Raw genomic sequence first — 53905 nt, forward strand, 5'->3', positions numbered from 1 at the left:
ATCGCTCAGAATGATCGGCAACAGGCCATTCTTGAAGCTGTTGTTGAAGAAGATATCGGCATAACTCGGCGCGATGACGCTGCAAAAGCCATATTCTTCCAGCGCCCACGGCGCGTGCTCACGGCTGGAGCCGCAACCGAAGTTCTCACGGGCGAGCAATACGCTCGCCCCTTGATAACGTTCGTGGTTGAGCACGAAATCCTTATTCAACGGACGCTTGGAGTTGTCTTGATACGGTTGCCCGATGTCCAGATAACGCCACTCATCAAACAGGTTGGGGCCAAAACCGGTGCGCCGGATCGACTTCAGAAACTGCTTGGGAATGATCTGATCGGTGTCAACGTTGGCACGATCCAAAGGAGCGACAAGGCCGGTGTGCTGAGTAAATGCTTTCATGCTGGGCTCCTCAGTGTTGGATCAAGTTGCGAACGTCGACGAATCGACCGTTAATCGCCGCCGCTGCGGCCATGGCCGGGCTGACCAGGTGCGTACGACCACCCGCGCCTTGACGGCCTTCGAAGTTGCGGTTGGAGGTAGACGCGCAATGCTCGCCGGATTCCAAACGGTCCGGGTTCATCGCCAGGCACATGGAACAGCCCGGTTCACGCCACTCGAAACCGGCTTCGATGAAGATCTTGTCCAGCCCTTCTTTCTCAGCCTGCGCTTTAACCAGACCTGAACCTGGCACCACGATCGCTTGCTTGATGGTCGAGGCGACTTTGTTGCCTTTGGCAATGTCGGCCGCAGCGCGCAAGTCTTCGATTCGCGAGTTGGTGCAAGAACCGATGAACACCCGATCCAACTGGATATCGGTGATCGCCTGATTGGCTTTCAAACCCATGTATTTCAGAGCACGTTCAATGGAGCCGCGTTTGACCAAATCAGCTTCTTGAGCCGGGTCAGGCACGTTTTGATCCACCGCCAAGACCATTTCCGGGGATGTGCCCCAGCTGACTTGTGGCTTGATCTGGGTAGCGTCGAGTTTAACCACGGTGTCGAACGTCGCATCCGTGTCGGACACCAAGTCTTTCCAGGCTTCAACCGCCAAGTCCCACTCTGCGCCTTTCGGGGCAAATGGACGACCTTTCACGTACGCAACGGTCTTTTCATCGGCGGCGACCAGACCCACACGGGCGCCGGCTTCGATGGACATGTTGCAGATGGTCATGCGGCCTTCAACCGACAAGTCGCGGATGGCGCTACCGGCGAACTCAATGGCGTGGCCATTGCCGCCGGCGGTGCCGATTTTGCCGATGATCGCCAGCACGACGTCTTTAGCGGTCACGCCAAACGGCAATGTGCCTTCGACCGAGACCAGCATATTTTTCATTTTCTTGGCCACCAGGCACTGAGTGGCGAGCACGTGCTCGACCTCCGAGGTACCGATACCGTGGGCCAAGGCACCGAACGCGCCGTGGGTGGAGGTGTGCGAATCGCCGCAGACCACGGTCATGCCTGGCAAGGTCGCGCCCTGCTCGGGACCGATCACATGAACGATACCCTGACGTGGGTCATTCATCTTGAATTCAGTAATGCCATATTCGTCGCAGTTGTCATCCAAGGTCTGGACCTGCAGGCGCGACACTTGGTCAACGATGGCTTCGATCCCGCCCAGGCGGTCCGGAGTAGTCGGCACGTTGTGGTCTACGGTGGCGATGTTGGCGTCGATCCGCCAAGGTGCGCGCTTGGCCAACCGAAGCCCTTCAAAGGCTTGCGGCGAGGTCACTTCATGAATGATGTGACGGTCGATATAAATCAGCGCCGAACCATCATCGCGCTGTTTAACCACGTGCGATTCCCAAAGCTTGTCGTAGAGCGTTTTGCCGGCCATCAGACGTTTCCTCATCAGCGGTCTATCTATGCCAATCACCCGCGCCCCGATTTTTTAACCGGTTAACACAATGACCTCGTGGCTTGTGAGGTGAATCCTATGGGGTATGATTAAATAACTCAAATTCATATTTTTTATGCTTTGGATAACTTACTGGAATACGACGATGGACTTGGCCAACCTCAATGCTTTTATCGCGATTGCCGAGACCGGTGGTTTCTCCACGGCAGGCGAGCGCTTGCACCTCACCCAGCCCGCCATCAGTAAGCGTATTGCCGGTCTGGAACAGCAACTTAACGTCAGGCTGTTCGACCGCTTGGGCCGGGAGGTCAGCTTGACCGAAGCCGGTCGGGCGCTGCTGCCAAGGGCCTATCAAATTCTCAGCGTGCTTGACGACACCCGTCGTGCGCTGACTAACCTGACCGGCGAAGTCAGCGGGCGCCTCACATTGGCCACCAGCCACCACATCGGCCTGCACCGTCTGCCGCCACTATTGCGCGAGTTCACCCGACGCTATCCCGAGGTGGCGCTGGACATCCAGTTTCTCGACTCGGAAGTGGCCTACGACGAAATCCTCCATGGTCGCGCAGAGCTGGCGGTGATTACCTTGGCACCGCAACCCCATGCGCTGATGAAAGCCGTGCTGGTCTGGGATGACCCGCTGGATTTTGTTGCTGCCCCGGAGCACCCGCTGGTCAACAATGGCCCTGTCGGTCTGACCGACGTCGCGCGTTATCCGGCAGTGTTTCCCGGCGAAAATACCTTTACTCACCACATCGTCAGCCGCTTGTGCGAAGCTCAAGGATTGAAACCGAATATTGCCATGAGCACCAACTATATGGAGACCATCAAGATGATGGTTTCCATCGGTTTGGCGTGGAGTGTGCTGCCACGCACCATGCTCGACAATCAGGTGGCGCGCATTCCGTTACCGGGTATACAACTGACGCGCCAGTTAGGCTATATCGTCCACACCGAGCGTACGTTGTCCAACGCTGCCAGGGCATTCATGGCGTTGTTGGACGCACAAATCATTGCCCCTGACGCCAGCATTCTTCGGGCTGAAGGGGACCACTTGTTCGCCGCGCCTCAAGGTTTGTTGAACGATGCCCAAGACAGCTGACAGCTTGCCCTTCCTTGCACTCAGTCGGTCCACTGAACTCAGCGGACCAGAACGACGCTTTGCGACTCTGTATAACCTCAGTCCCAACGTCGTACTCCTGACACGTCTGGACGATGGGTTGATTTGCGAGGCCAATCGCTATTTCGAAAGTTTGCTGGGCTGGCAGATTAAAGCGGTTCTGGGCCGCACGACCGTTGACATCGGCTTGTGGACCGAGCCAGCTCAGCGCTTGCAAATATTGCGGCTGATCGAAGGCGAACCCAAACCTGTCAGCCTTGAAGTTCAGTTCAACGCCAGCAATGGTCGCACCCACGACGGCACGCTCTGCGTACAGAAAATCGAGCTGGACGGCTGCGCTTATATTCTCAGTACCTTTCTCGACACCACCGAGCACAAGCGTGCCGAACAGGCGCTCAAGGACAGTCAGGAGCGCCTGGACCTGGCGCTGGATTCTGCACAACTGGGCACCTGGGACTGGCACATCCCCTCAGGCATGCTCTATGGATCGGCACGCTCAGCGGCGTTACACGGCATGCCGGCCGAACCCTTTCATGAATCATTTGATGCATTTTTTGACGGCGTTTCCGGCGAGGACCGTGACAACATGCGCCAAGCGTATCGCAGCTTGCGCGAAGGTCCTGCGGGCAACTACCAAGTCACCTACCGCATCCAACTGGCGGACGGTACCTCCCGTTTTCTCGAAAGCCGCGCCCGCCTGCACCGCGACGCCAAAGGTGAGCCCTTGCGCATGGCGGGCACCTTGCTGGACATCACCGAGCAGGTTGAGCGCGAACAGCGCCTGATCAGCTCCGAAGAAAAGTTTGCCAGCCTGTTTCAAGCCAGCCCCGACCCGGTCTGCGTCACCCAATTCGATACCGGTGAGTTCATCGAGATCAATCCCAGCTTCTCCCACACGTTTGGCTGGAAAGCGGATGAAGTCATCGGCCTGAACGTCAAGGACATCGAGTTTTGGGCCGACCCGCTAAAACGTGTGAAGCGCAACCAGCAAATTGTCCGTGACAAAGGCCTGGATAATTTCGAAGTGCTGTTGCGGCACAAGGACGGCGAACAGCTGACTTGTGTCATTTCCAGTCGCTTGATCGTGGTGGACGAACAGCAGTGCATTGTCACTAGCCTGCGTGATGTCACCCAGCAACGACGGGATGAAGCCGCGCTCAAGGCCAGTGAAGAGAAATTCGCCAAAGCATTTCACTTAAGCCCCGACGCGATCACCATCACCGAGCGTGATTCGGGTCGCTACCTTGAGGTTAATGATGGTTTCTACCGACTCACCGGTTACGACAGCGACTATGTAGTGGGCCGCACCGCGTTCGAAATTGGCATCTGGGCTGACCAGTTGCAGCGCAACCTGATCATCAATGATTTGCAGGAACACGGTCGGGTGCATCACCGGGAAATGCTCGCGCGCAATAAAAAAGGCGAGGTGTTGACGGTTGAAGTGTCAGTGGAACCGATCACGTTGAACGATACCGCGTGCCTGCTGATGACCACCCGCGACGTCAGCCAGTTGAAGAACGCCCAAGCGCAGATTCAGCATCTGGCCTACCACGACCCCCTCACCGACCTGCCCAACCGTGCGTTCTTGATGGAACGTCTAAGTGAACAAATCGAGGTACTCAAACGCCAAAACCTGCGTGGTGCTTTGCTGTTTCTTGACCTTGATCACTTCAAGCACATCAACGACTCCCTCGGTCATCCGGTGGGCGACAGCGTATTGAAGATTGTCACCGCACGGCTGGAGGCCAGTGTGCGCATGGAAGACACCGTTGCGCGCCTGGGCGGTGATGAGTTTGTAGTGCTACTCGGCGGCCTGAAAGGTTCCCGGGCCGAGGTTACTTATCAGGTACGCAAGCTTGCCGACACCTTGCGCGAGTTGCTCGCCCAACCGATGTTTCTCGACGGCCAGCGTCTGCAGGTGACGCCGAGCATCGGCGTGGCACTGATCCCGGACCACGGCGAAACCCCGGCTGACTTGCTCAAACGTGCGGACATTGCGCTGTATCGGGCCAAGGATTCGGGCCGCAACACGACGCAACTGTTCCACAGCACTATGCAAAAAGCCGCCAGCGACCGTCTACGCCTGGAAAACGATCTGCGCCTGGCCTTGGCGCGCGGCGAATTCAGCTTGCATTACCAGCCGCAGGTAGATGCCAGGGACGACCGTATCGTCGGTGCCGAAGCATTACTGCGCTGGCATCATCCGCAAATGGGCGCCATGTCTCCGACGCAATTCATCCGAGTGCTGGAAGACAGCGGGATGATCCTGGAAGTCGGCAGTTGGATTCTCGACGAAGCCTGCAAAGTGGGCGGCGAGTTGTTGCACAAAGCGCTGATCGATTCGAATTTCAGCATGTGCGTCAACATCAGCCCCCGACAGTTTCGCCAGAGTGATTTCGTCGAACGCGTTGAGCGTAGCCTTCGAATCCACCACTTCCCTGCCCGCCTGCTGAAGCTGGAAATCACCGAAGGCATCGTGATCCAGAATGTGGAAGACACTATCGCCAAGATGCGCCGCCTGAAAAAAATGGGCGTCACCTTTGCCATGGACGACTTCGGGACCGGGTATTCGTCCTTGACGTACCTCAAGCGGCTGCCGGTGGATGCGCTGAAGATCGATCAATCCTTCGTCCGCGACGCCACGACCGACCCCAATGACGCCGAAATCATCCGCGCCATCGTCGCCATGGCGCAAAGTTTGAATTTGGTGGTGATTGCCGAAGGCGTGGAAAAACCCGAGCAGTTGCGGTTTCTGGAACAACTGGGCTGTCACTTGTATCAGGGGTATCTATTTAGTGAGCCGCTGCCCCTGGAGGGTTTTGTAGGGTTATTGAGCGTGGATCAAGGGTTGTGAACCGCCAACCTGTGGGAGCAGGCTTGCCTGCGAAGAGGCCGGTAATCGCGATACTGATGTCGACCTGAAACCTGGGTCGCTTGCAATGACGCTTTCGTTGGCAAGCCAACTTCCACAGAGACTTCGCCAGACACGGAACAGTAGGCACTGAATATCTGATCGCAGCCTTCTGCAGCTCCTTGAATCTGTGCAGCGCAAAAAACCGTGGGACCGAATTTATTCGGGAAGGCTTTTCTTCTGACACGCTGCAGCCTCAAGCTAAACAAAGTGCAGCCCAGCTTGTTGCGCGACAGCGCAGCGTCGAAGACGTGGCGGACCCTCCTATAGGGCATATGCCGTTCACCTAAGCGCTCAAGCCGCTTCGCGGTGCCTGAAACCAATCAACTGCCCGATGCGCTGGCAATCGGTTTCGCGGCGCAGGGTATTGAACAGTTCGGTGGCTTCGGGATAGCTTTTGGTCAACAGGGCTAGCCATTGCTTCAAACGGCCGGGCGCTTGAATAGGGGTCATTTTTTCCAGCGCGTGCAGCCAGAACACGTGCACGATGGGCAGCAGTTCTGGCCAGGTCATCTCGACTACTTCTTCGCCCGCTTCGGCCGCTGCGATCTGCCGCGCCAGGTCTGGACGTGCCACCAGCCCGCGGCCGATCATGATGTCTCGGGCGCCACAGATTTCACGGCAGCGTCGCCAGTCTTCAACGGTCCAGATTTCGCCATTGGCAACCACCGGCACGTTAACCACGTCCTGGATGCGAGCGATCCATTCCCAATGCGCAGGCGGTTTATAGCCGTCGACCTTGGTCCGTGCATGCACCACGATTTGCTCGGCACCGCCGTCGGCCAACGCCCGCGCGCAATCCAACGCCCCCTCTGGACTCTCGTAACCGAGGCGCATTTTGGCGGTCACCGGGATGTGCGCAGGCACCGCCCGCCTTACATGCTCGACAATCCGGTGCAGCAACTCAGGCTCTTTGAGCAGGATGGCGCCGCCACGGGAGCGATTGACGGTTTTGGCTGGGCAGCCGAAGTTCAGGTCCATAACCGGCGCACCAAGTTCGCAAGCGAACGCGGCATTCTCGGCCAGGCATACCGGGTCGGAACCGAGCAATTGCAGGCGTAACGGTACGCCAGCGTCGGTTTTCGCGCCCTTGTGCAGCTCAGAAGCGTATTTGTAGAAGTAGTGAGCGGGCATCAAGCGTTCGGACACGCGGATGAACTCGGTCACGCACCAGTCGATGCCGCCGACCTGGGTCAGCACATCGCGCAGGATGTCATCGACCAAACCCTCCATGGGCGCCAAAGCAATTTGCATGGGTCACACTCGAAAAAAGTCCGGCAGTTTACGGGGCGGTTCCCGGATTGGAAACGTTTATGCGCTGCCGACTTTATGCGGGAGGGTTTATCAGCGCGGGCCCGTAGCCTTCAATGAACTCCGCAGGCATGCGCTTGGGCTTGCCGGTGGACAACTCAATACAGACAAACGTGGTCTGAGCGCGCAGCAAGGTCACGCCATCGCTGGGACGCTTGAGCTGAAATCGGCGGGTCATTTTCAGGCGCTGGTCTGAGCTGACAATCCAGGTCGCCAGTTGCAGTTCGTCGTCTTCATAGGCGCTGGTCAGGTAATCGATTTCGTGGCGGACCACGGCCATTGCACGGTCGATTCGCCGGTATTCGGCCAGGTCCAGGCCAAGCTGCTGCGAATGCCGCCACGCGCAACGCTCAAGCCAAGTGACGTACACCGCATTATTGGCGTGCCCCAGCCCATCGATATCGTCGGACGTCACTCTCAAGTCGATGACGAATGGCGTAACCAGATCCCAACTCATGCTCGCTCCTTCCTGCTTACCATTGGCGGCAAGTCACTGGCGAGCAGTGTAACGGAAGGTCGGGTCAATGGGCGCGGGACTGTCAGAGGACGGCAGATTTAGCGGCGCGCAGCACCCGATCCGACAGGTCGCCGGGACCCAGCGCGCGAGCCAGCGCCAGACCACCGAGCATCAACGCCAGGTCAGCAAGCGCGGTGTTGGCTTCTTCAGGGCTGGACGACAATTGAGCCGTCATCAGCTCCACGTGCTCAGCCAGGGCTTCGCGGAAGCTGTCAGGCAAACGCGTCAACTCGCCCACAGTGGCCGGTAACGGACAGGCTTGCTCACTAGCATCTCGGTGTTTGCGCGACAGGTAGAACGCCGCCAGCAACGCTCGACGCTGCTCGCCCGGCAAGTCTGCGCTGATGGCGTCCAGCGCATCACGGCGGCGCGACAGTAACTGGCTAAACACCTCCAGCATCATGGCGTCTTTGCTTTCGAAGTGCGCGTAGAAACCGCCGACGGTCAAGCCTGCTGCGCCCATCACTTCGCTAACGCTAGGTTCGATGGGGCCTCGCATAATCATGGCTGAGCTGGCTGCTTGAAGGATGCGGTCGCGGGTTTGAGCTTTCTTATCGTTCATGTCGCCTCCTGATATTACGCAAAGAATATTATTTGCATAATAATGTTGGCAAGCCGAATTTTTCGCCGCTGGTCGGGCACCGGAGAAGCGAAGGCCAAAAGAGGAATAAAAGCGGCACAAAAACAAAAGGGTCATTCAATAATTGAATGACCCTTGGTCCCGTAGAACGGGAAAATCGTGGCGTCCCCTAGGGGACTCGAACCCCTGTTACCGCCGTGAAAGGGCGGTGTCCTAGGCCACTAGACGAAGGGGACGCAAAACCTTCTATACACATGACCAGCCTGAGGCTGGTCGATCCAAGGTTTGTGTGGCCAAACCTCGAACCGTACAAATTGGTGGAGCTAAACGGGATCGAACCGTTGACCTCTTGCATGCCATGCAAGCGCTCTCCCAGCTGAGCTATAGCCCCAAATTTATCGCCTTGCGGCGGAGCAGCTCTTCACAGCTGCTTCTTGAAACTGGCGTCCCCTAGGGGACTCGAACCCCTGTTACCGCCGTGAAAGGGCGGTGTCCTAGGCCACTAGACGAAGGGGACTTAACCTTCTATGTAACGTGATCAGGACTGAGCCCTTGATCGATTCAGGGTCGGTGTGGCCAAACCTTGAAATGTACAAATTGGTGGAGCTAAACGGGATCGAACCGTTGACCTCTTGCATGCCATGCAAGCGCTCTCCCAGCTGAGCTATAGCCCCACGTTGTGGACGGGGCGCATGTTAAGCGCGAGTAACTAACCTGTCAAATTTATTTTCAACAAAAATCAATGGTTTTCGTCGGCATAACAATCACTTACCACTTTACCCCCTGAATCCGGGGACACGCTGGCCACTGTGCGCCCTCCTCCAGGCGGACACAATGGCCAGCAATCTTGACGGACAGTCTTAGACAATGGCCGCCAGCAGCTTTTCCCACTCTTTGTTTTCTTTCTTCGAAACGCCACCCAGCAAGTCTATGGCCTGTCGCAGACGGAAGCGCGTCAAGTCTGGGCCGAGGATTTCCATGGCATCAGTCACTGACACCGAGTTGGCCTGCCCGGTAATCGACGCAAACATCAGCGGCATGGCATCGCGCAGCTTCAACTCCAGGTGTTCAACCACCGATTGAATGCTGGCGGTGATGGCGTCTTTGTTCCACTGGCGCAAGATTTCCAGTTTCCACAAAATCAGTTGCATCAGCTGACGGACTTGATCAGGCGACAACTTTTTGTGCTCGAACAACTTGGCGTCCGGCTGAACACCACCGGCGAAGAAGAAACTGGCCAACGGCGCAACTTGGCTAAAGGTTTCAACGCGCCCCTGTACATGGGGTGCGATTTTCATCATGTACTCGGGATTCAGCGCCCAAGTCTGTAAACGGCTGGCAAACTCTTCAACCGGTAACTCACGCAGCCATTGGCCGTTAAGCCACGACAGTTTTTCGATGTCAAAAATCGGTCCGCCCAGGGACACACGGGAAAGGTCAAAGTTATCGACCATCTCCTGCAGCGAGAACTTCTCGCGCTCGTCCGGCATCGACCAACCCATACGGCCCAGGTAGTTAAGCATCGCTTCAGGCATGAAACCCATGCGCTCGTAGAACGTTACCGAGGTCGGGTTCTTGCGTTTGGACAACTTGCTCTTGTCCGGGTTACGCAGCAGCGGCATATAGCACAACTGCGGTTGTTCCCAGCCGAAATATTCGTAAAGCAGGATCAATTTAGGTGCTGATGGCAGCCACTCTTCGCCACGTAAAACGTGGGTGATACCCATCAGGTGATCGTCGACCACGTTGGCCAGGAAGTACGTCGGCAAGCCGTCGGTCTTCATCAGCACTTGCATGTCCATGCGGTCCCACGGAATCTCAACGTCGCCGCGCAACATATCTGGCACCACGCAGATGCCTACGCTCGGCACTTTCATGCGAATGACGTGGGGTTCGCCAGCATCCAGACGACGCTGCACTTCTTCTTTTGAAAGCAACAGTGCGCGACCGTCGTAACGCGGGGTTTCGCCTTTGGCCATTTGCTCGGCGCGCATCTGATCCAGCTCTTCAGCGGTGCAGAAACACGGGAACGCGTAACCCAGCTCTACCAGCTGTTTGGCGTACTGCTGATAGATCTCGCCGCGCTCACTCTGCCGATACGGGCCATGCGGACCGCCCACGTCCGGGCCTTCGCTCCACTCGATACCCAACCAGCGCAGCGCATCGAAAATCTGCTGCTCTGACTCTCGGGTCGAGCGCAGTTGATCGGTGTCTTCAATGCGCAGGATGAATTCGCCGCCATGCTGCTTGGCAAAGCAATAGTTGAACAATGCGATGTAAGCAGTGCCAACGTGGGGGTCGCCGGTGGGCGATGGCGCGATTCGGGTGCGGACGGTGGTCATTGAAAATCTCGAATAGGTCGAACAAGCGGCGAATGTTAACAGGCGCATCCCCACGGCTCCAGCACGGGGCGGCAATCACTCCCCCGTGAAACACCCGATAGGGCATAACGGACTAAATGAATACCGGAACATCAACGCGAGCCATTATTAAGGTGAATGGCTATATGCCAGATATAAACACTGATAAATTCGCCTACATTTCAACTAATTCAGACGCCCATGCCTGCCCAACTTAAACGCCGCCTGTTCGTGTTTTTCACGATTGTTCTGCTGATAGCCCTCGCCTTTTTTGCCCAGTGGTACTTCAGGGGGCGCTTCTATGAAACCACCGACAACGCCTATGTTCAGGGTGAGATAACCCGCATTTCCAGCCAACTGGGCGCCCGGGTCGAAGAGGTCCTGGTTCAGGACAACCAGCACGTCGAGAAAGGCCAGTTGTTGATCCGCCTTGACGCCGCCGACTTCCATATGGCCGTGGACCGCGCGCAAGCCATGCTCGCCACGCATGAAGCCGAACGTATTCAAGCGCAAAGCAAACTGACCCAACAAGGCAGCCTGATCGCGTCAGTTGAAGCCCAGGTCGCCGCGAGCCAAGCGACCTTAGGCCGTACGCAGCTCGATTTGAATCGGGCGCAAACCCTGCGCAAATCCGGTTACATCTCAGAAGAGCGGGTGACCACGCTGTCTGCTGATAGCCATATAGCTCGCTCCCAAGTCACCAAAGCTCAGGCCGACGTACAAGGCCAACGTCAGCAAGTGGTCGCTTTGGGTGCTGAAACCAAGCGCTTGGACGCACAAATCTCCAACGCCAAAACCGACTTGGCTCAAGCCGAACTCAATCTGCAACGCAGTGAAATACATGCGCCCCTTAGCGGCATGATCGGTCAACGTGGCGCGCGCAATGGGCAATACGTGCAGGTCGGTGCATATTTGCTGTCCATCGTGCCGGACACTGACATCTGGGTGCAGGCCAACTTCAAGGAAACCCAGATCGGACACATGCAGCCAGGCCAACCCGCCGAGCTGACGTTTGACGCCTATCCCGACACGCCCATCAAAGGCAAGGTCGAAAGCCTGTTCGCTGCTTCCGGCGCGCAATTCAGCCTGCTGCCGCCAGACAACGCTACCGGCAACTTCACCAAAGTCGTACAGCGCATTCCGGTGAAGCTGACCTTCGCCGCCGACAACCCTCTGCACGGCAAAATCCGCCCTGGCATGTCAGTGACGGTTAAAGTCAAAGTCAAAACCGACGGCGCTGACAGTGGCCGGTGATCAACTGATCAGTCCCGTTGGCGAACCGAGCCGACGGGACTGGATCGCGGTCATGAGCGTGATGCTCGGCGCGTTCATGGCGGTGCTGGACATTCAGATCACCAATTCATCGCTCAAGGACATTCAAGGCGCATTGTCGGCGACGCTGGAAGAAGGCTCGTGGATTTCGACTTCTTATCTGGTGGCGGAAATCATCATGATTCCGCTGACCGCCTGGCTGGTGCAACTGCTCTCGGCGCGGCGCTTGGCGGTGTGGGTGTCCTGTGGTTTCTTGGTGGCGTCGATGCTCTGTTCGATGGCCTGGAGCCTGAACAGCATGATCGTGTTTCGTGCGTTGCAAGGCTTCACCGGCGGTGCGTTGATCCCGCTGGCGTTCACCATGACCCTGATCAAACTGCCGGTCCACCACCGCGCCAAGGGCATGGCGCTGTTTGCGATGACGGCGACTTTTGCCCCTTCCATCGGGCCGACGCTGGGTGGCTGGCTGACGGAAAACTACGGCTGGGAATACATTTTCTACATCAACATCCCGCCCGGCTTGCTGATGATTGCCGGCTTGCTCTACGGCCTGGAAAAGAAAGCGTCGCATTGGGAGCTGCTTAAAAGCACTGACTATTTAGGTATCGCCACACTGGCCGTGGGGTTGGGGTGTTTGCAGGTATTTCTCGAAGAAGGCCATCGCGAAGATTGGCTCGAATCCAACCTGATCGTGGGCTTGGGTAGTATTGCGCTGATCAGCTTGCTCACGTTCGTCATCGTGCAACTGTCCAAACCGGCACCGCTGATCAATTTGAGGATTTTGGGCGAACGCAATTTCGGCCTGTCGAGTATTTCCAGCGTCGGCATGGGCGTTGGTCTGTACGGCTCGATTTATTTACTGCCGCTGTACCTCGCGCAAATCCAAGGCTACAACTCGCAGCAGATCGGCGAAGTGATCATGTGGATGGGGATTCCGCAGCTTTTCTTGATCCCGCTGGTGCCGCAACTGATGAAAGTCATGCCGCCGAAACTGCTCTGCGCGGCGGGCTTCGGGCTGTTTGGTTTTGCCAGTTTCGCCTCAGGTGTGCTTAACCTGGACTTCTCCGGCCCGCAATTCAATCACGTGCAACTGATCCGCGCCCTAGGGCAACCGATGATCATGGTCACCATCTCGTTGATCGCCACGGTGTACATCCAACCCAAAGACGCGGGTTCGGCTTCCAGCTTGTTCAACATCCTGCGCAACCTCGGCGGCGCCATCGGTATCGCCTTGCTGTCGACCCTGCTCGATGCGCGAACCAAGGTGTATTTCGATTACTTGCGTGAGGCCATAGTGCCGAGCAACCCGCAAGTCGCCGAGCGGATCGCCCTGTTCACCGACAAGCTGGGCAACGAAACCGCCGCCTTGGGCAAACTCAGTGAAATCGCCCACCAGCAGGCGACGATCATGGCGTACAACGATGCGTTCCATTTCGTCGGCATCGCGCTGGCGGTGAGCATGATTGCGGTGCTGCTGACCAAGGCCTTGCCGGTCGGCGTCAAGGGCGGCGCGGCGCATTGACACAGAGGGCAGGATAAAATCAGCTTGCCTTGATCCATATCAAGAGGTCCACTGAAGATTGGCGGCACAATAATGGCACCTTGCCTTTATCTATTCAGCTAATCAAAAGAAGACCTCTCATGGGCGCCTGGCTTAGCAATGTTTCCCTGAAATACAAATTCTGGGCCGTCAACGCGGTGGCCTTTTTCACCACCCTGACGCTGGTGTTGTACGCCTTGCAGCTTGAGCAGCACGCCCGGGTCAATGCGGCGCAATACTCAGCACAGGCGCAAGCGCGCTTGCTTGGCAGTTGGCCCGGCACGCAGCCGCTGCCGGCCATCAGTAACCTGTTGAGTTTTGCCCAGGGTCAAGCACCCAGCCTCAATAGCCAGCCACTCACTGAATTGGCTAACGCCAGCGGCTGGGTGGATTTGAGCGCTCAGAACAAAGGCGACGAAACCCTTATCGGCGCCGAAGTCATCGCCCGACCTGATGGGCAACGTGTTGCCGTACTGGCCTTCGCGCCAAGCCTGATACAGGTTCTGTTCGAACGTTTGGCGCAGTACGCCGTCGCGGTGTGCATCCTGACCATCGTGATGCTGGCTGCGTCACAGTTGCTGATCCGCTTTCTGCTGAGCCAACTCGACACCCTCAAGGACGTCATGCTCCACGTCGAGAAAACCGGTGATTTGTCTGCTCGCGTGCCGTTGGTAGGCGACGATGAGGTCGGGCAAATGGCCAAGGCGTTCAATGCCATGCAGGCCGGTTATCAGCGAGTGGTCAATATCGTTGCCAAAACCGCCGCCCGCCTTGATGAAGGTGCGGTCAAGCTGGCGGCGGGCATGAGCGAAGTGCGCCACGGCATGCTCGGTCAACAGAGCGAAACCGACCAAGTCGCAACCGCCATCAATGAAATGACCTCCACCGTCTACCACATCGCCCAGCACGCCGGGTCTACCCGAGATCAGTCGCAAACGGCTGATACCTTGGCAGGAACCGGCAAGGACGTGGTTCAGCGGGTGCAGGTGTCCATCGCCGGACTCTCCAGCGGCGTGCAACAAACCGCTGAAATGATCCGGCAATTGGCCGATGACAGTCAGAAAATCAACGGCGTGGTCAACGTCATTCACAGCATCGCCGAACAAACCAATCTGCTGGCGCTCAACGCGGCCATCGAAGCGGCGCGCGCGGGTGAGATGGGCCGCGGATTTGCCGTGGTCGCGGATGAAGTGCGCAACTTGGCGAAACGCGTGCAAAGCTCCACCGATGAAATCACCAAGATGGTCGCAGCACTGCAGGCTGGGACCCGGGACGCCGTGGACTTCATGCAGGAAAGCTCGTTCAAGGCCGACGATTGCGTGCAACACGCCAAAGAAGCCGGCGAAGCGCTGGCAGCGATTACGAATGCAGTGGCCCAAATGCGCGAAAGCAATACCCTGATCGCCGAAGCCGCCCAAGAACAAAGCCAGGTCGCGGAAGAAATGAACCGCGCCGTGGTCAGTATCCGCGACGTCACCGAACAGACCGTGCAGCAAACCGTAGAATCAGCCACCACCAGCGGTGAACTGGCCACACTGGCCGGTGAACTGAGTCGGGCGATTGGTCAGCTTAAGTTGTGATGACGGGCGGTGTACCTGATACACCGCCCGGCCTGGGCCTCTTCGCAGGCAACCCTGCTCCCACAGTGCGCAGGCGTGAGTCTTTCGGTGCCGATGAAATCCCCTGCGCCTTACCGACTTCGCAGACTTCGGCAGCCCCTACAGTTGTCCGGTGTTTTGCTGCGCGACAGCACGGCGTCGAAGGCGTGGCGGATCTCTATCCAGCAACACTATCAACGCCATAGCCAACCTCGATTCGCCGCTCCGGTACCCCAAGCCTATTCTTCAAACATTGAATTAATGCTTGAAGAGGCCCTTACCATGAGCAAATTATTAGCAACTATCGGACACTCCGGTGCTTACACCGACAGCGCGTTACGGGTTCTTGCCTTGCCGCTGTCCATCGTCGCCGGATTGCTGTTGGTGGATGGTTTTCTTGAGTCGAGCCTGCCATCGGTGGCCATTGGTGTTATTGCACTGGTCGCGGCAAAGGCGTTTAGCCAAACACCGTTACCGTCTGACGACTGATCGCCACCAACTCACCGCTTGGGGTCCACAGCGCGGCGGCGGTGTGACCGTAACCGTCGCGGGCATGCTCAATCACTGCGCGGTACATGCACCAGTCATGGGTATTCAACTTCGGCAACGGCTGCACGAACTCGATGGTCCAGGTCAGTGAGCTTCCGGGCGCCGGCTTGCTCAAATGTGGCAACAGCGCAGGCGGCCAGGTATCGACCAATGCCAATAAGTGGGTTTCGGTCAGGGGCTCGTTTTTGACATCCCCGCGCAACCGTACGTAACCACCGATTTCCCGGGAGGGCGTATTGCTGAACGGAAGTCCCCCCAATCCCCAACGCATACTCATGAAGCGTAGGTACTCCGGGGTGATTCCGGGGATAAACGGTAACTCCAGACACTCATCCACTGACTTCAGCGTCGGCGCCGGATCGGCCTGAACCGAAATTGCCGATACCCGAGGCGCACCAAAGCTGCCCTGAATAAGGGTCATGACCTGGTCACCCTGCATCGCGCGGCCCAGCACTTGGCTGACGGCTTTGCCCTCGCGCAATACCTCGACCTCAAAACTGATGGGGACGCCGGGCGCAGCGGGCCCGACAAAGGTCAGCGCCAGCGAACGAACCGGCCGATCTGCCGGCACCTTGGCGCGCATCGCTTCAAACTGCAACGCCGCCATGAGCCCGCCGAAACAGGCCCGACCTTGGGCCCACTCAGCAGGAATAACGACTGAAAGAGGGTTGTCACGTACAGCGTCAACCAGGTCGGAAAAACTCATGCAAACCTCATGTCTGGTAAACCGGCGAAAGAACATTGCCCGAATCTTAACCAGCACGGTGCCCCTGCGCAGAGTTCATTTACGCCAAACTGACGCCTGAAAAGGATTTATTTTTTGAAACATGCCTTACCCAGACGCTCCAACGCCCGGTCTGCATTGGTCTCAGCGGTCTCGATGTCCCGTTCCCAACCCGGCACGCAACGCAGCAGGTCAGTGTGCTCCTGAGCTTGCGCTAGCCACTGCAAATGATCGTGCCAGTCGCCCAAGGCGGTTTGCGCTTCTTTAAGCCGCTTTTGCGTGGTTTGGCTGGTTTTATCCAGCTCGGGATAGGCCTCGGCGGCGTAACGCACGCGCTTGATCAGCAAACGCAGACGATGGCGATCATGAGCCGGGTCATCAATCGTCTGATGCAGTTTCTTCCACTGCTTGTTCAAGCGAGTTTCGATGCGCTTTTTCAGGTCGTGCAGCAGTCCTTGATGCTGCGAAGCCCGAAGGAAACGCGGAAAGGCATCCAGCACGCTGAACAATTGATTCAGTTGCGCCGACGATGCAACCCCCAAATACGCGTCGCTTAACGAACGACTGCGCTGACGAGCCGCTTCGGCCATGCCCCGTTGCTCCAAATAGCCGACCAACACCTCGCGGTCGCGCAACGGCGTGGTCAGTTGGCCGACCGCTTTGGCTGCCGTTTCAAGCTGCTCGACGCCGGGCAAACCGTTCAACGGTCGTAGCAGGCTGCGCAGGCGCCTCACGTTGATGCGCAAATCATGCAGCGCTTCACTGTCAGTTTCAGCGGAAAGCCGCGCTTGGCAGGCCATCAATTTCACATCAAGGCCCAGCAGTCGCGCGACCAGACGATCAACCAATGCAGACATTTATTCCTCCTCGATTAACTTGATAGTAGAAAACCGCCACGGTAGAACTCGCCGAAGCCGCCTTAAATGGCGTTTTAACACCGTCAGCGAGCGGCGCTGACCGGCATAGCGTAGCGCTTCAAACTCAGTCGCGAACGCCAGAATCAAAACGGCATGGGCCGGAAACCGTAGCGCTGCTCGCTGTGAAAATGCCTGGGCGCCCTCCGCGTCTCTTCGCTGCAGACCGTGGCGCCCCAGTAGCCGTTCAAAGGTTTTGAATACACGCAGTTGCGGGTCGTTTTCTCGCCGCCAAGGCTTGAACAACCACAGCGAGAATAAGCCAATGATCACTGCCCCGCCGGCAAAAAACACGGCGCCCTCAAACCCGGCAAACCAGCGGCTGAATAACTGAACCTGTTGCTGCCCTTGATAACCCAGCACCCAGCGCTGCCACCCATAGTTGAGGTTATCCCAGCTCGTGCGGAACGAATTGAGCCAAGGCAAGTTTCGGTATCGCAGCGCAGATAACGGCGAGTCAGCCAGGAACGCTTCGTCCGCTGCCAACGCTTGCTCCAGGCCCTGTTCGATGCGCTGCGGGGCCACAGCGGCCGTGGGGTCGACGCTGCGCCAGCCGATTCCCGGCCGCCAGTATTCAACCCAGGCATGAGCATCGAATTGACGCACGCTGAGGTAGTGACCGTCCGGGTTTAATTCACCGCCCTGGTACCCCGCCACGACCCGTGCCGGAATCCCGGCCGCGCGCAAAACGAAGGTCATGGCGCCCGCGTAGTGGGCGCAGAAACCGCTGCGACTGTTGAAAAGGAAGTCATCGATGGTGTCAGCGCCCAGGATCGGCGGCTTGAGGGTGTAGTGATAAGGCTCGTCGCTGAAATGCGCCAACATCGCCTCCACCAGCGCATCCACCTGCGGGTAGCGCCGATTCAGGTCTGCGGCCCAGGCTCGCGCCTGCGGGTTGCCATGGGCAGGGAGTTGCAGGTTTTGCCGTTGGGTCGCCTCGCTTAGCTGCGGTTCGCGCACGGCGTCGGGCCAGGAGTGAACGCTGTACAACAGGGTTTGCTCAACCGGGTGTTGACGCTGCAGGCGAAAATCATTCATCTGGCGCACTTCAGCCAAGTTGGTTTCGGCGATATCCAGCGCCGCAAGCCATGGCCGACCGCTGGGCTCCATGACAATGCTGTAACGCCGTTCATCACCGCGCTTTTGCCAATCCGGGCGTTCAATGCGCATCGCTCTGCCGGACTGAGACCACCGCCGACCGTCGAACTGTTCAAGGGTCAGTGCGCGCCAATACAGCTGATTTTGCGCAGGCATCGGCCCTTCAAAGCTGGCCCGAAACACCAACGCCGGCGAACGGCTCAGTTCGGCCATATCCCCCGGAGCCATATTGTCGGACAGCCCGGTCACGCCCTTGTTACTGGGTTGTGGCAACGACCACAACGGTTCCAGTCGAGGAAAGAACAGAAACAACAACAGCATCAATGGCACGGCCTGCAGCATCAGCTTTGCCGCTAGTTTCAGCGCGTCAGACGGTTTGCTCATTGAGGTTGTCTGCTGCAGGCCAATCAACCCCGCCAACAGCATGCTCACCGGCAATAACGAATACAGACCCCACGGCAAGCCGTCTTCAAAGAGGTAACCCACCGCCACACAAAAAAAGCCGAGAAAAATCAACACCAACGCATCGCGGCGGCTGCCCATTTCCAGGGTTTTCAAGATGAAGGCCCCCAGCAGCAATGAAGCCCCGGCATCCAGCCCGACCAAACTGCCCCTAGACAAAAACACCCCCGCGATGGTCGCCAGGAACAACACCAACTTGAGCAAGGTGCCTGGAAATTCCGCACGCATGCGCATCACTTGGACCCGCCACGCGGTACAGCCCAACCAAAGGCCAATCATCCAGAACGGTAAATGCGCCAAAAACGGCACGGTGACCAAAGCCTGCGCCAGTAACAGCCAGATCAGGCTGGCACGGGGAATCGGCAGGCTCAGGTTCATTGCTGACCACCGGAGGACGTGCCAAACAACGCCAGCGCTTGCAAACAAGCTTCGCGGTGCTCGTTGCCACTGCTCGATGCCAACAGAAAACCCGGCAGGCGCAGGGCGAACGGTTGCCGGCGCTGGGACAGCTCCAGCACCCAATAGCACAAGCGCGACAGGCGCTCTTCGATGTCACCGCCCAATGCCATAAAATCCAGGCACAGGTCGTGGCCGCTAACATCGGTAAAGTCTTTGATCAACAGCCCTTGGCCACGGGAATAAGCCTTCCAGTGCAAGCGTCGCCGGGAATCGCCCGACTGATAGGGTTTTAGCCCTTGGTAATCATCGACCCCCGGCCCTTGGGTGGCCGCGCCTTGATCCTCTGCGTGGGGCTGTGCGCCTTTCAACAGCGGCATCGTGCCCGCCAAGGGTCGTGGGTAGATCAACACTGACTGCTGCAAGTCCAGCCAGCTCCAGGCGCGGAAGATACTCAGGGGAAATACGCTCTCGACCCGCAACCGGGGCGCCCGCAACCAGCCTCGGACCAGCGCGGGCAAATCGATATCGATTTCTGCCAGGCCGGCGCTGGGCACATCCAACGCCTGCAAGTGCTTCGCGTCCCAGCCCAGCGCAATCGCCTGATGGGAGCGTTTGGTACTTTCCAGACGCAGGCGTAGCAGAAGGGGCTCACCGACGAACACCGAACGCGCGGAGCCGGCACTGAGCACCAAACCACTGAGGTTGCGGAAGGTGTGCAGGATCGTCAGGATCGCCACCGACATCAGCAGGAAGGTCAAACCGTACGCCAGACTGTTTTGATAGTTGATCGCTACCAACAACATCAGAACCAGCACCAGTGCGAAGGTCGCCCCGGTGCGGGTGGGCATGATGAAGATTCGGCGGTGATTCAACTCAACGCGGGACGCGGGCGGTATTCGCCGCGCCAGCCAGCGTTGCCAAAACGGTTTGAGCGGATCCATCACAGCACGGGCACCTCACGCAGTAGCCATTGCACTAACAGCCCACCACCATGCCCGGTGGGATCGGATCGCTCACGCAATCGATGGCCGACCACCGAGGGCAGCACCGCTTGCACATCTTCCGGGATGACGTAATCCCGGTCCGCCAATAACGCCCAGGCCCGAGCCGCGGCGAGAATCGCCAAACTCGCCCTGGGCGACAAGCCCCAGGCAAACTGCGCCTGACTGCGGGTAGCGTCCACCAGCCGCAAGATGTAATCGACCAACGCATCACTGGCGCGCACGCGTCGGACCAAGGTTTGCAATGCGGCTAATTCAGCGTGGTTGAGGATGGCCTGCACACGGGGCAGCAAATCCCGCCGGGGCTCGCCCTGCAACAATGCCTTCTCGGCTGCCTTTGCTGGATAGCCCAACGACAAACGCATCAAAAACCGGTCGAGCTGTGATTCCGGCAACGCAAAGGTTCCACCCTGACTGAAGGGGTTCTGCGTGGCGATCACAAAAAACGGATCAGGCAGCGGACGGGTTGCGCCCTCAATGGTGACTTGGCCCTCTTCCATGGCTTCGAGCAACGCGCTTTGGCTTTTCGGCGTGGCCCGGTTGATTTCATCGGCCAGCACCAGCTCGGCGAAAATCGGCCCTGGGTGAAAGGTAAATTGCCCGGTGTCACGATCAAACACTGACGTGCCCAGAATGTCACCCGGCAACAGGTCCGAGGTGAACTGAATCCGTTGAAAACTCAGGCCCAGAACCTTGGCCAGCGTATGGCTGAGGGTCGTCTTGCCCATGCCGGGCAAGTCTTCGATCAGTAAATGCCCGCCGGCCAACAGGCAGGTCAGGGCCAAACGCACCTGCGCGTCCTTGCCCAGCACCACTTCATTGACGGCGTTGAGGCATGCGTCGAGTTTACTGCCCATTAAAAAGCCTCCCCCGCCAGATAAGCAGCCACTGTAAGGTCAGTGCAGCGACTTTAACCAGACCCCACAACACAAAAGCCACCGAGTGCAGATTGCGCTCGGTGGCTTCAGATGAAAGCGCGGAAAATTACACGTGTATCAACGACCCGCGCGGGATTCCTTGATGTAGAAGCGCGCCTTCTCAGCCTTTTCTGAACAGCCTTCATAGGCTTCGAACTGCTGTTGAGTTTTAGCACCGGTCAACAGCGACAGGGCTTTGGAGTAGCTGACAGTACCCGCGAAGCCTTCGGCTTTTGCCAAGTCCAGCTCGTGCCAGGCGGCATCGAGTTCACTTCCACAGGTTTCGCGGTACGCGGTTTTACCGGCACAACCTGCGAGAACCAACGCAATCAATGGCAAACAGATCCAGGCTTTCATCGGTGTTCCCTCAAAAATAAAATATAGTCATGCGGGGCTTTGACGATACCGGCACGGGAAAGTGCCATAGCCGAGCGTCGGCAAGGGTAACTCAGTTCCTGCGGGGCTGCTTCACGCGTATGGTGGGGTCACTGCGATCAGGGAAAGAACATGAAAAAACGAATAGCACTGGTGCTCGGTTCAGGCGGTGCGCGGGGTTACGCGCACATTGGCGTGATTGAAGAGTTGGAGCGGCGCGGCTACGACATTGCCTGCGTCGCAGGCTGCTCTATGGGCGCGGTGGTTGGCGGCGTTTATGCGGCGGGCAAGCTCAAGGAATACCGTGAGTGGATTGAAAGCCTGGACTACCTCGACGTGCTGCGGCTGGTGGATGTCAGCTTTCGTTTGGGGGCGATTCGAGGGGAAAAGGTGTTTGGTCAGATTCGCGAGATTGTCGGTGAAATCAATATCGAAGACCTGCGCATTCCTTACACCGCAGTCGCCACCGACCTGACCAACCAGCAGGAAATCTGGTTTCAGGAAGGCTGCTTGCACCAGGCGATGCGCGCCTCGGCAGCGATTCCAAGCTTGTTCACCCCGGTGATGCAGGGCAATAGGATGCTGGTAGATGGCGGTCTGCTCAACCCATTGCCCATCGTGCCAGTAGTGTCCAGCCATTGTGATTTGATCATTGCGGTCAACCTCAACTCGACCAACCAGAAGCACTATCAGCTACCGGTGATTGAACGCCCGCCTGCGGTGAAAAAGCGCTTCGACAATTTGATCAATTCATTGGGTTCGCACCTGCCGTTTCGCCGCAAATTGGAGCCGACGAATGACCTTGAGGTTTTGCGCCTGGAGCAGGACAGCCTCAAGTCCAGCAGCGCGACGATTGCCAATCCTTGGTTGAACGAGGATGCCAACCCACAAGCGCAGCAACCGTCCGCTGCACCGACGGGCGAAGGCGCACCGAGTTCCGCCAGCGGTTCGTTCATCATCGACAACGTGGGTCCTGCGTCGTTGCTGGACTTGATCAACCAGAGCTTCGAGGTGATGCAAACGTCATTGGCGCAGTACAAGATCGCCGGATATCCGCCGGATATCTTGATCAACGTGCCCAAACGTGTGTGCCGGTTTTTCGAGTTTTACAAAGCGCCAGAATTGATCGCGCTGGGACGAGAGATCGCCAGGGATACATTGGACCGGTATGAGGCCGAGCATAATCATTGAGCCAGCCGGTCAGGTCCTTCGGGCCTATCGCAGCCTTCGGCAGCTTGTGTCAGCAGAGGAGAATCCAAGGTGAGTGCGGTGTGTGGCAGCGAAGCCAGTACGGCTCCGGGGTTTCATTGACACGGTTGATATCAAGCAGCCGCAGATACTGTGGGAGCAGGCTTGCCTGCGAAGAGGCCCGTAGTCACGCCGCTGATGTCGACTTGAAACCTGGGTCGCCTGTATTGCTGCTTTCGTTGGCAAGCCAACTCCCACTGAGTCTTTGGCAGACACGGAATAGTAGGCACTGAACATCTGATCGCAACCTTCGGCAGCTCCTACAAAAGTTTGTGCATCGCCAAAATCCGTGGGACCGAATTTATTCGGGAAGGCCTCAGTCCTGACACTCTGCAACTCCTAGCCAAACAAAGTGCCACCCAGTTCTGCGCGACAGCCCGGCTTCGAAGATGGGGCGGAATCTCCTACAGACTTTGCACGGGTTATCAAACCACCAACAATCGCTCGCGCAACTTACCAATCTCATCGCGCATCTGCGCAGCGGCTTCGAATTCGAGGTCGCGGGCGAGTTGGTACATTTTTTCTTCCAGTTGACGAATGCGCTTGCCGATCTCACCAGGTGTGCGCAACTCGGCTTCGTATTTGGCGTTTTCCTCGGCGGCTTTGGCCATGCCTTTGCGCTTTTTACTGCGCGAGCCCGGCACGGTGGCGCCTTCCATGATGTCAGCCACGTCCTTGATAACGCCTCTGGGCGTGATCCCGTGTTCAAGGTTGTAGGCGATCTGTTTGTCGCGACGGCGGTCGGTTTCGCCAATCGCTCGCTCCATCGAACCGGTGATGCGGTCGGCATAGAGAATCGCTCGGCCATTGAGGTTACGCGCAGCCCGGCCAATGGTCTGGATCAGCGAGCGCTCTGAGCGCAGGAAGCCTTCTTTATCCGCATCGAGAATCGCCACCAGCGACACTTCCGGCATGTCCAAACCTTCACGCAAAAGGTTGATGCCCACCAACACGTCGAATATGCCCAAGCGCAGGTCACGAATAATCTCGACCCGCTCTACGGTGTCGATGTCCGAGTGCAAATAGCGCACGCGGCAGCCGTGGTCGGCGAGGTAGTCGGTAAGGTCTTCGGACATCCGCTTGGTCAAGGTGGTCACCAACACTCGCTCACCCAACGCCACGCGCTTGCCGATTTCCGAAAGCAGGTCATCCACCTGCGTCAGCGCCGGGCGGATTTCGATCTGCGGGTCAACCAAACCGGTAGGCCGCACCAACTGCTCGATCACCCGACCGGCATGTTCGGCTTCGTAGTTGCCCGGCGTGGCCGAAACAAAAATCGTCTGCGGGCTAACCCCTTCCCATTCATCGAAGCGCATCGGTCGGTTATCCAACGCCGATGGCAAACGGAAGCCGTATTCGACCAGGGTTTCTTTGCGCGAACGGTCGCCTTTATACATCGCGCCGACTTGCGGCACGCTGACGTGTGATTCGTCGATCACCAACAACGCATCAGCGGGCAAATAGTCGTACAGCGTCGGCGGCGGCGCGCCGGAGGGACGCCCGGACAAGTAGCGCGAGTAGTTTTCGATGCCGTTGCAGTAACCCAGTTCAAGAATCATTTCCAGGTCAAACCGGGTGCGCTGCTCAAGGCGCTGGGCTTCCACCAGTTTGTTGTTGCTGCGCAGGTAGTCCAAGCGCTCCTTAAGCTCGACCTTGATGTGCTCCATGGCATCGACCAAGGTTTCTCGCGGAGTGACGTAGTGGCTTTTCGGGTAGAACGTAAAACGCGGCAGTTTGCGAATCACTTCACCGGTCAACGGGTCGAAGGCCGACAGGCTCTCCACTTCGTCGTCGAACAACTCGATGCGGATCGCTTCGAGGTCCGATTCCGCTGGGTAGACGTCGATGACGTCGCCGCGCACGCGGAAGGTGGCCCGGGCAAAGTCCATGTCGTTGCGGGTGTACTGCAAGTCCGCCAGACGCCGCAGCAGCGCGCGCTGATCGAGTTTGTCGCCACGGTCAACGTGCAGCACCATTTTCAGGTACGTCTCGGGGCTACCAAGGCCGTAGATGCAGGACACCGTGGTCACAATGATGGCGTCTTTGCGCTCTAACAGCGCTTTAGTCGCGGAAAGGCGCATTTGCTCAATGTGGTCGTTGATCGAGGCGTCTTTCTCGATGAACGTATCTGACGACGGCACGTAGGCTTCGGGCTGGTAATAATCGTAATAAGAAACGAAATATTCCACAGCATTGTTGGGGAAAAACGCCTTGAACTCGCCATACAGCTGGGCCGCCAAGGTTTTGTTCGGCGCCAGCACCAAGGTCGGACGCTGCACCTGCGCGATCACATTGGCGATGCTGAAGGTTTTGCCCGAGCCGGTAACGCCCAGTAATGTTTGGTGTGACAGCCCGGCCTCGATCCCTTCGACCATCAGGCGAATGGCTTCCGGCTGATCACCGGCCGGTTCGAAACGGGTTACGAGCTGGAACTCAGGCATAAGTGACCTCTGGGTACATTTCGGCGCGCAACAGCCGGGCAAAAACGAGAAACTGCGAACGATGATGCCGCCGGGAAATACGCGAAGACACTACAAATGGAGTCGGCAGCCTAACCTTTCAAGCGGCCGGGCTCACAAGAGGTTAAACAATAAGCCTTGTCATTTTATCGCCACACTGAAAATAAACTGAAAAACCCGCAAAAAACGCCCCGCCAGCTGTCGCCGCGCGCAACGATGGCCTCTATACTAGCTCCCCGTTTGTGCACCGCTCTAGTGCAATCGGCCGGAGCGTTGTACCCCTTCACTCCTCCATTCAGAGCCGTCGCAAAAATGAGCCTGTTCTCCGCTGTCGAAATGGCACCCCGTGATCCAATCCTGGGCCTCAACGAAGCATTCAATGCCGATACTCGCACGCACAAAGTGAACCTTGGCGTGGGCGTGTACTGCAACGAAGAGGGACGAGTTCCACTCCTGCGTGCCGTTGCCGACGCTGAGGCGTCTCGCGTGGCTCAACATGCAGCGCGCGGTTATTTGCCCATCGACGGCATCGCCGCTTACGACCTTGCGGTACAAAAACTGTTGTTCGGCGCTGAATCTCCCCTGCTGTCCTCCGGCCGGGTGCTAACCGTTCAGGCCGTCGGCGGTACCGGCGCGTTGAAAATCGGCGCGGACTTCCTCAAACAGCTCAATCCAAACGCCGTGGTGGCCATCAGCGACCCAAGCTGGGAAAACCACCGTGCGCTGTTCGAGGCCGCCGGTTTTCCGGTGCAAAACTATCGCTACTATGATGCGACCAGCCACGACATCGACCGTTCCGGGATGCTGGACGATTTGCAGAACCTGCCGTCCGGTTCGATTGTGGTGTTGCACGCCTGCTGCCACAACCCGACCGGCGTCGATTTGGCTCCCGACGATTGGAAAAAAATCCTTGAAGTGCTTAAAGCCAAGGGCCACGTACCGTTCCTGGACATGGCTTACCAAGGCTTCGGCGACGGTATCGAAGAAGACGCGGCGGCTGTGCGCCTGTTCGCTGAATCTGGCCTGACGTTCTTTGCCTCCAGCTCGTTCTCGAAATCGTTCTCGCTGTATGGCGAACGCGTCGGCGCATTGTCGATTGTGACCGACTCGAAAGACGAGACCGCCCGAGTGCTGTCCCAAGTCAAGCGTGTGATCCGCACCAACTACTCCAACCCGCCTACCCACGGCGCAGCGATCGTGGCGGCGGTGTTGAACAGCCCTGAGCTGCGTGCTGTGTGGGAACAAGAACTCGGCGAAATGCGCCTTCGGATTCGCGGCATGCGCCAAGCCATGGTCGATGGCCTCGCGGCACTAACTGACCGCGACTTCAGCTTCGTCGGACGCCAACGCGGCATGTTTTCCTACTCGGGGCTGACCAGTGCCGAAGTGGGTCGACTGCGGACCGAGTTCGGTATCTACGCGCTGGACACCGGGCGCATCTGCGTGGCTGCGCTGAACCGCAACAACATCGATGCAGTGATCAAGGCGATTGTTCAGGTGATTTAAGCCGGTGGCGCGGTGTGTCTGAAACACCGCGCCGCGACCTTCCCGAATGAATTCGGTCCCACGGTCAGTTCACCCCTGTGGGACCGAATTTATTCGGGAAGCGGGCTCTGCCTTTCAAACCTTCTTCCGATACGCCATCGAGTCATCTATGCGCTTTAGGATGTAATCCCCTGCCGCGACGGGCGGGTACAAGCTGCTGGCGGCCTTTATTCCCAAATCGCACGGGTCGACCACGGCGCTGTAGGTTGGGTCGAAGAAGGTTGCAATGGAGTAACGTTCGTGACCGGACTTATTGATCACTCGGTGTAACGTCGAACGGAAGCGGTTGTTCGACCAATGCGCCAGCAAGTCGCCGACGTTGACCACCAAGCTGCCGGGAATTGGTGTGGCGTCTATCCAACGGTTGCTGCTCAACTCACGCACTTGCAAACCACCGCTGTTGTCTTGATACAGCAAGGTGATGCAGCCGTAATCGGTGTGGGGCGCAACGCCGAATTGGTCGGACTCGGCCACAGGCGGGTGCGGTGGGTAGTAGACCATTTGCGTGCGTTGCAGGGGCTTGTGGTACTTGCCGCTGAAGAAGTCACTCTCAATGCCTAGCCCAGTCGCCACGGCCACTAATAAATCCGCGCCGGCTTTGCCGATTTCCACGTAGTACTCGCCCAGCGCCGCTTGCAGTTCGGGCATGAACGCCGGCCATTGATTGGGGCCGCGCAAGGCTTCACCGGCTAATACGCTCGGGTCATCGTCGGGCAATTCCAAACCGATGCTGAAAAACTCCTTGAGGTCTGGCTTGGTCGCTTCGTACATCAGCGCCCCGCCCAATGCGTGCCAGCCACGGTGGCGGTTGTTGACGGCGACTTGGCGTTTGGTGTCGGCGGGGTAAGCGAAGAACTGCGCAGCCGCCGCCATGGCGCGGTCGATCACGGGTTGGGGGACGCCGTGATTGACGATGTAGAAGAAGCCAATGTCACTGCAGGCCTGGCGAATCGCGTCGCCCGCTCGGCGAATACTGGCTTGATCGCCTTCGCGAACACCGGACATGTCGATTAAAGGGAGATTGGCGCTGGAGGTCATATTTGCTCCTGTCAGATAGGTCTCAGAAATTAACCGGTATATACAGGCATAAGCATTTACTGTGCCGCGTGTTGCTGGCTATGTCGTAAACCCGCACGCCAACGCGATTTGTTTGAAGATCCGGCGAAGAAGCCAGACCTCGCCCCGTCATACCGGGGTTTCTCTTTGCCCCAGTGCTGTGCGCAATGACCTCAATAGGTGCAACTTTCAGTGACAATTGCGTAACAGGCTGGGGACACGGACTTATGGAGCACCCGCAAGAGAGCCGCATGAACGCCGCTGAAGAGCATCTGCCGATGCGTTGGCCTGCATCTTGCCTTACCTGTATATACAGGCTCATGTGGCCGCCTCTCCTACACCGCATTCAGGACACTCACCATGCACGCGACACTGCTGCTTACGCCCGGCCAATTTACCCTTGAGCAGTTGCGCGTTATCTATCAGCACCACGCTCCGTTCGAACTTGACTCAGCGGCGCGCGGTGCAGTGGACGCCAGCACTCAAACAGTCAACGACATCATCGCCAACCAACGCACGGTCTACGGCATCAACACCGGCTTTGGCCTGTTGGCGCGTACGTCGATTCCTACCGAGTCGCTGGCCAAGCTGCAACGCAACTTGCTGTTGTCGCACTGCACCGGCACCGGGCCGTTGTTGGATGACGCAAGCGTCGGCTTGATCATGGCGCTCAAGGTCGGTTCCCTGGCTAGGGGGTTCTCGGGGATTCGCTGGGAAGTGATTCAGGCGTTGAGTGCGCTGTACGCCGCCAAGGTCTATCCGTGTATTGCGTCCCAAGGTTCGGTAGGCGCGTCCGGCGACCTTGCACCCTTGGCGCACATGTCGGCGGTGTTGATCGGCGTTGGCCGGGTTCGTCATGAAGGCCGGGAAATGGACGCGGTTGAAGGTTTAGCACTGGCTGGCCTTGAACCGATGGTGCTGGGACCGAAGGAAGGCCTGGCCTTGATCAATGGCACCCAAGTGTCCACCGCCCTCGCCTTGCGCGGTTTGTTCGCTGCCGAAAAGCTGTTCAGTGCCGCCGTGGTGGCCGGCAGCCTCAGCGTCGATGCGCTGAAAGGTTCGGACGTGCCGTTCGACGCACGGATTCAAGCCGTGCGCGGTCAACCGGGGCAAATCGACGTGGCGCTGTTTTACCGTGAATTACTCGCCCACAGTGACATCCGCGAATCCCACCGTGATTGCGGCCGCGTGCAAGACCCCTATTCCCTGCGCTGCCAGCCCCAAGTGATGGGCGCGTGCCTGGATCATATGCGCTTCGCCGCCGGTGTTTTCCTGCGCGAAGCCAATGCGGTGTCCGACAACCCGCTGGTGTTCAGTGCGGACGGTGATGTGCTCTCCGGCGGTAACTTCCACGCCGAGCCGGTGGCCATGGCCTCTGACGTTTTGGCACTGGCGATTTCAGAAATTGGCGCGTTGTCGGAGCGGCGTATTGCGCAACTGGTGGACCCGGCACTCTCCGGGCTGCCAGCGTTCCTAGTGCGCGAAGGCGGTTTGAATTCCGGCTTCATGATCGCTCAAGTAACTGCCGCCGCCCTCGCGTCAGAAAACAAAACCCTGGCGCACCCTGCCTCGGTGGACAGTTTGCCCACCTCCGCCAACCAGGAAGACCATGTGTCGATGGCGACCTTCGCGGCGCGGCGGTTGTTGGACATGGCCGGTAACAGCAGCGCGGTGGTTGCCATTGAACTACTGGCTGCCGCCCAAGGCATCGACTTGCACGCGCCATTAAAGACGTCGAAATTGCTCAGTGAAGTGCTGACGATGATTCGCAGCGAAGTCCCGCACTACGATGAAGACCGTTACTTCGCACCGGACATTGCTGCCGCGCGGGCGTGGGTTGAAGGCGGGGCGTTCGGCCGCTGGTTGCCTTTCCAGCGTTTACACGGTTAAGCCGGCATGCGCCGCTATCATACCGGCAGCGACTTTCGTCGCGCCCACAGCATTGCTGAATTGGCCTCAATGGCGCATCAGCGTCTGCCGATTTTTGCCTGGGAATACCTAGAAGGCGGTGCCGAAGAAGAAGTAACGCTCAAGCGCAATCGACAGGCCTTTTCCGAGATTGGTTTACTGCCACAGACCTTGGTGCCCTGCCTCGACGCGCCCACCCGCTGTTGCGTGCTCGGCGCGTCGTTACCGTTGCCCATGGTCATAGGCCCCACCGGTTACAACGGCATGCTCTACCGCGAGGCCGATATACAACTGGCTCGAGCCGCCACCGCGCGCGGCTTGCCGTTTACCTTGAGTACGGTGTCTACCAGCTCATTAGAGCAAGTGGTAACGGCAGTACCTGGGGTCAATTTATGGTTCCAGCTTTATTGCTTTCGCGACCCGGCGGTGCAGAGCGATTTGCTGAAACGGGCCGATGCCGTTGGTTGCAAAACACTGTTATTGACCAGCGACGCGGTGCTGCTGGGCAACCGTGAATGGGACAAGCGCAACTTCGTTAGACCCCGGCATTTGAGCCTGCGTAATAAGCTCGACGTGCTGCGCCATCCACGTTGGATCAAGCAGGCGCTGTGGCCCCACGGACTGCCGATTATGGCCAATGTCGAACGCTATCTGCCCGCTGACCAACGCACCATCGAAGGCGCCGCGCACTTTATCGGGGCACAAATGGACACCGGTCTCGATTGGAATGCCTTGGCCCGCTTGCGCGACAGCTGGCCGCATCGATTGGTGCTTAAAGGCGTGCTGCACCCCGCCGATGCGGAAAAAGCCATCGCGCTGGGTCTTGACGGTCTGGTGGTCAGCAACCATGGCGGTCGGCAATTGGACGGTGCGCCGGCCAGCATCGAGTGCTTGCCGGCGATTGCCGCCGTGGCCAAAGGCAAACTTACGCTGCTGCTCGACAGTGGTGTGCGCCGGGGCACGGACGTTTTAAAAGCCTGCGCGCTGGGCGCCGATGCTGTGCTGTTGGGCCGGGCGACCCTGTACGGCGTGGCCGTGGGCGGTCAAGCCGGTGCCGGACACGCGCTTGATCTGCTGGCGCAGGAATTGCGTCTGGCCCTGTCATTGCTGGGCAAGCCGGACCTGAGTCAACTCGATCATCACGACTTACGCTTGCCACCTAATCTCCCCCTTTTTTCGTGAGCTGAACCGATGAACGACTTGCAGCAAACCCTCGACCAATTGCGCGCGGCGCTGGGTGAAGCGGCGGTGCTCACCGGCGCGGCCATTAATCAACGGCATTACAGCGACTGGACCGGCCACGCCCCCGCCTGCCCCGCAGCCTTGTTATTGCCGAGCAGTACACAGCAGGTCGCCGACGCCTTGCGCATTTGCAATGAAGCACGCCAGCCGGTGGTGCCTCAAGGTGGGATGACCGGGTTGGCCGGCGGTGCGGTGCCTCGGGCAACGGATATCGCCCTGTCGCTGGAACGCTTGCGCGGCATTGAAGAAATCGATTCTGCGGCGGCCACGGTCAGCGTTTGGGCCGGAACCACCCTGCAAGAGATTCAGCAGGCGGCGCAGGACGCAGGCTTTTTGTTTCCGTTGGATCTGGGCGCACGCGGCTCGTGCCAGATCGGCGGCAATATCGCGACCAATGCCGGTGGGAATGCGGTGATTCGCTACGGCATGACTCGGGATTTGGTGCTCGGTCTGGAGGTGGTGTTGGCCGACGGTCGGGTGCTCAACCTGCTGAACAAGATGATCAAGAACAATTGTGGTTATGACCTAAAACAGTGCTTTATCGGTAGCGAAGGCACCCTTGGGGTGATCACCCGCGCCATTTTGAAGCTTGCGCCGTTGCCGGGGGAAACCACCACCTTGCTCTGCGCCCTGCCCGACTACGCCAGCGCGGTGAATTTACTCCGTCGTTTGCAGCGCAGCGCCGGCACCCCGCAAGCCTATGAATTGATGTGGCAAGACTTCTTCCGCCTCGGCGTGTCCTGGCTGGAAAACCCGGTGGCGCCGATGTCTCAGGATTACCCGCTGTACGTGTTGTTTGAGTCCGCCGGGCCGCGAGAGGTGTTGGAGCAAACGCTGGAGGCGGCGCTAGAAGCCGGAGAAGTCATCGACGCGGTATTGGCCAGCTCCCACACCCAGGCCCGGGCGCTGTGGAAGATCCGCGAAGCCACCGGCGAATTCCCGGTGCGCCTGACCCCGCTGAATTTCGACGTCAGCTTGCCCATCGGCCAGATCGGTGAGTTTGCCCAAACGTGTCGCCAACGGCTGGAACAGCGCTGGCCCGGTAACCACAGCGTGTATTTCGGCCACATCGGTGACAGCAATTTGCACCTGACTGTGGACTGCAATTCGCTGCCACAACCGGCGCCGATTTTGGAGATTGAAGAACTGGTCTATACCGCTGTCGGTGAGCGCGGCGGATCGGTGTCGGCTGAACATGGCATCGGCCTGCTCAAGCGCGAGTTTCTTCACCATTCAGTGAGCCACCAAGCGCGCCAGGCGATGCAGCAGCTCAAGGATTGCTATGACCCACGGGGCATTCTCAACCCAGGGAAAATTCTTGGCTGAAGGTGATAGCTGGTTGTATATACGAGTATGGCACGCTAACTGCAGTCTCAATGCGCCACACATGTTCACCGATCAATAAGAATCCGCATAACACCCAACAGCGTTCATCTGAAGGAGTTACCCAATGCAACTCGATTCTCTTTTCAGCAAGACATTTGGTGGCCTGTGCGCTGCCATGGCCTTGGCCATCGTTCCCCTCGCCGCCCACGCCGACCAATTGGCTGACGTGAAAAAAGCCGGTGAATTGGTTGTCGGCACCGAACTGCAGTTCGCACCGTTTGACTTCACCGAGAACGGTAAACAGAAAGGCATGAACTCTGAGCTGTTTGAGCAACTGGGCAAAGAGCTGGGGGTGAAGGTCAAGTTCCTCGACCTGCCATGGCCAAGCGTGTTGCCTGGCCTGGAAGCGAAGAAGTTCGACGTGGTGGCCGGTCCGATTATCGAGACCAAGGCGCGTAAAGAGCGTTATCACTTTGTAATGCCTATCGCTGAAGCAACGGTAGCGCTGATGATCGGCGCCAAAGACGAGACCATCAAAAAGCCTGAAGACATTTCTGGCAAAACCGTCGGTGCGGGCAAAGGTTCGGCTCAGCTCGAAGAGCTCAAGGCATTTGCCGCAACCCTGCCGGCAAAAGTCACGATCCGTGAGTACGTCGACAACAACCAGGCCTACGCAGACCTGGCTGCCAAACGTATCGTCGCCGTAGCCAACTCCTTACCGAACGTGTCTTACGTCGCGGCTGAAAAACCGAACCTCTACAAAGTGGTCATGCCTCCGTTCGGCAAGAAGTCCTACTTCGCCTTCCTCGGTCGCAAAGATGCTGACGCTGACACCCTGATCGCTGCACTCGACGCTGCCATGCTGAAAATGCACGACGACGGCCGCCTCGCTGCCCTGCAGAAAAAATGGCTGGGCGCTGAAATGGACGTGCCGAAAGCTGATTTCGACCCTTCCTGGTAACTCAGGGTTGGATGAATGGATCGCCGACCCGGATGGGTCGGCGGTTATCGATGCTGGAGTGACACGATGTTCGATTGGCCCCTTCTGCTGCAAAACGCTCCACTGTTGCTGAGCAGCTTGCTGGTGACCCTCGAAGTCTCCACGGCCGCACTGGCCATCGGTTTTGTGATTGGCGTGATAGTTGGCAGCTTGCGACTCTCACCCGTGCCCCTGCTCAAACGTCTGGGCGGCGCCTATATTTTCGTGTTCCGCGGCATTCCGCTGCTGGTGCAACTGCTGTTTATTTATTACTTCCTGCCGCGTATCGGCCTGCCGAACATGTCGCCCACAGCGGCGGCGGTGATCGGCTTGTCCCTGGCGGCCGGGGCCTACATCGCCGAAATCATGCGCGGCGGCTTTCTCGCCATTCCGGCGGGCCAACTGGAAGCCGCTGGCTTGCTGGGCATGAGTTCGGCGCAAATGCTGGTGCGAATCCAAGTGCCACAAGCCGTACGCCTTACCCTGCCGGGCTTGGTGAATGAAATGATTTTGCTGGTCAAGGCGTCCTCGCTGGTGTCGGTGGTCGGTCTCGCTGACCTGACCCGCACTGCGCAGAACATTGCCGCCAGCGATTACATGTTTGTTCAGGATTACCTGATGCTCGCGGGCTTTTATTGCCTGATCAATATTCCGCTGGCGTTCTTTGGCGGCGTGCTTGAACGTCATCTGAAGGAGCGAACCGCATGATCTTCGATCCCCGGATCATTACCGACCACCTGAGCGAGATCGGCGACGGTTTTTTGGTCACCCTTGGCACGTGGTCGACCGGTGTCGTGCTGGGTGTCCTGCTGGGCATGCTGATCGCGATTGCTCAGTTGTTTGGCAACAACCTGATTCGTGCGCCGTTGCGGGTGTTCATCGAGATGATTCGAAGTACGCCGTTTCTGGTGCAGCTGTTTCTGGTGTACTACGGCGGCCCATCATTCGGCCTCAACCTCGACCCGATCCCGGCCGGGATTCTTGGACTGGGTGTCTACGGCAGCGTGTATTTCGCCGAGATCTTTCGCAGCGGATTTGAGTCAGTGGCGCGCGGGCAATTGGAAGCGGCCGATTGCCTGGGCATCAGCAAGATGCAATGCATCGTGCGCATTCAGATTCCGCAAATGCTGGTGATCATCCTTCCGGCGCTGGTGAATATGGTCAGCGTGTTGTGCAAGGAAACCGCCGTGCTATCGATTATTACTATCCCCGAACTGACCATGGTCCTGACGGGGATTGGTTCAGAAACCTTCGCCTTCGTTGAGACCCTGCTGGTGCTGTGCATCGGGTACTTGGTGTTGGTGGAAATGTGCTCGCGGCTGGGTATGTTTCTTGAAGTACGGGTCGGCCGTTTCATGCACAAGCAAGCGCGATGAATACCCTTTTAGATCCCACCGCTGCGCATTTATCGGCAACGAAGCAATCAGGTGACGCGATGAAGATTCTCGAAGCACTCTCCGACAACGTCGAGCCGATGTTGAAATTGCAGGGTGTTGGCAAAAGCTTCGGCCCGCTGCGCGTGCTCAAAGGTATCGATTTGCAGGTTCGGCATTCTGAAGTGGTGTGTTTGATCGGCCCTTCGGGTTCGGGCAAAAGCACCTTGTTGCGGAGCATGGCGTTCCTCGAAGAGTACGACGAAGGCGAGATTTACATTGAAGGGCAACTGCTCGGCTGGGTGCCAGACAAAGGCAAGGGCCGCAAGCGTGCCGCGCAGTCCCAGATCAATCTGGCGCGGCGTAACGTCGGCATGGTGTTTCAGCAGTTCAACCTATGGCCGCACATGACCGCGATGGGCAACGTCTGCGAAGCGCTGCTGCGGGTGCGCAAATTGTCAGCCGATGAAGCGCGCAAACGCGCCATGGCCATGCTCGATAAAGTCGGCCTGGCGCACAAAGGTGAGTCCTATCCGGCGCAGCTTTCCGGAGGTCAACAACAGCGGGTGGCGATTGCTCGCGCGCTGGCCATGGAACCGCACATCATGCTGTTCGATGAGCCGACCTCAGCTCTGGACCCGGAATTGGTCGGTGAGGTGTTGCAAGTCATGAAGACCTTGGCCAAAGAAGGCATGACCATGGTGGTGGTGACCCATGAAATGGGCTTCGCGGCGCAAGTGGCGGATTCTGTGGTGTTCCTCGATCAGGGTGAAGTGGTGGCACGCGGTACGCCACGGGAGATTTTCCATAACGCTGAACACCCGCGTTTGCAGCAGTTTTTACAGAACTATCTGGACCGTAATGCGTTTTGGCAGGACACCAAAGAGGTCGACCCGGCATGAGTGTTTCTGACCTGCAGCTGTTGGCCCGCGCTGAAGTGCGTGAATTGGCCAGTTACAACGCGGGCCTCAGCGCGGACGCGGTGCGCAAGCGTTTCGGCCTGTCCCGTGTCGCCAAACTCGGCAGCAATGAAAACCCGCTGGGCCCCGCCCCCGCTGTGGCAGTTGCCATGGCCAAGGCGTGCGCGCAAATCGCCTTGTACCCCGACGCCAGTTGCTTGGCGTTGCGCGATGCGCTGTCGAAGAAACTCGGCGTGTCCGGCGACCACTTGGTGTTTGGCAATGGCTCGGAAGACTTGCTGAGCATCATCAGCCGAGTGTTTCTCGACCACGACGATGAAGTGGTCACGGTGGTGCCCTCCTTCGGCCTGCATTTCATTTACCCCTTGGCCACCGGCGCCAAGGTGATTGGCGTGCCCATGACTGCCAACGGTGCGTTCGACGTCGCGGCCATGATTGCCGCCATCACCTCGCGCACCCGGTTGCTAATGTTTTCCTGCCCCTCCAATCCGGTGGGCTGCACCCTTAATGCCGAGGAGTTGCAGCGATTGCTCGAGGCGTTGCCCGCGCACTGCTTGCTGGTGTTCGACGAGGCCTATTACGAATACGCGCAGTTCGAAGGCGATTACCCGGACTGCCTGAAGTTGATTCAGGCCTGCGGTAAACCCTTCGTGTTGCTGCGCACCTTTTCCAAGGCCTATTCATTGGCCGGCCTGCGCATTGGTTACGGGATTGTCAGCGACCCCGCGCTGGCCGATCTGATCGACCGCTTGCGCACACCGTTTAACGTTAATCGCGTGGCACAAGCAGCAGCCGTTGCAGCATTGGCCGATGACCAGCACTTGCACGCAACGCTGGCCCACGTCGCCCATGAACGGCAGCGGATGGTCTCGCAGTTGCGGGTACTGGGTGTCGAGTGCGTGCCGTCCATGGCGAACTTTCTGTTCTTCAGCACGGCATATAACGCTGAGGCGTTGAATCAGTCGCTGCTTCGCCAAGGGGTGATTCTCAAACCGTGGCGAGAGCCGGGTTACACCGATTATTTGCGGGTGTCGATGGGCAACCGTGAGGACAACGACTTGTTCCTCGAAGCGTTGGCCAATGCCCTGGTCGAAGAACAGACGCGGAGCGCCTCGTGATTAAAACCGCACCGCAAGCCCTATACCGACGCGCCAAGGATTTTGTCCAAGGCAAACTTCGCTCCGGGGAATGGACCCCGGGGGACCTGATTCCATCGGAAAACCGCCTGGTGCAAGAACTGGGCATGTCACGCATGACGGTTAACCGAGCGTTGCGCGAACTCACCGAAGAGGGCCATTTGGTCCGAGTTTCCGGCGTGGGCACCTTCGTCGCCGAGAGCAAGCCGCAATCCAATTTGCTGCGCATCACTGCCATCGCCGACGAAATCATTGCCAGAGGTCACCGTTATTCGTGCCAGGTGCTGCATCTGGGGCGAGAAGCGGCGTCGATGGCGGTGGCGGCAGCCCTTGCACTTCCCACCGGCACCTCGGTGTTTCATTTGTTGTGCGTGCATTGTGAGGAAGGGGTACCAGTCCAGCTGGAGGACCGTTACGTCAATCCTGAGCTGGTTCCGCAATTTCTCCAGCAGTCTTTTGGCGAACAACTGCAGCCGGCCAAGTACCTACTGAACGTGATTCGTCCCGATGAAATGGAGCACATTGTCGAGGCCAGCCATCCCAGTAGCGAAGAAAGCCGGCACATGCAGATCGATGCCAACGAACCTTGCCTGGTGTTGATGCGCCGGACCTGGAGTGGCGCCAAAATTGTCACTTACGTGCGCCTGGTGCATCCGTCATCGCGCTACCGTTTGGGCAGCCGCCTGCCCGTCAACGGCGCACACCGGGACAGTTAAAGCTGACCCGTAACCGACGACCGGTTGGTACACGGACCGAACGTCCGTGACTGAGAACCCTCGTAATTAGGTCAATCCCGAAACGGACCTGATAGAGGTGCACATGGCTACTAACGATAACAATCAAAACCAACGACCACCCGCGCCTTCCCGCGCGGGCGAGCGCAATGATCCCGCCATTGATCCGATTACGCCGGATCACGACTTGGGCGATGGCCAGCAGTTTGACGAAGGCTCAGCCCGGACATCGGACAGGGAGCAATTGGAGTTGGAAAAACTGCACACAGCGGCGGAAAATCCGTTCTCTCCTGAAGCCGATTCGGTGAAAGACACCGAGCAAGAGCGCGCTCGTCAGCGGCGAGAACAAGGCATCGAGACCGATGCCGATATCGATACTGACGGCGGCTAAGAACGAGAGCGGATGTGAAGCGGACATTCATTGGATGTCCGCACTCAAAGCCCCCTCAAATGACCCTATATCTATCCGTTTGGATGGACATTTTCTGAATCGCAACTAACTTGATTAGAGCACTGCCGCGGCCTGTGGCCGGTGCACCCTAACCGGCCCGTCGTGTTGTCGCGTCTTGACCGTTCAAACGGTTGAGTTTGAAAGCTGAACATTACGAGTGTCGCCTGGAGCGGACGCATGATGCTGGCTCTCGATTACGATCCTTCGCAAACAGCTCTCTACCACCCCGAAGCCCTGCCTTCGCTGCTTGGCATTGTGCCCGCCCGTGATGACTTGACCTTGGCAGTGGAAGCCGCACGCTTGGCCTATCTGCGTTTTGAAGACGTCCATACCGGGCGACCGGCGCTGGCCACGTTACTGTCGGCACAGGGTTTTGCGCAGCCGGTCATTTTCCGACACCCCGAAACAGACAGCGAAGGTTTTGGTGCTCTACGCAGAGACGGCAGCGCGTTGATCGCGTTGCGCGGCACGCAAATCGATCACATCAAAAACGTCATCTCCGACGCTCAGGTTGTGCGCATGGCCTGGCCGTTGGGGTCCGGCAAAGTCCACAGCGGACTTGCCAAGGCGGCGCTGGGGTTATGGCCGTCGGTGGAAAAGTGGCTCAATGAGACGGCGAATCAGCGCACATCATTGACTATTACCGGCCACAGCTTGGGCGCAGCCATTGCGACCCTGTTGGCGGGACCCGCCGATGCCGATTTTTTGGTCGCACTGGGTTCACCACGGGTCGGCGACCGTGATTTCACCGAACATGTGTCGGCCAATACTCGTTTACGCATCGCCCGGTTAGTGGATTGTTGTGACGTGGTGACCGAGTTAGTGCCCGCCAATCTGGGCTTCAACCACGTTCATGGCTTGGGCTATATCGACCGTTATGGCGTGATGCAAGACGACATGTCGTCGGCGTTGATTCATCAGGATCAGCAGCGAGCCCGCTTCGACTATCTGGCGCGTTACGCGGGCAATGCTGAGAACGTATTTCTGCGCGAATGGGCCGATCACTCGCCCATCAATTACGTGCGAGCGTTTTGGTAATCCGACTTCATCACTGATTGCCGCTCGCAAACCATCGGGGCCTGGCCTACCATCGTCGCGGCCTGTGGTTTTACGCAGCGCCCGAGACTCCCGCTTAAAGGAATTGATCATGATTGACCAACACCGCATGCAGCCTTGCCGCCTAGATAGCGCCGAGCATTCTCAGGAAGGGACCGGACAATGAGCCTCGACGGAATCGCGTTACCGAAGGGCGTTGGGCCAGATGCCGAGAAACTGCTGGACGCTATTACCCAGGCAGGCACCACTGAAGATTTGAACCGCGCAGGCGGCAAAGCCGAAGGTTTTGTATTTGGCCTGGAAAGTGGAAAGGCAATCAAGAGTCAAATCGCAGAGCGTTTGTACGTGGCCTACGATGATGCGTGCACTCAGCGGCTGACTGAGTTGTCGGCTTAGCAATAACGTCATTTAACAGTTAACGCACACACAAAAAAAGGCGCTGCATGACAGGGCCTTTTTTAATGACGTTATTTTAAGTATCGGCAATTAAAACCTCTAACTTATCCAGCGATTAACCATTCGAGCAACCGGTGCCCATCATCAGGTATTCAACAATATGTTGTTTGCCGGCAGAGTCCAGGTAGTTCATACGAACCGGTGCAGCTTCACAGCCTGAAGACACTTCGCTGACGGAAATAACTTTGGCGACGTCGAGGTTCATTGAGTAGGTGTACTGCTCTACGGCGGGTTGTTGCTGCGCGGTAACGGCAGCTTTTTCATCGGCCATGCTTGCTGCAGACGCACACATCAATAACAACAACAGTGACGCTTTCATCTTTGTAGTCCTTTTAGTTCAGGAATTGCAAACAGCCGGGTTCATCACAAGGTTTATGCACGCTTGGGTGGTTCACCTGTTTGCTGGGGTTTTGCTGGTTGGCGAGGAGAATAATAGGGCGCCAGCCTAAATAGACACAGCCCTGTTCTGGACAAAGACTATCTGCTTTTTTAATAACAATGCGGGCTAAGGATAGAGATCAAATGGCGGGGGCGTTGAGCTCGGTGCGTGTGGTGGCGGTTCAATCCTCTGTAAGAACCAACGTATTGGCGAGACAGAAATAGCCTCGCCAACACGTTGGCTCCCACATACAGCCTACCGCCGAAGCCCCCAGCACGTTGTTTTTCAGCCACCTGACTAAAGGTCTATCGAGTGACTTGCATGATGAGAGTCACCCGTATACATTATGACCATAATTCAACGAAACATCCTGTTACTGAGGTGGGTCATGAAGAGGAAAAGCTTTGAGTCCATGCACTGTCCGATCGCTCGTAGCCTTGAGCACGTCGGTGAGTGGTGGAACATTCTGATTCTGCGTGATGCTTATTACGGCCTCAGCCGTTTCGACGAATTCCAGAAAAGTCTTGGTATCACACCGACTACCTTGACCCGCCGCCTCAACGACCTGGTGGACGGTGGGCTGCTCGAACGTCGTCTCTACAGCGAAAAACCTCCGCGTTATGACTACGTACTCACCCCGCGCGGACGTGACTTCCGGCCGGTACTGCTGACACTGATGGAATGGGGCAACAATCACTTTTCGCCCGAAGGCAAAAGCATTTATCTGGCCGACGAAACCAGTGGCGAAGCGGTCAACCTGGCGTTGATTGATGCCAACACCGGCAAAAAAATCAACCGTGAAGAACACGCTGTTCGGGCGGGTGAAGCGGCCAGCGAAAAAGTCTATGAGCGTCTCGAAAAAGGACGTGTACGCCGCTTGGCCCAGCGCCAGCAACCCTCCATTCCTGCATCCAACGGATGAACGTGTAATGAATAGCTCAACTGACGTGGGTGAGATCGACTCAGCAGTCGTCCCGACAAAAAAACGCCTGACACTCAAACGGCTGTTGTTGTGGGTGGTCTTGTTTGCCGCGCTGATCTTAGCGGTGGTTTTTGGCCTGCGCTGGTGGACGGTCGGGCGCTTTATTGAGTCCACCGATGATGCCTACATTGGTGGCGATGTCACCGTGATTGGGCCGAAGGTCTCGGGTTACATCATGGAGCTGAAAGTCACTGACAACCAACGGGTGCATGCCGGTGACTTGCTGGTGAAAATTGATGACCGTGACTACGTGGCGGCATTGCACAAAGCCGAAGGCGCGGTGGCGGCACAAGAGGCGTTGCTGGCCAACCTGGACGCGACTGAACAACTGCAATATGCGGTGATTGGCCAAGCCAAGGCCAGTATCGATGCGACCAACGCCGAAATCGTCCGCTCTCGCGATGACCAGACCCGCTATCAAAAGTTGGTCGGGCAACAGGCGGTGTCGGTTGAAAGCGCCCAGCGCGCCGACGCTACGTTCAAGACCGCCCAGGCCAACGGGGCCAAGGCTCAGGCGTCGATGCTGGCGACCCAACGGCAGATCGCGGTGATTTCGACCCAGAAACAACAAGCTCGGGCCGCGCTGATGCAGGCCAAGGCCGAGCGCGACATGGCGCAGTTGAACGTGGGCTATACCGAATTACGCGCCCCGGTTGACGGCATGATCGGCAATCGCCGCGCTCGAGTGGGTGCATTCGCTGCCGCCGGTTCGCAGCTGCTGTCGGTGGTGCCGGCCAACGGTTTGTGGGTCGACGCGAATTTCAAGGAAGACCAACTGGCGCACATGCTCCCAGGGCAAGCGGTCTCGATCCATGCAGACGTGCTTGCGGGTCACGAATTCCACGGCCATCTGGACAGCCTGGCGCCTGCAACCGGCTCGCAATTCAGCGTGCTGCCACCGGAAAACGCCACCGGCAACTTCACCAAAATCGTGCAGCGGGTTCCGGTCCGCGTGCACCTTGATGAAGCCGACGGGGTGCTGGGTCACCTGCGCCCGGGCTTGTCAGTGACCGCTGAAGTGGATACACGCGACGATTCGAACCACCCTGCCCATTCGGTAACGCCGAATCAGGCCAGTGCGCCATGAGTGCCACGACCGCAGCACCGGCCAAACCGTTTGACGCAGCGTCCATGGCTACCGCGACCAAGGTGTTTGCCTTTGCCAGCATGTGCATCGGCATGTTCATCGCGCTGTTGGATATACAGATTGTGTCGGCCTCGCTGCGGGATATCGGCGGTGGTTTGTCCGCCGGTACAGATGAAACAGCGTGGGTGCAGACCAGCTATTTGATCGCCGAAATCGTGGTTATTCCGTTGTCGGGTTGGTTGTCGCGGGTGTTCTCTACCCGCTGGCTGTTTTGCGCTTCCGCCGTGGGTTTCACCTTGGCCAGTCTGTTGTGCGGTGCGGCCTGGAACATCCAGAGCATGATTGCGTTTCGTGCGCTGCAAGGCTTCCTCGGTGGATCGATGATCCCGCTGGTGTTCACCTCCGCCTTCATGTTTTTCACCGGGAAACAGAAGGTCATTGCGGCCTCCACCATCGGTGCAATCGCCTCGTTGGCGCCGACGCTTGGCCCGGTCATTGGCGGCTGGATTACCGACGTTTCGTCGTGGCACTGGTTGTTCTACATCAACCTGATACCGGGTATTTTCGTCGCCGTTGCAGTGCCGATGCTGGTGCGGATCGATGAACCGGATCTCTCCCTGCTTAAAGGCGCGGACTACCTGAGCATGGTGTTTATGGCGCTATTTCTCGGTTGCCTTGAATACACCTTGGAAGAAGGCCCGCGCTGGAATTGGTTCAGTGATAGCACCATCCTGACCACGGCGTGGATTTCCGGTTTGTCAGCGCTGGTGTTCATCAGCCGCACGCTAATGGTGAGCAATCCCATTGTTGATCTGCGAGCCCTCAAAGAGCGTAATTTTGCCCTGGGTTGCTTCTTTTCCTTTGTGACCGGCATCGGCCTGTTTGCAACGATTTACCTGACCCCGCTGTTTCTCGGGCGCGTGCGTGGTTACAGCGCACTGGACATCGGCCTGGCCGTGTTTTCCACCGGCGTGTTTCAGATCATGGCTATCCCGCTGTATGGATTTCTGGCCAACCGCGTCGATCTGCGCTGGATCATGATGTTCGGCCTGAGTCTGTTTGCGCTGTCCATGTGGGACTTCTCGCCAATCACCCATGACTGGGGCGGTCGTGAGTTGATCTTGCCACAAGCATTGCGCGGCATGGCCCAGCAATTAGCAGTGCCTCCTGCGGTGACCCTGACCCTGGGCGGCCTGGCGATGTCGCGTCTCAAGCAAGCGTCAGGGCTGTTCAACCTAATGCGTAACCTGGGCGGCGCCATTGGCATCGCAGCCTGCGCAACGATTCTGAATGACCGCACCAACTTACACTTCACCCGTCTGGCGGAACACTTGAACGCCAGCAACGAAGCCATGAACCAGTGGCTGAGCCAAGTCGGCGGCAATCTTGCCACCCTAGGCCAAACCGGGAGTGAAGGCACGACTGCGGCGTTGCAGCAATTGTGGTTGCTCACGTATCGCGAGGCACAGACGCAAACCTATTCCGACGCATTCCTGGCGATCATGGTGTGTTTCATCATCGCCGCCGCCATGGTGCCGCTGATGCACAAAGTGGTGCCGCCGGCCACGCCGTCACCTGACGCCCATTGAGACAGCCATGAACCTGCTCGCCCCTATTTGCTCTTCGAGGACCGGACAATGAATGCTTTGGCGTTTCGCTTCACAGGCTCCCGGCTGTTTGCGTTGACGGCACTGTTCGTCGCGCTGGCAGGCTGCGCCGTCGGCCCGGACTATGAAAAACCGACGAACAACCTGACCGCCGCCTTCAACAATGCATCGTTGTTGCAGCAACGGGTGGGGGAAACCCCTGCCCCGTCGCTGGACACCTGGTGGACCGGTTTCAATGATCCTGAACTGACCCTGATTATTCAGCGGGTATTGGCGCAGAACCTGGACCTTGCTGTGTCCATGGCCAGAGTCGATCAGGCCCGCGCTGCCGCCCATGAAGCGGGGGCCAATCGCTTGCCGCAAGGCAATCTGGACGCTCAAGCGGTGCGTCAGCATCAATCAACCAACAGCGCACTGGGTGAAATCGGCAGTGCGTTCCCCGGCTATGGCCGCGACCAAACCCTGGAAACCATTGGCGCCGGGGCCAGTTGGGAAACTGACCTCGCGGGCGGCCTGCAGCGCGGTGAAGAAGCCGCCGTTGCCGAAGCGCAAGCGGCCACGGCGAGCCATGCCGGGGTGCGAATTTCAGTCGCCGCCGAAGCTGCCGATGCGTATTTCCGGGTACGTGGCGCGCAACAGCGCATCGAATTGGCCCAAGACCAGATAAACATCGAGACCAACCTGTTGAGCTTGGTCCAGGCGCGCATGGCCAGTGGCCTGGCGACCAACCGCGAGCAAGCCCAGGCTCAGGCATTGGTGTTGCAAGCCCGCGCTACGGTGCCGCCATTGCGCACCGAACTGGCGTTGCAGCTCAATCGTCTGGACGTGTTGATGGGGACACAGCCGGGGACCTACGCCCAAGAGTTGGTCGCCAGTTCGCAGGTGTTTAGCGTGCCGACCATCAGCGACACCAGCAGCCCTGCAAGCCTGTTGCGCAGACGTCCCGACGTGATTGCCGCCGAGCGACGTCTGGCCGCATCCAACGCGCGCATCGGCGAAGCGGTGTCCGAGTATTACCCGAAAGTTTCGCTGGCCGGCTTGCTCGGGTTCGAAAGCTTGAAGAGTGGTGATCTGATCTCAGCCGCTTCGTTTCAACCGCAAGCCGTGATTGGTCTGCATTGGCGTTTGTTCGATTTCGGCCGGGTCGATGCTGAAGTTGCGCAAGCCAAAGGCGCCAATGCCGAAGCGCTGGCTCAATACCGGCAATCTATGTTGCGCGCCACCGAAGACGTGGAAAACGCCATCGTGACCTTGACCGAGCTTGAGCAACAACGCATTGAAGTCGATCAAGAAGTCGCCGCGCACAAAATTGCGCGGGGCGCCGCGCAAGATGCCTACAAAGGCGGCGCCATCAGCCTGATTGAAGTGCTCGACGAAGACCGATTGCTGCTCACCGCCCGCGATCAGTTGGCGCAACTTCACGCCAATGATGCGCGGGCGGCGGTGGCAACCTTCCGGGCCCTGGGCGGTGGATGGTCCCAAGAAACGCTGTCTGCCAAGAACTGAATCTATTTAGGGTTTTGGCGCCAGGTTTGCCATCCCTTGTAGCAGTTCGATGGGCATCGGAAAGACGATGGTGGAGGTTCGGTCGTTGGCGATCGAACCCAGCGTTTGCATATAACGTAACTGCATGGCGCCAGGCTCGCGCCCCAGCATTTCGGCGGCTTCGGCGAGCTTTTGCGACGCCTGCAATTCACCTTCAGCATGAATCACTTTAGCGCGGCGTTCACGCTCGGCTTCGGCTTGCCGGGCGATGGCACGAATCATTGATTCGTTAAGGTCGACGTGTTTGATTTCAACGTTCGCCACCTTGATGCCCCACGAATCGGTCTGGGCATCGAGCACTTTCTGAATATCAACGTTGAGCCGCTCACGCTCAGCCAGCAGCTCATCCAGTTCATGTTTACCGAGCACCGCGCGCAAGGTGGTTTGCGCCAATTGGCTAGTGGCCATCAGGAAGTCTTCGACCTGAATTATTGCCCGCTGCGGGTCGAGGACCCGAAAATACAGCACGGCATTTACCTTCACCGAAACGTTGTCGCGGGTGATCACGTCTTGCGGTGGTATGTCCAGAACGATGGTGCGCAGGTCAACCCGGACCATTTGCTGAACCACCGGAATCAACAGGATCAGGCCGGGGCCCTTTACCTGCCAAAATCGCCCGAGTTGAAACACCACCCCGCGCTCATACTCTCGCAGGATGCGAAACGTCGACATTGCCACCAACACCAGTAGCAACAACAACGTGCCAAAGCCCAATTGCACAAACATGATCAGTCTCCCCGTTGAGGTGTTTCGGGCGCCGGCATGACATCTAAGATCACCCCGCGACGCGCCACGACCCGGACCCGTTGCCCGGTTCTGAGCGGTGCCGAACTCAGCACCTGCCAGTGTTCGCCTTGCAATTGCACCCAGCCACCCAGTGGGTTGTCGGTTTGCAACGCGGTGATCTTGGTGCTGCTGCCGACCAGGCCCGCGTCACCGCTGACCACCTGGCGCTGGCGCGATTTGAGCATTGCCCCCGCCAATCCGATAAGGCACACCGCGCTGATCGCCGCCACGCTGAAGATCAACGGCAAGCCAATGGTGAATCCGGGGGCGTCGGTGCTCATCAACAACATGGCACCGGTTATAAACGAGGCTACGCCGCCGAAGCCAATGGCCCCGAAACTCGGCAAAAATGCCTCGGCCACCATCAGCGTCACACCGAGCATAATCAAGCTAACACCGACATAATTGACTGGCAGCAGTTGCAGGGCATACAGCGCCAACAGTAAGCAGATACTGCCGATAATGCCTCCCGCTGCCGAGCCAGGGTTGAAAAACTCGACCAATAAGCCGAACACCCCGACGACGATCAGGATCAGTGTGACGTTTGGGTTGGTAATAAGGGTCAACAGACTGATACGCCAGTCGGGATCGTCTTGAACAATTAGGGCGTTCGCCGTGTGCAGTTGAACCTCATGAGCGTTGATGATCAGACGTTTACCGTCCAGTTGTCCGAGCAGGTCGTCCAGGTCTTTCGCTTGATACTCAATGACTTTTGAGCTCAGCGCCTCCGAGTCAGTGAGGCTAGCGGCGTCACGGACGGCCTGTTCTGCCCAGTCCGCGTTACGACCGCGCAGTTGTGCCAGGCCACGCATGAACGCGGCGGCGTCGCTGACCTGCTTACGAGTCAACGTGTCAGTGGGATCGCCAGCCGTGGGTTGGGCGCCCAACTGAACCGGGGTGGCGGCACCCAAATGAGTACTGGGTGCCATGGCCGCAATGTGACTGGCGTAAAGAATATAAGCACCGGCACTCGCGGCACGGGCGCCACTGGGCAAGACAAAACTGGCCACTGGCACCGGGCTGGCGAGAATCGCCTGCACGATCACCCGCATCGAGCTTTCAAGGCCGCCCGGTGTGTCGAGGATGATGACCACCAACTGGGCGTGCTTGCCCGCCGCCTTGGCAAGACCGTCGACCACGTACTCGACGCTGGCCGGCCCGATGGCGTCGTTCAGGGTTAACACCCGAACAGCGCCATTTGCCGCATTGGCCCCCACCGGCAACCAAAGCAGCAGTATCAAGACGAGCAACCCACGCCATCCGCAACCGTTCAAAAGATCCTCCTGAACACATCCCATAGACCGCTGTCAGTCATTTTAGTTGATGCCGGCGATCTACGAGCCCTGCCCGGTTTTTAATCGGTTATTGGTCAGAAACAGATCCGCCCGAGCGACCACGTTTGACCGAAAGCTACCGAGAACTAAGCTTTGCCGACCGTTGTTTAAAGAGGATCACCTCAATGACCGATGAACATGACAAGGGCGGTAAGCCGTCGATCCCGCCAGAATTGCGCGACCTTGCGACCCCCTCCCGACGTAACTTTCTGAAATCCGTAGGCGTTTCCAGTCTCGCTGCAGCGACCTCGCCCCTCTGGCTGCAAGCGGCAGCTCAAGCCCAAGCCGCGACCGCCGAAGCCCCTAGGACACCGGCCCCCGGCGAGCGGCGAATGGTGCTCAACGTGAATGGCAATCCCCATGCCCTCAACCTGCCGGCTAACGCGGTGCTGTTGGATGTACTGCGCGACCGGTTGAGCCTGACAGGCACCAAAAAGGGTTGCGACCACGGCCAGTGCGGCGCCTGTACCGTGCATGTCAACGGGCTGGCGGTGAACTCGTGCTTATCGTTGGCGGCCATGCATGAGGGCGACGACATCACCACGATTGAGGGCATCGCCCAAGGCAACGTGTTCCATCCGGTGCAGGAAGCGTTCTGGGAACATGACGCCTATCAGTGTGGTTATTGCACCTCCGGCCAGATCATGAGCGCCGTGGCGATCCTGAAAGACAGCAACATTGGCGGCGACGACGCCAGCGTGCGTGAAGCCATGAGCGGCAATATCTGCCGTTGCGGCGCCTACAAAAACATCCTGGCGGCGGTGCAATCGGCGCGCAGTAAAATGAAGGAGATCGGCTGATGAGAACGTTTACTTATGTTCGCGCCGACAGCATCGAGCATGCGATCAACTACTACAGCCAATCCGAGTCGGCGTTTTTCCTGGCAGGGGGCACGACCCTGCTGGATTTGGTCAAGCTGGATATCATGCGTCCGGTACAGGTCATCGACGTTAATCATCTGTCGCTGAAACAAATCATCGTTCTTGACGACGGCCGAGTGCGTATTGGGGCATTAGTCAGCAACACAGCGCTGGCGCAAAACGAACAGATCCAGACCCACTACCCGGTGTTGTCGCAGGCATTGCTGTCGGGCGCAACGACCCAACTACGCAATAAGGCGACCACGGCGGGCAACGTCATGCAGCGGGTTCGTTGCGATTATTTTCGCGACGGCGTATCGCCCTGCAATAAACGTGAACCCGGGTCGGGCTGCTCGGCGATTGAGGGACAAAACCGCAGCGTCCATGCGGTGTTGGGCACCAGCGATCACTGCATTGCAACTCACCCTTCTGACATGTGCGTGGCCATGGCCGCCATCGGGGCGACGGTTCAAGTGCAGGGCCCGAAAGGCGTACGAGAAATAAATTTTCTCGACTTCCATTTACTCCCTGGCGCCACGCCATCGCAGGAGCATGCCTTGTTGCCGGATGAAATGATTACCCATGTAATTCTCGATGCGCCGCTGGCTAACAGCCGCTCGGGTTATCTGAAACTGCGTGACCGTGCGTCCTATCAATTCGCCCTGGCATCCAGCGCGGTGATTGTTGTGCTTGAGGGCAACACGGTCCGCGACGTACGGATCGCCATGGGCGGTGTGGGCACCAAACCCTGGCGCGCCCTGGCTGCCGAGCAATCGTTGAAAAACGCACCGTTGACCCCGGAAGCCTTGGAAAAAGCAGCGGCTACCGCGCTTCAGGGAGCGATCCCTTATAGCCATAACGCGTACAAGATTCCGTTGGGGCGACAAGCGATCATCCGTAACTTCGAAACCCTAACAGCTTGAGCGGAGGACGACCCGATGAGTGAACCCATAATTGGTGGCAGTCCACGCCGCATCGACGGGCGCCGCAAAGTCACGGGCACAGCCCTGTATGCGTCCGACCACCACCCGAAAAATATGGCGTATGGCTATGGGGTATTCAGCACCATCGCCAGTGGGAAAGTTACCGCGCTGAACCTTGATGAGGCGCGTAAATCCCCCGGCGTCATTGATATTTTTCACTCAAGGCATTTTGCCGAGGTGTACCACACGTCGCCGATCCAGACGTCCCCGGCCAATATCCTGACCAGCAGTAAGGCCGACGAAAACCGACTGCCGTTCGAAGACGACACGGTCCATTACGCCGGCCAATTTGTCGCGCTGGTCGTTGCCGATACATTCGAACATGCCCGAGCGGCAGCGTATAAGGTCGCCGTCAGCTACAGCAAAAGCCCGACCGTTGCCAACTTGCAGCAAGGTCTTAAAGCTGGGCCGCCCAAGGAAGGAGGTCGCGGTCATAGCCGAGGCGACCCTGGACCGGCATTCGACCAAGCACCGCACTTCATGGACGCCACTTACACGACGCCGGTCGAAACCCACAACCCAATGGAAATGCACGCGACGATTGCGTATTGGGAAGATGGCCACTTGTACGTGTATGAAGCCACTCAGGGGGTGGTTGCGCACCGTAACGCGTTGTCGCGGATCTTTGGCGTGACCCCGGATCGGGTCGAAGTGCGAGCGCCATTCATTGGTTCGGGCTTTGGCAGCAAGTTATGGATCTGGCCGCATTCAGTGGCCGCCTGTGGTGCAGCCAAAATGCTCGACAGACCGGTACAACTGGTCGTGCCCCGGCAACAAATGTTCACCACCACCGGGCACCGGCCTGCGACCCAGCAGCGGGTGCGGTTGGCGACCGACGCGCAGGGAAAATTGATTTCTGTGCGGCACGAATCGATTAACACCACGTCGTTTACCGACCAGTACGTTGAAAACTGCGGCACCTCTACTCGCAGCCTTTACAGCTGCGCTAATGTGCTAGTCAGCCAGAAAACCGTAGAGGTCAATCACGGCACACCCACGTCCATGCGCGCGCCCGGCGCTGCGCCCGGACTGTTCGCCTTGGAATCCGCCATGGACGAAATGGCGGAGATCATCAATATGGACCCGATGGCGTTTCGGAAACTTAATGTGGCCGACCGAGATGAAAGTCAGAACCTGCCATGGTCGAGTAATCACTTGCAGGACGCCATCGACCAAGCCGCCGAGCGTTTCGGTTGGCAGCACCGCGACCCACGCATCGGCGTGATGCAAGAGGGTCATGAAAAGATCGGATATGGCATGGCAGCCTGCAATTGGGACGCTTATCGCACCCCCGCCGAAGCTCGGGTTTCATTGCGTGCCGATGGCACCGCATATGCCATCTGCGGCGTGCAGGACATCGGCACCGGCACCTACACTGTGATTGCCCAAGCGATCAGCAGCTTGACCGGTTTGCCGCTGGATAAAATCGAGGTTGAACTGGGTAACTCGTCGTTTCCTCCAGCGCCGGTTTCCGGCGGATCCTGGGCCACAGCGAGCGTCTTGCCCGCCGTGGCCGAAGCGACACGTCAGGCGATTGCTCAATTGAAAGCGTTCGCCACCAGCCCGCGCGGCGCATTTGCCGGGGCCAATGCTGACTCATTGGGCGTCGAGGGCGGAAACCTGAAGAGCGCCGATAAATCCATGGCCATCGCTGACGTGCTTAACGCCCAAAAACTCGCCAGCGCCGATGGTCAAGCCCATACCGGCATGGCCGAAACCGATAAATATTCCTTCCGCTCGTTCGGCGCGCACTTTGTCGAAGTGCGTTGGGATCCGGGCATTTCCCGGTTGCGGGTGGCCAGAGTTGTGAGCGCTATTGATGTCGGCCAAGTGATCAATCAGAAGACCGCCAGCAACCAGGTTGAAGGCGCAATCGTCATGGCGATCGGGATGGCGTTATTTGAAGGGACTGAATACGACGAGCGCAACGCGATGCCGGTTAACAACAACTATGCAGAGTACGTCGTGCCGGTTCATGCTGACCAACCCGATGTCGAGGTGATATTGCTCAACTATCCCGACTACAAACTCAATGAATTTGGTGCACGCGGGATAGGCGAAATTGGGGTCACCGGTTTGGCGGCTGCGATTGCTAATGCCGTGTATCACGCAACAGGTAAGCGGGTGCGTGATTTGCCGATCTCTTTGGACAAATTGATGGCGGAGGAACCGATGCTTCGTGCGTAGATGATGCGGACTGGAGGCAGACCTGGCAGGGTTTTCGCCATACATTTTTTCTTGCGGACAAACAAAACCCCTGAACGCATAAGCGATCAGGGGTTCTGGAATTTAATCTTGACGATGACCTACTCTCACATGGGGAAACCCCACACTACCATCGGCGATGCATCGTTTCACTGCTGAGTTCGGGATGGGATCAGGTGGTTCCAATGCTCTATGGTCGTCAAGAAATTCAGTAGCCAGTGCGTGCCCTCCTGCGAGTTCACGTGCCAGCGAATGGGGATGTGATAGATCTGTGGGTTTCGAATTTTCGGTTGTGTCGTCTTCACACACCTCAATTTGCTTCATCGCAAATTGCTTGGGTGTTATATGGTCAAGCCTCACGGGCAATTAGTATGGGTTAGCTCAATGCCTCACAGCACTTACACACCCCACCTATCAACGTCGTAGTCTTCGACGGCCCTTCAGGGGACTCAAGGTCCCAGTGAGATCTCATCTTGAGGCTAGTTTCCCGCTTAGATGCTTTCAGCGGTTATCTATTCCGAACATAGCTACCCGGCAATGCCACTGGCGTGACAACCGGAACACCAGAGGTTCGTCCACTCCGGTCCTCTCGTACTAGGAGCAGCCCCTCTCAAATCTCAAACGTCCACGGCAGATAGGGACCGAACTGTCTCACGACGTTCTAAACCCAGCTCGCGTACCACTTTAAATGGCGAACAGCCATACCCTTGGGACCGGCTTCAGCCCCAGGATGTGATGAGCCGACATCGAGGTGCCAAACACCGCCGTCGATATGAACTCTTGGGCGGTATCAGCCTGTTATCCCCGGAGTACCTTTTATCCGTTGAGCGATGGCCCTTCCATACAGAACCACCGGATCACTAAGACCTACTTTCGTACCTGCTCGACGTGTCTGTCTCGCAGTCAAGCGCGCTTTTGCCTTTATACTCTACGACCGATTTCCGACCGGTCTGAGCGCACCTTCGTACTCCTCCGTTACTCTTTAGGAGGAGACCGCCCCAGTCAAACTACCCACCATACACTGTCCTCGATCCGGATAACGGACCTGAGTTAGAACCTCAAAGTTGCCAGGGTGGTATTTCAAGGTTGGCTCCACGCAGACTGGCGTCCACGCTTCAAAGCCTCCCACCTATCCTACACAAGCAAATTCAAAGTCCAGTGCAAAGCTATAGTAAAGGTTCACGGGGTCTTTCCGTCTAGCCGCGGATACACTGCATCTTCACAGCGATTTCAATTTCACTGAGTCTCGGGTGGAGACAGCGCCGCCATCGTTACGCCATTCGTGCAGGTCGGAACTTACCCGACAAGGAATTTCGCTACCTTAGGACCGTTATAGTTACGGCCGCCGTTTACCGGGGCTTCGATCAAGAGCTTCGCGTTAGCTAACCCCATCAATTAACCTTCCGGCACCGGGCAGGCGTCACACCCTATACGTCCACTTTCGTGTTTGCAGAGTGCTGTGTTTTTAATAAACAGTCGCAGCGGCCTGGTATCTTCGACCGGCGTGGGCTTACGCAGTAAATGCTTCACCCTCACCGGCGCACCTTCTCCCGAAGTTACGGTGCCATTTTGCCTAGTTCCTTCACCCGAGTTCTCTCAAGCGCCTTGGTATTCTCTACCCAACCACCTGTGTCGGTTTGGGGTACGGTTCCTGGTTACCTGAAGCTTAGAAGCTTTTCTTGGAAGCATGGCATCAACCACTTCATGTGCCGAAGCACACTCGTCATCAGCTCTCGGCCTTAGAATCCCGGATTTACCTAAGATTCCAGCCTACCACCTTAAACTTGGACTACCAACGCCAAGCTGGCCTAGCCTTCTCCGTCCCTCCATCGCAATAACCAGAAGTACAGGAATATTAACCTGTTTTCCATCGACTACGCTTTTCAGCCTCGCCTTAGGGACCGACTAACCCTGCGTCGATTAACGTTGCGCAGGAAACCTTGGTCTTTCGGCGTGGGTGTTTTTCACACCCATTATCGTTACTCATGTCAGCATTCGCACTTCTGATACCTCCAGCAAGCTTCTCAACTCACCTTCACAGGCTTACAGAACGCTCCTCTACCGCATCACCTAAGTGATACCCGTAGCTTCGGTGCATGGTTTGAGCCCCGTTACATCTTCCGCGCAGGCCGACTCGACTAGTGAGCTATTACGCTTTCTTTAAAGGGTGGCTGCTTCTAAGCCAACCTCCTAGCTGTCTAAGCCTTCCCACATCGTTTCCCACTTAACCATGACTTTGGGACCTTAGCTGACGGTCTGGGTTGTTTCCCTTTTCACGACGGACGTTAGCACCCGCCGTGTGTCTCCCATGCTCGGCACTTGTAGGTATTCGGAGTTTGCATCGGGTTGGTAAATCGGGATGATCCCCTAGCCGAAACAGTGCTCTACCCCCTACAGTGATACATGAGGCGCTACCTAAATAGCTTTCGAGGAGAACCAGCTATCTCCGAGCTTGATTAGCCTTTCACTCCGATCCACAGGTCATCCGCTAACTTTTCAACGGTAGTCGGTTCGGTCCTCCAGTTAGTGTTACCCAACCTTCAACCTGCCCATGGATAGATCGCCCGGTTTCGGGTCTATTCCCAGCGACTAGACGCCCTATTAAGACTCGCTTTCGCTACGCCTCCCCTATTCGGTTAAGCTCGCCACTGAAAATAAGTCGCTGACCCATTATACAAAAGGTACGCAGTCACCCAACAACGTGGGCTCCCACTGCTTGTACGCATACGGTTTCAGGATCTATTTCAC

Annotated in this window: 43 protein-coding genes, 4 tRNA genes, 2 rRNA genes and 1 pseudogene (2 of these 50 cut by a window edge); 27 read left to right on the forward strand and 23 right to left on the reverse strand. The window is 57.8% G+C overall.

The window, feature by feature from the left end; translation table 11 throughout:
* Together leuD and leuC are read right to left on the reverse strand one after the other, a co-directional pair.
* Positions 1-396 carry the 5' portion of a 3-isopropylmalate dehydratase small subunit gene (gene leuD / locus RHM65_RS21230; protein ID WP_322169170.1) on the reverse strand. Its footprint begins 246 nt before the window's first position, so the window shows 396 of its 642 coding nt (coding positions 1-396); it begins with the start codon at positions 394-396; the stop codon falls past the left edge of the window.
* Positions 397-406: 10 nt separating this feature from the next.
* On the reverse strand, positions 407-1831 hold the full coding sequence (gene leuC / locus RHM65_RS21235) for a 3-isopropylmalate dehydratase large subunit (protein WP_322169168.1): 1425 nt from the start codon (positions 1829-1831) through the stop codon (positions 407-409).
* A 166-nt stretch (positions 1832-1997) separates the two neighbouring features.
* Between leuC and RHM65_RS21240 the strand changes: the two genes are divergently transcribed.
* Positions 1998-2954, forward strand: a complete 957-nt coding sequence (locus tag RHM65_RS21240; protein WP_322169165.1) for a LysR family transcriptional regulator — start codon at positions 1998-2000, stop codon at positions 2952-2954.
* A 37-nt stretch (positions 2955-2991) separates the two neighbouring features.
* Positions 2992-5826 (forward strand): annotated as a pseudogene (locus tag RHM65_RS21245) (EAL domain-containing protein); the annotation flags it as partial.
* 351 nt (positions 5827-6177) lie between these two features.
* Here RHM65_RS21245 and RHM65_RS21250 read toward each other — a convergent pair.
* The 8 genes from RHM65_RS21250 to gltX form a co-directional block, all read right to left on the reverse strand.
* Positions 6178-7137, reverse strand: a complete 960-nt coding sequence (locus RHM65_RS21250; RefSeq protein ID WP_322169161.1) for a tRNA dihydrouridine synthase — start codon at positions 7135-7137, stop codon at positions 6178-6180.
* Between the two features lie 73 nt (positions 7138-7210).
* Positions 7211-7651 carry a thioesterase family protein gene (locus RHM65_RS21255; RefSeq protein WP_322169158.1) on the reverse strand — a complete coding sequence of 147 codons (441 nt, stop codon included), beginning with the start codon at positions 7649-7651 and terminating at the stop codon, positions 7211-7213.
* 82 nt (positions 7652-7733) lie between these two features.
* Positions 7734-8273 carry a TetR/AcrR family transcriptional regulator gene (locus RHM65_RS21260; RefSeq protein ID WP_322169155.1) on the reverse strand — a complete coding sequence of 180 codons (540 nt, stop codon included), beginning with the start codon at positions 8271-8273 and terminating at the stop codon, positions 7734-7736.
* A 178-nt stretch (positions 8274-8451) separates the two neighbouring features.
* A tRNA-Glu gene (locus RHM65_RS21265) sits at positions 8452-8527 on the reverse strand.
* Positions 8528-8606: 79 nt separating this feature from the next.
* Positions 8607-8682, reverse strand: a tRNA-Ala gene (locus tag RHM65_RS21270).
* Positions 8683-8732: 50 nt separating this feature from the next.
* Positions 8733-8808 (reverse strand) — tRNA-Glu (locus RHM65_RS21275).
* Positions 8809-8889: 81 nt separating this feature from the next.
* Positions 8890-8965 (reverse strand) — tRNA-Ala (locus RHM65_RS21280).
* Positions 8966-9151: 186 nt separating this feature from the next.
* On the reverse strand, positions 9152-10633 hold the full coding sequence (gene gltX / locus RHM65_RS21285; protein ID WP_322169152.1) for a glutamate--tRNA ligase: 1482 nt from the start codon (positions 10631-10633) through the stop codon (positions 9152-9154).
* 219 nt (positions 10634-10852) lie between these two features.
* On the opposite strand from gltX, the gene RHM65_RS21290 reads away from it, so the two are divergent.
* The 4 genes from RHM65_RS21290 to RHM65_RS21305 all read left to right on the forward strand — a co-directional run bounded on the left by RHM65_RS21290 (position 10853) and on the right by RHM65_RS21305 (position 15550).
* On the forward strand, positions 10853-11905 hold the full coding sequence (locus tag RHM65_RS21290; protein ID WP_322169149.1) for an HlyD family secretion protein: 1053 nt from the start codon (positions 10853-10855) through the stop codon (positions 11903-11905).
* 52 nt (positions 11906-11957) lie between these two features.
* Positions 11958-13445 (forward strand): MDR family MFS transporter, encoded by a 1488-nt coding sequence (locus tag RHM65_RS21295; protein ID WP_322170872.1) that lies wholly within the window; start codon positions 11958-11960, stop codon positions 13443-13445.
* Positions 13446-13564: 119 nt separating this feature from the next.
* Entirely contained in the window at positions 13565-15043 is a 1479-nt protein-coding gene (locus tag RHM65_RS21300) for a methyl-accepting chemotaxis protein (RefSeq protein WP_322169147.1), read from the forward strand.
* 300 nt (positions 15044-15343) lie between these two features.
* The gene (locus RHM65_RS21305) at positions 15344-15550 is read left to right on the forward strand and encodes a hypothetical protein (RefSeq protein ID WP_322169143.1); all 207 of its coding nucleotides are present in this window, start codon (positions 15344-15346) and stop codon (positions 15548-15550) included.
* Here RHM65_RS21305 and RHM65_RS21310 read toward each other — a convergent pair.
* The 6 genes from RHM65_RS21310 to RHM65_RS21335 all read right to left on the reverse strand — a co-directional run bounded on the left by RHM65_RS21310 (position 15519) and on the right by RHM65_RS21335 (position 21482).
* The gene (locus RHM65_RS21310; protein ID WP_322169140.1) at positions 15519-16316 is read right to left on the reverse strand and encodes a thioesterase family protein; all 798 of its coding nucleotides are present in this window, start codon (positions 16314-16316) and stop codon (positions 15519-15521) included. The two genes, RHM65_RS21305 and RHM65_RS21310, sit on opposite strands and share 32 nt — an antisense overlap.
* 107 nt (positions 16317-16423) lie before the next feature.
* Positions 16424-17191, reverse strand: coding sequence for a CHAD domain-containing protein (locus tag RHM65_RS21315; RefSeq protein WP_322169137.1), 768 nt, complete (start codon positions 17189-17191; stop codon positions 16424-16426).
* A complete protein-coding gene (locus RHM65_RS21320) occupies positions 17192-19186 on the reverse strand; it encodes a DUF3488 and transglutaminase-like domain-containing protein (protein WP_322169134.1) in 1995 nt (664 codons plus the stop codon). It lies immediately after the preceding gene.
* Positions 19183-20148 (reverse strand): DUF58 domain-containing protein, encoded by a 966-nt coding sequence (locus RHM65_RS21325; protein ID WP_416194767.1) that lies wholly within the window; start codon positions 20146-20148, stop codon positions 19183-19185. The genes RHM65_RS21320 and RHM65_RS21325 overlap by 4 nt, the downstream gene beginning before the upstream one ends.
* Entirely contained in the window at positions 20148-21065 is a 918-nt protein-coding gene (locus tag RHM65_RS21330; RefSeq protein ID WP_322169129.1) for an AAA family ATPase, read from the reverse strand. The genes RHM65_RS21325 and RHM65_RS21330 overlap by 1 nt, the downstream gene beginning before the upstream one ends.
* 138 nt (positions 21066-21203) lie before the next feature.
* Positions 21204-21482 (reverse strand): hypothetical protein, encoded by a 279-nt coding sequence (locus RHM65_RS21335; RefSeq protein WP_322169126.1) that lies wholly within the window; start codon positions 21480-21482, stop codon positions 21204-21206.
* Between the two features lie 150 nt (positions 21483-21632).
* On the opposite strand from RHM65_RS21335, the gene RHM65_RS21340 reads away from it, so the two are divergent.
* Positions 21633-22691, forward strand: coding sequence for a patatin-like phospholipase family protein (locus RHM65_RS21340; protein WP_322169123.1), 1059 nt, complete (start codon positions 21633-21635; stop codon positions 22689-22691).
* A 482-nt stretch (positions 22692-23173) separates the two neighbouring features.
* Here RHM65_RS21340 and uvrB read toward each other — a convergent pair whose 3' ends face one another.
* Positions 23174-25189 (reverse strand): excinuclease ABC subunit UvrB, encoded by a 2016-nt coding sequence (uvrB, locus tag RHM65_RS21345; protein WP_322169120.1) that lies wholly within the window; start codon positions 25187-25189, stop codon positions 23174-23176.
* A 330-nt stretch (positions 25190-25519) separates the two neighbouring features.
* Between uvrB and RHM65_RS21350 the strand changes: the two genes are divergently transcribed.
* Positions 25520-26713, forward strand: coding sequence for an amino acid aminotransferase (locus tag RHM65_RS21350; RefSeq protein ID WP_322169117.1), 1194 nt, complete (start codon positions 25520-25522; stop codon positions 26711-26713).
* A gap of 114 nt (positions 26714-26827) precedes the next feature.
* Here RHM65_RS21350 and RHM65_RS21355 read toward each other — a convergent pair whose 3' ends face one another.
* A complete protein-coding gene (locus RHM65_RS21355) occupies positions 26828-27790 on the reverse strand; it encodes an isopenicillin N synthase family dioxygenase (RefSeq protein ID WP_322169114.1) in 963 nt (320 codons plus the stop codon).
* A gap of 378 nt (positions 27791-28168) precedes the next feature.
* Between RHM65_RS21355 and hutH the strand changes: the two genes are divergently transcribed.
* The 12 genes from hutH (at position 28169) to RHM65_RS21415 (ending at position 39329) form a co-directional block, all read left to right on the forward strand.
* Positions 28169-29698: a histidine ammonia-lyase gene (gene hutH / locus RHM65_RS21360; RefSeq protein WP_322169111.1), complete on the forward strand. Its 1530-nt coding sequence runs from the start codon at positions 28169-28171 to the stop codon at positions 29696-29698.
* Positions 29699-29704: 6 nt separating this feature from the next.
* Positions 29705-30898, forward strand: a complete 1194-nt coding sequence (locus tag RHM65_RS21365) for an alpha-hydroxy acid oxidase (RefSeq protein ID WP_322169108.1) — start codon at positions 29705-29707, stop codon at positions 30896-30898.
* Positions 30899-30907: 9 nt separating this feature from the next.
* Positions 30908-32284 (forward strand): FAD-binding oxidoreductase, encoded by a 1377-nt coding sequence (locus tag RHM65_RS21370; protein ID WP_322169106.1) that lies wholly within the window; start codon positions 30908-30910, stop codon positions 32282-32284.
* Positions 32285-32408: 124 nt separating this feature from the next.
* Positions 32409-33245, forward strand: coding sequence for a transporter substrate-binding domain-containing protein (locus tag RHM65_RS21375; RefSeq protein ID WP_322169103.1), 837 nt, complete (start codon positions 32409-32411; stop codon positions 33243-33245).
* Between the two features lie 66 nt (positions 33246-33311).
* Complete coding sequence (locus tag RHM65_RS21380) at positions 33312-33971, forward strand: amino acid ABC transporter permease (protein ID WP_322169100.1); 660 nt, start codon at positions 33312-33314, stop codon at positions 33969-33971.
* Positions 33968-34639, forward strand: a complete 672-nt coding sequence (locus tag RHM65_RS21385; RefSeq protein WP_322169097.1) for an amino acid ABC transporter permease — start codon at positions 33968-33970, stop codon at positions 34637-34639. The genes RHM65_RS21380 and RHM65_RS21385 overlap by 4 nt, the downstream gene beginning before the upstream one ends.
* Before the next feature lie 98 nt (positions 34640-34737).
* Positions 34738-35538 carry an amino acid ABC transporter ATP-binding protein gene (locus RHM65_RS21390; protein WP_322170869.1) on the forward strand — a complete coding sequence of 267 codons (801 nt, stop codon included), beginning with the start codon at positions 34738-34740 and terminating at the stop codon, positions 35536-35538.
* On the forward strand, positions 35535-36674 hold the full coding sequence (hisC, locus tag RHM65_RS21395) for a histidinol-phosphate transaminase (RefSeq protein WP_322169094.1): 1140 nt from the start codon (positions 35535-35537) through the stop codon (positions 36672-36674). The genes RHM65_RS21390 and hisC overlap by 4 nt, the downstream gene beginning before the upstream one ends.
* Positions 36671-37408 carry a histidine utilization repressor gene (gene hutC, locus RHM65_RS21400; RefSeq protein WP_322169092.1) on the forward strand — a complete coding sequence of 246 codons (738 nt, stop codon included), beginning with the start codon at positions 36671-36673 and terminating at the stop codon, positions 37406-37408. Before hisC ends, hutC begins: the two co-directional genes overlap by 4 nt.
* Before the next feature lie 103 nt (positions 37409-37511).
* Positions 37512-37817 carry a hypothetical protein gene (locus tag RHM65_RS21405; RefSeq protein ID WP_322169090.1) on the forward strand — a complete coding sequence of 102 codons (306 nt, stop codon included), beginning with the start codon at positions 37512-37514 and terminating at the stop codon, positions 37815-37817.
* Positions 37818-38054: 237 nt separating this feature from the next.
* Positions 38055-38915: a lipase family protein gene (locus RHM65_RS21410; RefSeq protein ID WP_322169088.1), complete on the forward strand. Its 861-nt coding sequence runs from the start codon at positions 38055-38057 to the stop codon at positions 38913-38915.
* A gap of 180 nt (positions 38916-39095) precedes the next feature.
* Positions 39096-39329 (forward strand): hypothetical protein, encoded by a 234-nt coding sequence (locus RHM65_RS21415; RefSeq protein WP_322169085.1) that lies wholly within the window; start codon positions 39096-39098, stop codon positions 39327-39329.
* A 115-nt stretch (positions 39330-39444) separates the two neighbouring features.
* Here the strand turns inward: RHM65_RS21415 and RHM65_RS21420 are convergent, their stop codons facing one another.
* Positions 39445-39708 carry a DUF2790 domain-containing protein gene (locus RHM65_RS21420; RefSeq protein WP_322169082.1) on the reverse strand — a complete coding sequence of 88 codons (264 nt, stop codon included), beginning with the start codon at positions 39706-39708 and terminating at the stop codon, positions 39445-39447.
* Positions 39709-40156: 448 nt separating this feature from the next.
* Here RHM65_RS21420 and RHM65_RS21425 point away from each other — a divergent pair, with 448 nt between their 5' ends.
* Genes RHM65_RS21425 through RHM65_RS21440 form a run of 4 tightly spaced genes read left to right on the forward strand, consistent with a single transcriptional unit; the run spans position 40157 to position 44950 of the window.
* Positions 40157-40690 (forward strand): helix-turn-helix domain-containing protein, encoded by a 534-nt coding sequence (locus RHM65_RS21425; RefSeq protein WP_322169080.1) that lies wholly within the window; start codon positions 40157-40159, stop codon positions 40688-40690.
* 7 nt (positions 40691-40697) lie between these two features.
* Positions 40698-41837: an HlyD family secretion protein gene (locus tag RHM65_RS21430; RefSeq protein ID WP_322169076.1), complete on the forward strand. Its 1140-nt coding sequence runs from the start codon at positions 40698-40700 to the stop codon at positions 41835-41837.
* On the forward strand, positions 41834-43426 hold the full coding sequence (locus RHM65_RS21435; protein WP_322169073.1) for a DHA2 family efflux MFS transporter permease subunit: 1593 nt from the start codon (positions 41834-41836) through the stop codon (positions 43424-43426). Before RHM65_RS21430 ends, RHM65_RS21435 begins: the two co-directional genes overlap by 4 nt.
* Positions 43427-43474: 48 nt before the next feature.
* A complete protein-coding gene (locus RHM65_RS21440) occupies positions 43475-44950 on the forward strand; it encodes an efflux transporter outer membrane subunit (RefSeq protein ID WP_322169070.1) in 1476 nt (491 codons plus the stop codon).
* Positions 44951-44956: 6 nt separating this feature from the next.
* Here the strand turns inward: RHM65_RS21440 and RHM65_RS21445 are convergent, their stop codons facing one another.
* Both RHM65_RS21445 and RHM65_RS21450 read right to left on the reverse strand, forming a co-directional pair.
* On the reverse strand, positions 44957-45715 hold the full coding sequence (locus RHM65_RS21445; protein WP_416194766.1) for a slipin family protein: 759 nt from the start codon (positions 45713-45715) through the stop codon (positions 44957-44959).
* Between the two features lie 2 nt (positions 45716-45717).
* On the reverse strand, positions 45718-47049 hold the full coding sequence (locus RHM65_RS21450) for an NfeD family protein (protein WP_416194765.1): 1332 nt from the start codon (positions 47047-47049) through the stop codon (positions 45718-45720).
* 185 nt (positions 47050-47234) lie between these two features.
* On the opposite strand from RHM65_RS21450, the gene RHM65_RS21455 reads away from it, so the two are divergent.
* The 3 genes from RHM65_RS21455 to RHM65_RS21465 are packed head-to-tail and all read left to right on the forward strand — an operon-like array spanning position 47235 to position 51139.
* On the forward strand, positions 47235-47909 hold the full coding sequence (locus RHM65_RS21455) for a (2Fe-2S)-binding protein (RefSeq protein WP_322169064.1): 675 nt from the start codon (positions 47235-47237) through the stop codon (positions 47907-47909).
* A complete protein-coding gene (locus RHM65_RS21460) occupies positions 47909-48892 on the forward strand; it encodes a xanthine dehydrogenase family protein subunit M (RefSeq protein ID WP_322169061.1) in 984 nt (327 codons plus the stop codon). Before RHM65_RS21455 ends, RHM65_RS21460 begins: the two co-directional genes overlap by 1 nt.
* A gap of 15 nt (positions 48893-48907) precedes the next feature.
* Entirely contained in the window at positions 48908-51139 is a 2232-nt protein-coding gene (locus tag RHM65_RS21465) for a xanthine dehydrogenase family protein molybdopterin-binding subunit (protein ID WP_322169058.1), read from the forward strand.
* A 106-nt stretch (positions 51140-51245) separates the two neighbouring features.
* Here the strand turns inward: RHM65_RS21465 and rrf are convergent.
* A 5S ribosomal RNA gene (gene rrf / locus RHM65_RS21470) occupies positions 51246-51361 on the reverse strand.
* A 141-nt stretch (positions 51362-51502) separates the two neighbouring features.
* Positions 51503-53905: ribosomal RNA gene (locus RHM65_RS21475) — 23S ribosomal RNA — on the reverse strand (it continues 488 nt past the right edge of the window).

This window comes from Pseudomonas sp. CCI4.2, from assembly GCF_034350045.1.
Taxonomy (GTDB): domain Bacteria; phylum Pseudomonadota; class Gammaproteobacteria; order Pseudomonadales; family Pseudomonadaceae; genus Aquipseudomonas.

Excerpts from the sequence above, each read along its gene's own strand:
- hutH (WP_322169111.1), top strand. The coding sequence starts at position 28,169 with ATGCACGCGACACTGCTGCTTACGCCCGGCCAATTTACCCTTGAGCAG.
- RHM65_RS21305 (WP_322169143.1), top strand. The coding sequence starts at position 15,344 with ATGAGCAAATTATTAGCAACTATCGGACACTCCGGTGCTTACACCGAC.
- RHM65_RS21425 (WP_322169080.1), top strand. The coding sequence starts at position 40,157 with ATGAAGAGGAAAAGCTTTGAGTCCATGCACTGTCCGATCGCTCGTAGC.
- RHM65_RS21240 (WP_322169165.1), top strand. The coding sequence starts at position 1,998 with ATGGACTTGGCCAACCTCAATGCTTTTATCGCGATTGCCGAGACCGGT.
- RHM65_RS21295 (WP_322170872.1), top strand. The coding sequence starts at position 11,958 with ATGAGCGTGATGCTCGGCGCGTTCATGGCGGTGCTGGACATTCAGATC.
- RHM65_RS21380 (WP_322169100.1), top strand. The coding sequence starts at position 33,312 with ATGTTCGATTGGCCCCTTCTGCTGCAAAACGCTCCACTGTTGCTGAGC.
- RHM65_RS21365 (WP_322169108.1), top strand. The coding sequence starts at position 29,705 with ATGCGCCGCTATCATACCGGCAGCGACTTTCGTCGCGCCCACAGCATT.
- RHM65_RS21430 (WP_322169076.1), top strand. The coding sequence starts at position 40,698 with ATGAATAGCTCAACTGACGTGGGTGAGATCGACTCAGCAGTCGTCCCG.
- RHM65_RS21355 (WP_322169114.1), bottom strand. The coding sequence starts at position 27,790 with ATGACCTCCAGCGCCAATCTCCCTTTAATCGACATGTCCGGTGTTCGC.
- leuC (WP_322169168.1), bottom strand. The coding sequence starts at position 1,831 with ATGGCCGGCAAAACGCTCTACGACAAGCTTTGGGAATCGCACGTGGTT.
- RHM65_RS21390 (WP_322170869.1), top strand. The coding sequence starts at position 34,738 with ATGTTGAAATTGCAGGGTGTTGGCAAAAGCTTCGGCCCGCTGCGCGTG.
- hisC (WP_322169094.1), top strand. The coding sequence starts at position 35,535 with ATGAGTGTTTCTGACCTGCAGCTGTTGGCCCGCGCTGAAGTGCGTGAA.
- RHM65_RS21435 (WP_322169073.1), top strand. The coding sequence starts at position 41,834 with ATGAGTGCCACGACCGCAGCACCGGCCAAACCGTTTGACGCAGCGTCC.
- RHM65_RS21375 (WP_322169103.1), top strand. The coding sequence starts at position 32,409 with ATGCAACTCGATTCTCTTTTCAGCAAGACATTTGGTGGCCTGTGCGCT.
- gltX (WP_322169152.1), bottom strand. The coding sequence starts at position 10,633 with ATGACCACCGTCCGCACCCGAATCGCGCCATCGCCCACCGGCGACCCC.
- RHM65_RS21335 (WP_322169126.1), bottom strand. The coding sequence starts at position 21,482 with ATGAAAGCCTGGATCTGTTTGCCATTGATTGCGTTGGTTCTCGCAGGT.
- RHM65_RS21370 (WP_322169106.1), top strand. The coding sequence starts at position 30,908 with ATGAACGACTTGCAGCAAACCCTCGACCAATTGCGCGCGGCGCTGGGT.
- RHM65_RS21340 (WP_322169123.1), top strand. The coding sequence starts at position 21,633 with ATGAAAAAACGAATAGCACTGGTGCTCGGTTCAGGCGGTGCGCGGGGT.
- RHM65_RS21440 (WP_322169070.1), top strand. The coding sequence starts at position 43,475 with ATGAATGCTTTGGCGTTTCGCTTCACAGGCTCCCGGCTGTTTGCGTTG.
- RHM65_RS21330 (WP_322169129.1), bottom strand. The coding sequence starts at position 21,065 with ATGGGCAGTAAACTCGACGCATGCCTCAACGCCGTCAATGAAGTGGTG.
- RHM65_RS21350 (WP_322169117.1), top strand. The coding sequence starts at position 25,520 with ATGAGCCTGTTCTCCGCTGTCGAAATGGCACCCCGTGATCCAATCCTG.
- RHM65_RS21405 (WP_322169090.1), top strand. The coding sequence starts at position 37,512 with ATGGCTACTAACGATAACAATCAAAACCAACGACCACCCGCGCCTTCC.
- RHM65_RS21455 (WP_322169064.1), top strand. The coding sequence starts at position 47,235 with ATGACCGATGAACATGACAAGGGCGGTAAGCCGTCGATCCCGCCAGAA.
- RHM65_RS21320 (WP_322169134.1), bottom strand. The coding sequence starts at position 19,186 with ATGAACCTGAGCCTGCCGATTCCCCGTGCCAGCCTGATCTGGCTGTTA.
- RHM65_RS21290 (WP_322169149.1), top strand. The coding sequence starts at position 10,853 with ATGCCTGCCCAACTTAAACGCCGCCTGTTCGTGTTTTTCACGATTGTT.
- RHM65_RS21420 (WP_322169082.1), bottom strand. The coding sequence starts at position 39,708 with ATGAAAGCGTCACTGTTGTTGTTATTGATGTGTGCGTCTGCAGCAAGC.
- RHM65_RS21255 (WP_322169158.1), bottom strand. The coding sequence starts at position 7,651 with ATGAGTTGGGATCTGGTTACGCCATTCGTCATCGACTTGAGAGTGACG.
- RHM65_RS21410 (WP_322169088.1), top strand. The coding sequence starts at position 38,055 with ATGATGCTGGCTCTCGATTACGATCCTTCGCAAACAGCTCTCTACCAC.
- uvrB (WP_322169120.1), bottom strand. The coding sequence starts at position 25,189 with ATGCCTGAGTTCCAGCTCGTAACCCGTTTCGAACCGGCCGGTGATCAG.
- RHM65_RS21325 (WP_416194767.1), bottom strand. The coding sequence starts at position 20,148 with ATGGATCCGCTCAAACCGTTTTGGCAACGCTGGCTGGCGCGGCGAATA.
- RHM65_RS21465 (WP_322169058.1), top strand. The coding sequence starts at position 48,908 with ATGAGTGAACCCATAATTGGTGGCAGTCCACGCCGCATCGACGGGCGC.
- RHM65_RS21310 (WP_322169140.1), bottom strand. The coding sequence starts at position 16,316 with ATGAGTTTTTCCGACCTGGTTGACGCTGTACGTGACAACCCTCTTTCA.
- RHM65_RS21260 (WP_322169155.1), bottom strand. The coding sequence starts at position 8,273 with ATGAACGATAAGAAAGCTCAAACCCGCGACCGCATCCTTCAAGCAGCC.
- RHM65_RS21250 (WP_322169161.1), bottom strand. The coding sequence starts at position 7,137 with ATGCAAATTGCTTTGGCGCCCATGGAGGGTTTGGTCGATGACATCCTG.
- RHM65_RS21460 (WP_322169061.1), top strand. The coding sequence starts at position 47,909 with ATGAGAACGTTTACTTATGTTCGCGCCGACAGCATCGAGCATGCGATC.
- RHM65_RS21415 (WP_322169085.1), top strand. The coding sequence starts at position 39,096 with ATGAGCCTCGACGGAATCGCGTTACCGAAGGGCGTTGGGCCAGATGCC.
- RHM65_RS21445 (WP_416194766.1), bottom strand. The coding sequence starts at position 45,715 with ATGTTTGTGCAATTGGGCTTTGGCACGTTGTTGTTGCTACTGGTGTTG.
- RHM65_RS21300 (WP_322169147.1), top strand. The coding sequence starts at position 13,565 with ATGGGCGCCTGGCTTAGCAATGTTTCCCTGAAATACAAATTCTGGGCC.
- RHM65_RS21315 (WP_322169137.1), bottom strand. The coding sequence starts at position 17,191 with ATGTCTGCATTGGTTGATCGTCTGGTCGCGCGACTGCTGGGCCTTGAT.
- RHM65_RS21385 (WP_322169097.1), top strand. The coding sequence starts at position 33,968 with ATGATCTTCGATCCCCGGATCATTACCGACCACCTGAGCGAGATCGGC.